The organism is Mesobacillus maritimus (assembly GCF_023715205.1).
GTDB lineage: Bacteria > Bacillota > Bacilli > Bacillales > Cytobacillaceae > Mesobacillus_B > Mesobacillus_B maritimus_C.
Window position 1 is genome coordinate 230,687 of record NZ_JAMBNR010000002.1, and the last position, 57,671, is coordinate 288,357.

At 39.4% G+C, this 57,671-nt stretch carries 54 protein-coding genes and 1 pseudogene (2 of these 55 running past the window's edge); 41 read left to right on the forward strand and 14 right to left on the reverse strand.

Annotation, left to right across the window (positions count from 1 at the left end):
* Together M3182_RS03520 and shc are read right to left on the reverse strand one after the other, a co-directional pair.
* Positions 1-455, reverse strand: partial view of an HXXEE domain-containing protein gene (locus M3182_RS03520; RefSeq protein WP_251556460.1) — the 5' portion only. The gene continues 88 nt to the left of window position 1, outside the view; the window shows 455 of its 543 coding nt (coding positions 1-455); it begins with the start codon at positions 453-455; the stop codon falls past the left edge of the window.
* Positions 456-569: 114 nt separating this feature from the next.
* A complete protein-coding gene (gene shc, locus M3182_RS03525; RefSeq protein ID WP_251556472.1) occupies positions 570-2,480 on the reverse strand; it encodes a squalene--hopene cyclase in 1,911 nt (636 codons plus the stop codon).
* A 117-nt stretch (positions 2,481-2,597) separates the two neighbouring features.
* Here shc and M3182_RS03530 point away from each other — a divergent pair, with 117 nt between their 5' ends.
* The 5 genes from M3182_RS03530 to M3182_RS03550 all read left to right on the forward strand — a co-directional run bounded on the left by M3182_RS03530 (position 2,598) and on the right by M3182_RS03550 (position 9,642).
* Positions 2,598-3,740, forward strand: coding sequence for a DUF2515 family protein (locus tag M3182_RS03530; protein WP_251556473.1), 1,143 nt, complete (start codon positions 2,598-2,600; stop codon positions 3,738-3,740).
* A 551-nt stretch (positions 3,741-4,291) separates the two neighbouring features.
* A complete protein-coding gene (locus M3182_RS03535) occupies positions 4,292-5,725 on the forward strand; it encodes a sigma-54 interaction domain-containing protein (protein WP_251556480.1) in 1,434 nt (477 codons plus the stop codon).
* Between the two features lie 212 nt (positions 5,726-5,937).
* The gene (locus tag M3182_RS03540) at positions 5,938-6,702 is read left to right on the forward strand and encodes an SDR family NAD(P)-dependent oxidoreductase (RefSeq protein ID WP_251435073.1); all 765 of its coding nucleotides are present in this window, start codon (positions 5,938-5,940) and stop codon (positions 6,700-6,702) included.
* 18 nt (positions 6,703-6,720) lie between these two features.
* Entirely contained in the window at positions 6,721-8,304 is a 1,584-nt protein-coding gene (locus tag M3182_RS03545) for a class I adenylate-forming enzyme family protein (protein ID WP_251556482.1), read from the forward strand.
* Positions 8,305-8,319: 15 nt separating this feature from the next.
* Complete coding sequence (locus tag M3182_RS03550; protein WP_251435079.1) at positions 8,320-9,642, forward strand: MFS transporter; 1,323 nt, start codon at positions 8,320-8,322, stop codon at positions 9,640-9,642.
* Between the two features lie 371 nt (positions 9,643-10,013).
* Here M3182_RS03550 and M3182_RS03555 read toward each other — a convergent pair whose 3' ends face one another.
* Positions 10,014-10,919, reverse strand: a complete 906-nt coding sequence (locus M3182_RS03555; protein ID WP_251435092.1) for a DUF2935 domain-containing protein — start codon at positions 10,917-10,919, stop codon at positions 10,014-10,016.
* A gap of 528 nt (positions 10,920-11,447) precedes the next feature.
* Here M3182_RS03555 and M3182_RS03560 point away from each other — a divergent pair.
* From M3182_RS03560 to M3182_RS03575, 4 genes are all read left to right on the forward strand, one after another.
* Positions 11,448-12,038, forward strand: coding sequence for a thermonuclease family protein (locus tag M3182_RS03560; protein WP_251556488.1), 591 nt, complete (start codon positions 11,448-11,450; stop codon positions 12,036-12,038).
* A 256-nt stretch (positions 12,039-12,294) separates the two neighbouring features.
* Positions 12,295-13,317 (forward strand): NAD(P)/FAD-dependent oxidoreductase, encoded by a 1,023-nt coding sequence (locus M3182_RS03565; protein WP_251556489.1) that lies wholly within the window; start codon positions 12,295-12,297, stop codon positions 13,315-13,317.
* 830 nt (positions 13,318-14,147) lie between these two features.
* A complete protein-coding gene (locus tag M3182_RS03570) occupies positions 14,148-14,954 on the forward strand; it encodes an aromatic acid exporter family protein (protein ID WP_251556491.1) in 807 nt (268 codons plus the stop codon).
* 15 nt (positions 14,955-14,969) lie between these two features.
* Complete coding sequence (locus tag M3182_RS03575; protein WP_251556493.1) at positions 14,970-16,082, forward strand: FUSC family protein; 1,113 nt, start codon at positions 14,970-14,972, stop codon at positions 16,080-16,082.
* 662 nt (positions 16,083-16,744) lie between these two features.
* Here M3182_RS03575 and M3182_RS03580 read toward each other — a convergent pair.
* Positions 16,745-16,912 (reverse strand): hypothetical protein, encoded by a 168-nt coding sequence (locus M3182_RS03580; protein WP_251435105.1) that lies wholly within the window; start codon positions 16,910-16,912, stop codon positions 16,745-16,747.
* 315 nt (positions 16,913-17,227) lie between these two features.
* The gene (locus tag M3182_RS03585) at positions 17,228-17,734 is read right to left on the reverse strand and encodes a DUF3189 family protein (RefSeq protein WP_251435107.1); all 507 of its coding nucleotides are present in this window, start codon (positions 17,732-17,734) and stop codon (positions 17,228-17,230) included.
* Between the two features lie 122 nt (positions 17,735-17,856).
* Here M3182_RS03585 and M3182_RS03590 point away from each other — a divergent pair, with 122 nt between their 5' ends.
* The 7 genes from M3182_RS03590 to M3182_RS03620 all read left to right on the forward strand — a co-directional run bounded on the left by M3182_RS03590 (position 17,857) and on the right by M3182_RS03620 (position 21,357).
* Entirely contained in the window at positions 17,857-18,129 is a 273-nt protein-coding gene (locus tag M3182_RS03590; protein WP_251435109.1) for a hypothetical protein, read from the forward strand.
* Between the two features lie 206 nt (positions 18,130-18,335).
* Entirely contained in the window at positions 18,336-18,722 is a 387-nt protein-coding gene (locus M3182_RS03595; protein ID WP_251435112.1) for a hypothetical protein, read from the forward strand.
* A gap of 18 nt (positions 18,723-18,740) precedes the next feature.
* On the forward strand, positions 18,741-19,139 hold the full coding sequence (locus M3182_RS03600; RefSeq protein ID WP_251435115.1) for a DUF6944 family repetitive protein: 399 nt from the start codon (positions 18,741-18,743) through the stop codon (positions 19,137-19,139).
* Positions 19,140-19,276: 137 nt separating this feature from the next.
* Complete coding sequence (locus M3182_RS03605; protein ID WP_251435118.1) at positions 19,277-19,981, forward strand: DUF421 domain-containing protein; 705 nt, start codon at positions 19,277-19,279, stop codon at positions 19,979-19,981.
* Positions 19,982-20,365: 384 nt separating this feature from the next.
* Positions 20,366-20,659: a spore germination protein gene (locus M3182_RS03610; protein WP_251435121.1), complete on the forward strand. Its 294-nt coding sequence runs from the start codon at positions 20,366-20,368 to the stop codon at positions 20,657-20,659.
* A 17-nt stretch (positions 20,660-20,676) separates the two neighbouring features.
* Positions 20,677-20,919: a spore germination protein gene (locus M3182_RS03615; RefSeq protein WP_251556495.1), complete on the forward strand. Its 243-nt coding sequence runs from the start codon at positions 20,677-20,679 to the stop codon at positions 20,917-20,919.
* A 12-nt stretch (positions 20,920-20,931) separates the two neighbouring features.
* Complete coding sequence (locus M3182_RS03620; protein WP_251435127.1) at positions 20,932-21,357, forward strand: Hsp20/alpha crystallin family protein; 426 nt, start codon at positions 20,932-20,934, stop codon at positions 21,355-21,357.
* 247 nt (positions 21,358-21,604) lie between these two features.
* On the opposite strand, the gene M3182_RS03625 is transcribed toward M3182_RS03620, so the two are convergent.
* Complete coding sequence (locus M3182_RS03625; protein WP_251435130.1) at positions 21,605-22,213, reverse strand: DUF421 domain-containing protein; 609 nt, start codon at positions 22,211-22,213, stop codon at positions 21,605-21,607.
* A gap of 520 nt (positions 22,214-22,733) precedes the next feature.
* Between M3182_RS03625 and M3182_RS03630 the strand changes: the two genes are divergently transcribed.
* From M3182_RS03630 to M3182_RS03650, 5 genes are all read left to right on the forward strand, one after another.
* Entirely contained in the window at positions 22,734-25,052 is a 2,319-nt protein-coding gene (locus M3182_RS03630) for a xanthine dehydrogenase family protein molybdopterin-binding subunit (protein ID WP_251557090.1), read from the forward strand.
* The gene (locus M3182_RS03635; protein ID WP_251556513.1) at positions 25,052-25,894 is read left to right on the forward strand and encodes an FAD binding domain-containing protein; all 843 of its coding nucleotides are present in this window, start codon (positions 25,052-25,054) and stop codon (positions 25,892-25,894) included. The genes M3182_RS03630 and M3182_RS03635 overlap by 1 nt, the downstream gene beginning before the upstream one ends.
* A gap of 4 nt (positions 25,895-25,898) precedes the next feature.
* Complete coding sequence (locus tag M3182_RS03640; protein WP_251556515.1) at positions 25,899-26,366, forward strand: (2Fe-2S)-binding protein; 468 nt, start codon at positions 25,899-25,901, stop codon at positions 26,364-26,366.
* 143 nt (positions 26,367-26,509) lie between these two features.
* The gene (locus tag M3182_RS03645; protein ID WP_251556517.1) at positions 26,510-27,562 is read left to right on the forward strand and encodes an XdhC family protein; all 1,053 of its coding nucleotides are present in this window, start codon (positions 26,510-26,512) and stop codon (positions 27,560-27,562) included.
* Positions 27,559-28,194 carry a nucleotidyltransferase family protein gene (locus M3182_RS03650; RefSeq protein WP_251556519.1) on the forward strand — a complete coding sequence of 212 codons (636 nt, stop codon included), beginning with the start codon at positions 27,559-27,561 and terminating at the stop codon, positions 28,192-28,194. The genes M3182_RS03645 and M3182_RS03650 overlap by 4 nt, the downstream gene beginning before the upstream one ends.
* A 519-nt stretch (positions 28,195-28,713) precedes the next feature.
* Here the strand turns inward: M3182_RS03650 and M3182_RS03655 are convergent.
* The 3 genes from M3182_RS03655 to M3182_RS03665 all read right to left on the reverse strand — a co-directional run bounded on the left by M3182_RS03655 (position 28,714) and on the right by M3182_RS03665 (position 29,979).
* Positions 28,714-29,049: an inner spore coat protein YmaG gene (locus M3182_RS03655; RefSeq protein ID WP_251435142.1), complete on the reverse strand. Its 336-nt coding sequence runs from the start codon at positions 29,047-29,049 to the stop codon at positions 28,714-28,716.
* A 28-nt stretch (positions 29,050-29,077) separates the two neighbouring features.
* Positions 29,078-29,290 (reverse strand): hypothetical protein, encoded by a 213-nt coding sequence (locus tag M3182_RS03660; protein ID WP_251556521.1) that lies wholly within the window; start codon positions 29,288-29,290, stop codon positions 29,078-29,080.
* A gap of 332 nt (positions 29,291-29,622) precedes the next feature.
* Positions 29,623-29,979 (reverse strand): YlbF family regulator, encoded by a 357-nt coding sequence (locus tag M3182_RS03665; protein ID WP_251556529.1) that lies wholly within the window; start codon positions 29,977-29,979, stop codon positions 29,623-29,625.
* A gap of 238 nt (positions 29,980-30,217) precedes the next feature.
* Here M3182_RS03665 and M3182_RS03670 point away from each other — a divergent pair, with 238 nt between their 5' ends.
* Positions 30,218-30,784 carry a cupin domain-containing protein gene (locus M3182_RS03670; RefSeq protein ID WP_251435229.1) on the forward strand — a complete coding sequence of 189 codons (567 nt, stop codon included), beginning with the start codon at positions 30,218-30,220 and terminating at the stop codon, positions 30,782-30,784.
* A 502-nt stretch (positions 30,785-31,286) separates the two neighbouring features.
* On the opposite strand, the gene M3182_RS03675 is transcribed toward M3182_RS03670, so the two are convergent.
* The gene (locus M3182_RS03675) at positions 31,287-31,526 is read right to left on the reverse strand and encodes a hypothetical protein (RefSeq protein ID WP_251435151.1); all 240 of its coding nucleotides are present in this window, start codon (positions 31,524-31,526) and stop codon (positions 31,287-31,289) included.
* A gap of 390 nt (positions 31,527-31,916) precedes the next feature.
* Here M3182_RS03675 and M3182_RS03680 point away from each other — a divergent pair, with 390 nt between their 5' ends.
* The 4 genes from M3182_RS03680 to M3182_RS03695 all read left to right on the forward strand — a co-directional run bounded on the left by M3182_RS03680 (position 31,917) and on the right by M3182_RS03695 (position 37,608).
* Positions 31,917-33,134, forward strand: a complete 1,218-nt coding sequence (locus M3182_RS03680; protein ID WP_251557093.1) for an MFS transporter — start codon at positions 31,917-31,919, stop codon at positions 33,132-33,134.
* Between the two features lie 394 nt (positions 33,135-33,528).
* Positions 33,529-34,293, forward strand: a complete 765-nt coding sequence (locus M3182_RS03685) for a YdbT family protein (RefSeq protein ID WP_251556532.1) — start codon at positions 33,529-33,531, stop codon at positions 34,291-34,293.
* A 182-nt stretch (positions 34,294-34,475) separates the two neighbouring features.
* A complete protein-coding gene (locus tag M3182_RS03690) occupies positions 34,476-34,694 on the forward strand; it encodes a hypothetical protein (RefSeq protein WP_251435157.1) in 219 nt (72 codons plus the stop codon).
* 310 nt (positions 34,695-35,004) lie between these two features.
* The gene (locus M3182_RS03695) at positions 35,005-37,608 is read left to right on the forward strand and encodes a flavin-containing monooxygenase (RefSeq protein WP_251556539.1); all 2,604 of its coding nucleotides are present in this window, start codon (positions 35,005-35,007) and stop codon (positions 37,606-37,608) included.
* Positions 37,609-37,805: 197 nt separating this feature from the next.
* On the opposite strand, the gene M3182_RS03700 is transcribed toward M3182_RS03695, so the two are convergent.
* Entirely contained in the window at positions 37,806-38,477 is a 672-nt protein-coding gene (locus tag M3182_RS03700) for a hypothetical protein (RefSeq protein ID WP_251556541.1), read from the reverse strand.
* A gap of 30 nt (positions 38,478-38,507) precedes the next feature.
* Positions 38,508-39,287, reverse strand: coding sequence for an LptM family lipoprotein (locus M3182_RS03705; protein WP_251556543.1), 780 nt, complete (start codon positions 39,285-39,287; stop codon positions 38,508-38,510).
* A gap of 407 nt (positions 39,288-39,694) precedes the next feature.
* Between M3182_RS03705 and M3182_RS03710 the strand changes: the two genes are divergently transcribed.
* The 7 genes from M3182_RS03710 to M3182_RS03740 all read left to right on the forward strand — a co-directional run bounded on the left by M3182_RS03710 (position 39,695) and on the right by M3182_RS03740 (position 46,825).
* Positions 39,695-40,630 (forward strand): sigma-70 family RNA polymerase sigma factor, encoded by a 936-nt coding sequence (locus M3182_RS03710; RefSeq protein ID WP_251556549.1) that lies wholly within the window; start codon positions 39,695-39,697, stop codon positions 40,628-40,630.
* Positions 40,631-41,648: 1,018 nt separating this feature from the next.
* Complete coding sequence (locus M3182_RS03715; protein WP_251435174.1) at positions 41,649-41,855, forward strand: hypothetical protein; 207 nt, start codon at positions 41,649-41,651, stop codon at positions 41,853-41,855.
* 108 nt (positions 41,856-41,963) lie between these two features.
* Complete coding sequence (locus tag M3182_RS03720) at positions 41,964-42,191, forward strand: hypothetical protein (protein ID WP_251435177.1); 228 nt, start codon at positions 41,964-41,966, stop codon at positions 42,189-42,191.
* Positions 42,192-42,454: 263 nt separating this feature from the next.
* Complete coding sequence (locus M3182_RS03725; RefSeq protein ID WP_251556557.1) at positions 42,455-43,453, forward strand: DUF3231 family protein; 999 nt, start codon at positions 42,455-42,457, stop codon at positions 43,451-43,453.
* A gap of 133 nt (positions 43,454-43,586) precedes the next feature.
* Complete coding sequence (locus M3182_RS03730; RefSeq protein ID WP_251435183.1) at positions 43,587-44,033, forward strand: hypothetical protein; 447 nt, start codon at positions 43,587-43,589, stop codon at positions 44,031-44,033.
* Between the two features lie 508 nt (positions 44,034-44,541).
* Entirely contained in the window at positions 44,542-46,125 is a 1,584-nt protein-coding gene (locus M3182_RS03735) for a sensor histidine kinase (RefSeq protein ID WP_251556559.1), read from the forward strand.
* Positions 46,126-46,144: 19 nt separating this feature from the next.
* Positions 46,145-46,825, forward strand: a complete 681-nt coding sequence (locus M3182_RS03740; protein WP_251435188.1) for a response regulator — start codon at positions 46,145-46,147, stop codon at positions 46,823-46,825.
* Positions 46,826-47,358: 533 nt separating this feature from the next.
* Here M3182_RS03740 and tcuA read toward each other — a convergent pair.
* Positions 47,359-48,849 (reverse strand): FAD-dependent tricarballylate dehydrogenase TcuA, encoded by a 1,491-nt coding sequence (gene tcuA / locus M3182_RS03745; protein ID WP_251556561.1) that lies wholly within the window; start codon positions 48,847-48,849, stop codon positions 47,359-47,361.
* Between the two features lie 136 nt (positions 48,850-48,985).
* Between tcuA and M3182_RS03750 the strand changes: the two genes are divergently transcribed.
* The gene (locus tag M3182_RS03750) at positions 48,986-49,840 is read left to right on the forward strand and encodes a LysR family transcriptional regulator (RefSeq protein WP_251435193.1); all 855 of its coding nucleotides are present in this window, start codon (positions 48,986-48,988) and stop codon (positions 49,838-49,840) included.
* Positions 49,841-50,139: 299 nt separating this feature from the next.
* On the opposite strand, the gene M3182_RS03755 is transcribed toward M3182_RS03750, so the two are convergent.
* Entirely contained in the window at positions 50,140-50,529 is a 390-nt protein-coding gene (locus M3182_RS03755) for a hypothetical protein (RefSeq protein WP_251435195.1), read from the reverse strand.
* Between the two features lie 255 nt (positions 50,530-50,784).
* Here M3182_RS03755 and M3182_RS03760 point away from each other — a divergent pair, with 255 nt between their 5' ends.
* From M3182_RS03760 to M3182_RS26330, 7 genes and pseudogenes are all read left to right on the forward strand, one after another.
* The gene (locus M3182_RS03760; protein WP_251435197.1) at positions 50,785-51,771 is read left to right on the forward strand and encodes a tripartite tricarboxylate transporter substrate binding protein; all 987 of its coding nucleotides are present in this window, start codon (positions 50,785-50,787) and stop codon (positions 51,769-51,771) included.
* 11 nt (positions 51,772-51,782) lie between these two features.
* Complete coding sequence (locus M3182_RS03765) at positions 51,783-52,232, forward strand: tripartite tricarboxylate transporter TctB family protein (protein ID WP_251435199.1); 450 nt, start codon at positions 51,783-51,785, stop codon at positions 52,230-52,232.
* 21 nt (positions 52,233-52,253) lie between these two features.
* The gene (locus M3182_RS03770; protein ID WP_251435200.1) at positions 52,254-53,759 is read left to right on the forward strand and encodes a tripartite tricarboxylate transporter permease; all 1,506 of its coding nucleotides are present in this window, start codon (positions 52,254-52,256) and stop codon (positions 53,757-53,759) included.
* A gap of 180 nt (positions 53,760-53,939) precedes the next feature.
* Positions 53,940-55,301, forward strand: coding sequence for an SLC13 family permease (locus M3182_RS03775; protein ID WP_251556563.1), 1,362 nt, complete (start codon positions 53,940-53,942; stop codon positions 55,299-55,301).
* 176 nt (positions 55,302-55,477) lie between these two features.
* Positions 55,478-56,743: an L-lactate MFS transporter gene (locus tag M3182_RS03780; protein ID WP_251556565.1), complete on the forward strand. Its 1,266-nt coding sequence runs from the start codon at positions 55,478-55,480 to the stop codon at positions 56,741-56,743.
* A 54-nt stretch (positions 56,744-56,797) separates the two neighbouring features.
* Entirely contained in the window at positions 56,798-57,628 is an 831-nt protein-coding gene (gene fdhD, locus M3182_RS03785) for a formate dehydrogenase accessory sulfurtransferase FdhD (protein ID WP_251556572.1), read from the forward strand.
* 7 nt (positions 57,629-57,635) lie between these two features.
* Positions 57,636-57,671, forward strand: a pseudogene (locus M3182_RS26330) (hypothetical protein); its annotated part runs 126 nt beyond the window's last position; the annotation flags it as partial.

A 57,671-nucleotide genomic window follows, 5' to 3' on the forward strand; every position in this document is an offset into this window, starting at 1 on the left:
TGCCAGTCCAAATGCCCATAGTCGACTAAAAAAGAATAGGTAACAAGGCAGTAAGGAATGAGGAGGAACAATGACGTTAAGATGCCAGGCGTGTAGGCTCTGAACATAATCGTTTGAACAATATGCATGAATGCCTGCAAAACAAATAAATTAAGTATGGCTGTAAATAAAAGAAAACCTCCCCCGTTAGGTGAAATATGGGCGGTCATCACTGTGGTGAAGGAGATAAACAGTAAAATCCATGAAGCCGAAACAGCAAGCTGGGCAGCAGTTGAACCAAGGTTTTCTCTCATTTTTAATGTTCGTTCGACGAAGTTCGTTTTCGGATAGTTGTCTCTTGCGGCCATGGAAGATTCAATGGTTATGATTTCTTCTAAATCATGGAAAATAAAAATGATGGGAAACAACCAAATTAATGTTTTGAGATCCAAAAATTGGTGGAGCGCCTCTAGCATCGTTTGTCTCCCTCCTTGGTAAGATTTCGTTTTTTCCTAGTTGCGGTTTGTTCATTTTATGGGACAGGATCTAAGAATATGCCAAAGGCCACTCCAGAGACTTTTTGAATACATCTATCCTTCATTAAAATCCTTGTGTGACTTACCTGTTAGGAGCTGCCCACCGGCTAATTTTTGATAATGGGCTAGGGAAAGCAATGGAAATACATATTCATAACAATGATAATGGATATAAAAGGCTCCTGCCATCCCCCTTCCTTTTGGGTAGGTCGTCGTCCAATCTTTTTCCTTCTTATCTACTAAAAAAGCGACCCCAGTTTCAATTTCAGGCGTAACTACAGTTGCGGCCGAAATGAGTGTGTCTAGGGCCCAAGCGGTATGAGTGCGGGTACTTTCGCCCAACGGCACATACGTATTTTTGATATCACTTTTACAGGATTCTCCCCAACCCCCATCGGGATTCTGAATGTTCCGCAACCAAGATAGAGCGTTTTGAATCGCTGGATGATTCTTGGAAACCCCAACTGCAATCATTCCCGTTACAGCGGCCCATGTGCCATAAATATACATGCCCCAACGCCCGACCCAGGAACCATCTGAATTTTGATGTCGCAACAGCCACTGAATTCCACTTTTCACCATCGGATGGTGGTGGTCCAAATGGGTAAAGTTTCCGAAGAACTCTAAAGTTCTTCCTGTTAAATCAGCCGTCGACGGATCAATCAATAAATCATTTCCACCCTCTATCGGTAATAATGTCAGCACTTTCTTATCCACATTCTTTTCGAACGCTGGCCAGCCTCCGTCATTGTTTTGCATGGAAATGAGCCAGTTTATACCACGATCCCATGCCTGCCGGGAATCTACTTGCTCTGTGGCCAAAGTACGTAACGCCCTCAGTGCAGCGGTTGTGTCGTCAATATCTGGGTGGATTGTGTTCATGTCCGCAAACCCCCAAGCTCCCGGTAAAAGGTTCGGTTCATGAATGACCCAATCCCCGTATTTGAGATGCTGACGAGAGAGAATATAATGATTTGCCTTTTGAATATTGTTGGAAGAATAGGGGACTCCAGATTCTTGCAAAGCATAATTAATTAAAGCCGTATTCCAGACCGTAGCCGTCGTATATTGGCAATGAAGTTCTCCGTCAATCCAGCTGGTCATCGCTTTTAAACCTTGCACAGCACGAGTAATCACCGGATGTGTATGATGATAGCCCCTCGCCAGTAAGGCATAAATCATTAAAGTAGTCGAGCTGAAATAATTACAAAAGGTGCCGTCCGGTTCGATTCGGTCTAGCATATATTTTTCGGCACGATATAATGATAATTCGCGAAGGTTTCCATGGTATTTCAGCCACTGAATCCCCTGTTTTATCAATTTGGTCACTGATCGAGCCTCTTCTGCTTGATCCTCTGTAAAAAAGCGAACCTGTTTTTTTTGAAACAAATCAGAGAGATTGGGCGAACGGTGCGTTCGTTTACGAAAATTCGAATTAGCGAGAATTAAAAAAGGGACAATGTTCGTTCTTCCGTACACGGAGAGGTCAAAAAGATTGATTGGAAAGGAGTCTGGTAAAAGCATCACTTCAATATTAATGGGGAAGTGCGGCCACGCACATTGTCCTGTGATGGCCAACATGATTTTCAAAAACAGATGGACTTCCGTGGCTCCTCCGTTGTCCAAAATAAACTGCCTGGCTGCCTGCATTTCCGGGTCTTTTCGGTCCCGGTAACTAGAATACAGAAGGGCATAATAAGCTTCCACAGTGGTTGTCAGATTTCCTTTTTCCTCATCATGAAACAACTTCCATGATCCATCTTCCTGCTGTTTTCCGGCGATCCGTTTTACCAATTCTTTTATGAATTCTTCATCATTTATCTCCAATGTCCGTAATAAAATAATCATACTACAGTCCGTTGAAATCCCGGTCTCGAAAGGATAACGCCAGGCACCGTCCTCTGATTGGTCCTGGACGAGTTGATTCGCGATTCTGTTCATTTCCTTATATACCCGATGCTGCATGCTCCCCATCCTCTCCCAAAGATTCATCTTTGTATTCATATTCCGTGAGCAAATTGAATATTCATTCCTTTGATGAGGATGACCGATACACTAAAAAATGAACTTTGAAAAAGGATGATGCCGTTTGTGCTGGACTCTTTCTCAGATGTAAAAAAAGAACTGAAAAAGAAGGCGAAAAAGAAATCTTCCGGCATTTTGCCCAGTTTATCAGAAAAGGATAAACAATGTATTCAGTTTATAAGAGAACAGACGAGGCAACAGAACCAAAACAATGTAACACGGACGCAAGCCTATTTTCAGTTTTATCTCCAGCACCCTGAAATACATTGGGCCCTTCTCGGACATATGGTATCGCGAAACGTCGGTTGGAATATGACCGATTTAAAAGGGGATTTGCTAACAAAACTACTGCCTGAAAAAGATCAGAAAGCTTTCTTTTCCTTTTTGGAACAGGGCAGTTGGTTGATTTTTCAAGATGTATTTCCTCAATTATTGATTTATGACCTCAGTGTGAGGCGGAGTCAAGAAATGTTCCACCTCCTACCTTTTTTTCACATATCTACCTTCATGGAAACGATGTGGCGTTATTTTTGGCATAGTGGGGATTGTTATACATTGGCGATTGCGATGGTGATAAATGAACAAAGCTATTTGGAAAAAAGATTGATTCAAAATGACCATTTCCAAAAAACCGTAACCGGTACGGTCAGCTTTAAAATGTATGAATTTTTGCGACTCAATAATATTCTTTTTCCTTATTGGGCAGGTGAAAAAAGGGGGAAAACTTCACTTGCCGGCGCTACTTCACGGTATTTCACTTCGCTCCACGAAAGAATCTTATTCGGAAAAAAGTTGTATTCCCTTCTTTTTCAGCGTAAGAAGATTCTGCCGGGGGTCATGCAATGGGCACAGGTACACCCTCACACAGGCTCGCGGAAAGATTATTGGCCGCATATGTTTAACGATGTAAATGAATCTTACCCCCGATCCCTTTATAAGCGACGAGTCAAAAACTGCGAGTTGAGAAAAGGTGCCGAGCGGCTGTACAGCCCGCCATTAAAATACGCCTGGCCGAATGCCCCTCATCAAGAGGCAAAAAGCGAAGATTGGTTTGAGGATTGGCATGTACTGGATTATCTTCATCAAAAAGTCAGTTTGGATGGAGAGATTCTACCTAATTATTGCAAAACCCTTGAAACCATTGAACTTGCGGTTATGGCGAAGGAAGCCCTTCTGTTACGAGAAGAAGATGAATCATGAACGAAATGCGGCTCTGGTACTGTTCATTTCAGTGGAATGTGGAATGATTTATGTATAAATGGCCATTAAAATATAAGTTTTGCTACGACACTGGTTTGTACCTTGTAATTAGGATAATAGGTATGTAATCGGTTTGTGAAATCTTGCAGGTATTTATTCAGGTGATGGGTATTAATGGCTTTTTTCTAATCAAAGAACAACGGCTATAATCAGCATTTTGAATTTCCGAACGATACAAACTGGGTCTTTTGTTCTATATGGCTTTACATCATCCTCAACAAATGTTTTTCTTCAATACTATAAAAATAATAAGCCAAAACTCTGGGAATTTCTAAATGCTGTGCGAACATTCAGTGGGGTTAAAGAAAACCCTTACTGAATGAAGTTTCACTATGTTTTATGACTTAGTTCCCAAATTTTACAAAAATAAAAGGAGTTTGAAAAAATAAAGAGAAATTATATAACGATATGATTACATTTGGAATCGCACTGATTTTTTGATTCGAAAAAAAATCACACACAAATTTACCTTTAGAAAGGGGGGATTTTTTATGAAAACTTTGTATAAAACGAAGGATCTTTTTCTCGGAGAAAACATGAGAATGAACGGAGTGACCAGTGCGGATATTGAGACGATTTTAGTCGCGATTATTCAGACCTGTTACGATGGCATTTATGTAGCTGATAAAAATGGCGTCGGAATTATGGTCAATAAGGCTTATTCAAGAATGACCGGTGTTGAAAGTCATGAACTGCTAGGCAAGAATATGCTAACCGTTGTAAAAGAAGGAATTGTATCAGAATCTGTGACCATCAAAGTTTTAGCAGAAAAGTCCCCACAAACCATTATCCAAACTGTACGGGGGAAAGAAGTGTTAGTAACGGGAAGTCCAATCTTTGACTCCTATGGGGAAATTAATTATGTCGTGACCAATGTACGTGACATATCGGACTTGAATCAGACGAAAACAGCTTTACATAACAGCAAAAAACTAACGGAAAAGTACATCAATGAAATTGAGGAATTTAAAAAGCGAGAATTAATTCATATGCACCTCGAGGGGATTGTCGGCCAAAGTCAAGAGATTATGAGAGTTTTTCATCTTGCCAGAAAGGTAGCAAAAGTCGACTCCAGTGTATTAATTTTAGGTGAATCAGGAGTGGGCAAGGAAGTAATCGTTAACTACATGCACCAAGAGAGCGACCGCAGCAATAAACCATTAATCAAAGTCAACTGTGGAGCGATCCCAGGGCATTTGCTAGAATCCGAGTTATTTGGTTATGAAAAAGGCGCGTTTACTGGGGCAAGCAGCCAGGGAAAGCCAGGTTTGTTTGAAATGGCAAACGGCGGAACGATCTTTTTAGATGAAATTGGTGACATGCCCGTTGACCTCCAAGTAAAGCTCCTCCGCGTTTTACAAGAATTCGAGATCATGCGGGTCGGTGGGACAAAAAGTATCAAAATTGATGTTCGGGTCATTTCTGCGACACACATGGATTTAGAGGCCATGGTTGATAAAAATGACTTCAGAAGGGACTTGTATTACCGCTTAAATATCGTCCCAATCAGAGTCCCACCGTTAAGGGAAAGAAAAGCCGATATCCTTCCGTTAGCGTTTTATTTTTTAACCAAAAATAACAAAAAGTATAAGTTGAATAAACGGTTTCATCCAGAAATTCTTCACTTTTTTGAGGATTACCGCTGGCATGGAAATATTCGTGAACTTGAGAATTTGATTGAAAGATTAGTCGTAACCACTGATAATGAGGAAATTTTAATCAAAGATCTCCCGCCATACATGCTGCAGGGGAGTGACCAGAATCGGCCAAAACAATCAGGAAAGTTAAAGGAAATGGTCGGCAATCTTGAACGGAAATTGATCAAAGAGCAAATGAAAGAATCAAAAACAACAAGGGCTGCGGCAAAAGCATTAGGAATCAGTCAATCGGCTCTTGTCAAAAAAATGCAGAAATTAGGTTTATAAATTTATAGTTTGATGAAAAAAGGAATCAAAAAGCCATCGATATTTCGGTGGCTTTTTTCTTTTGCCTTCATTCATTATTTCTAACGTAAACATAGTGTTTATATGTATAAATTTGTAAATAGACGTCTAAATTTCCCAATTTACATAAAATTGGCACGATAATTGCAAGAAAGATAAATGAATACATAAATACAAATAAGGGGGAAACAAAAATGAATATTCCTAGTTTTCAGTTGGATGGAAAAGTGGCGCTTGTCACAGGAGGAAGCAAAGGAATCGGGTTTGGGATGGCACAGGCGTTAGGTCACTATGGCGCCAAACTTGTGATTACAAGCCGTGGAGTGGAAGAAGGCGAGAACGCTGTTGCTCAGCTAAAAGAAGAGAACATCGAGGCTGTCTATTTTCCTTGCGATGTCACAAAAAAGGATCAAGTTGAACAATTGGTGGCGAAAGTTGTGGACCATTATGGCTCACTAGACATTTTAGTTAACAATGCTGGCATGAATATCCGCAAGCCACTTGTTGAAGTCGAAGAAAGTGATTGGGATCAAGTCTTGACGGTTAATTTAAAAGGTTTGTTTCTCATCGGACAGGCTTGTAGCAAACAAATGATCAAACAAAACTATGGAAAAATTATCAATATCTCATCGATTTTAGGAACCGTTGGCATGCAGTTTCAAACTTCCTATGCGGCCAGCAAGGGCGGGATTAACCAATTAACGAAAGTGTGGGCAGAAGAATTAGCTCCACACAACATCACCGTAAACAGCATCGGGCCAGGTTATATCAAGACTCCGATGACAAAAGAGTGGTTGTCTGATCCTGAGAGAACAGAATGGATTATCAATTCGACGATGAGCAAACGAATTGGTGAAACATCAGACCTTGTTGGACCGGTTGTATTCCTAGCATCCGATACTTCTGCTTATGTAACTGGACAAATATTAAATGTAGACGGCGGTTGGACAGCACGTTAAAAAGAGGGAGGTTTAAACATGAATATGATGAACGAGATTCATTTCAATCGGCAGGTAAAAGTATTTGAACACCGGCCGGAAAATCTAATCAAGATGTTGGAAGAAAGCGTCGAAAAGTATGGTAATAAAGAAGCACTGGTGATGGACGATGTTCGCCTGACTTATATAGAAATGCTTGAGAAAGTGAATCATATTGCCGGGAATCTACAAAAATCAATGTGTGTGAAAAAAGGGGACCGTATCGCAATTTTAGTCGGCAACAACATCGAGTTTTGTCTACTGGTCTTTGCTTGCGCCAAATTAGGTGCGATTTTCGTTCCACTAAATACGAGATTAAAAGAACGCGAACTATCTTATATGGTAAAACAGTCAGGCAGCAGAATCTTGTTTGTGGATGATGAGTTTTTACCGAAAGTAGAAGAGCTTCGCGATCAAGAAACGCTCGACAATATCGAGTATTACTTCTTAATCGGCAATCAAAGTGCTAAACGAAAGGACTATCTCCCATTTGAGATATTAGAGCAAACCTCATCTGTTGCCGAAAATTCGATTACTGAGGAAGACCCATTATTTATTATGTATACGTCTGGAACAACCGGGCTTCCGAAAGGGGCAGTGGGAAGTCATTTAGGTGCGATTCACAGTTCGATGAATTATGAAATGGTGATGAAAACCGACCATGATGCGACGACACTAATCGCGGTTCCGCTATTTCATGTGACAGGGTTGATTGGGCAGCTTTTTCACATGATCAGAGTCGGCGGTACATCGGTGATTATGAGAAGGTTTAAAACCGAAGAGTTTATTCAGTTGACATCAGAAGAACAAGTTAGCTTTTTATTTAATGTTCCAACCATTTACACAATGATGATGGTCCATCCTGATTTTTCACTGTTTGACTATTCAAATGTGAAGGTGATCGCTTATGGCGGTGCGCCGATGTCGATGGAAACCATCTACAAATTAAGGAAGCACTTCCCGAATGCGCATTTCCATAATGCTTACGGTGCAACAGAAACCTCTTCACCGGCAACAATTATGCCGCAAAACTTTGATGATTCCAAAGTTGCTTCTGTTGGATTACCAGTTCCTGTTGGAGATCTGAAGGTGGTAAATGATTTGGATGAACCATGTTCCCCGAATGAAGTGGGAGAACTGTTAATCAAAGGTCCAATGATTGTCGAAGGATATTGGGACAATGAACAGGCGAATCAAAGCTCATTCCTCGAAGGCTACTGGCGTTCAGGAGATTTAGCGAAAATCGATGAAGATGGCTTTGTTTATATTGTCGACCGGAAAAAAGATTTAATCAACCGCGGTGGTGAAAAAATCTTCTCGATTGAAGTAGAGAATGTGCTTTATGAACATCCGAAAGTACTGGAAGCAGCCATCGTCGGCGTCCCGGATGATTTATTCGGGGAAGTGGTCAAAGCGGTGATTGTTCCGAAAGAAAACATCGATCAGCAGGAAGTCAAAGACTTTGTAGCTGCTAGATTGGCAAATTACAAAGTTCCTAAATACGTAGAATTTGTTGCAGAACTTCCTCGGAACGCTGCGGGGAAAATTTTAAAAAATGATTTAAAGAATCTACAGGAAAACTAAAGGGGGGAAATAAAAATGTCTAGTATCGGAAAAAAAGTTTGGGGTTATCGCTATGTTGTTTTGGTTATTCTTTGGTTAGTTTATATTATCAACTATTTTGATCGGATGGCTGTTTTAACGTTCCTTCCCTATATTCAGGAAGATTTAAATTTAACTCCTGTGGAAGTCGGGCAGCTCGCATCTGTATTTTTCTTTGCTTATGCGGCTGCGCAAATCAGCGCTGGATTTTTAGCGGATAAAATTGGTCCGAAGAAAGTCATGTATATTGCCATTACGGTGTTCACTTTTGTTACTGCGTTAACAGGTGCCGTAAAAAGCTTTGGGCAGTTTGTTTTGTTAAGGATTGGGTTAGGACTTGGGGAAGGACATCATTTTGCTCCGGCGATCCGCGCGATTAACAACTGGTTTCCTCGAAAAGAAAGAGGCCGAGGGATTGCCTTTTTCACGACATCATGGGCGGTCGCACCTGCAATCGTTCCAGTTATTGTGACAAGCATTTCAGCTTTCTTCTTTGCAGGAGAATGGAGACCGGTATTTTATGTACTAGCGATTCCTGGTGTACTTGGAATTTTCTTATTATGGCGTTTTGTATCAGATAGTCCAAAAGAGATGATTGCAAAAGGGAAATTGAGTCAAGATCAGGACGTTGAGGAAGATGGGGAGCCTGTAAAGGTACTTTCAAAGGAAGAGAAAAAGAAAGTCAATGCCATTTTCTTAAAAGATATTAATTTTTACGTGTTTACTCTATGCCTATTCTGTCAATTAGCGATTTATTGGGGAACGTCGACATGGTTAACTTCTTTCTTAGTAACTCAGCATGGTTTAAATATAAAGGAAATGGGTTTATTTGCTTCAGCACCTTATATCGTGGCTTTCTTTGCGATGATGCTTGGCGGTTGGCTAATGGATAACGTCGTTCATCGGATGAAGCCAGTGGCATTAATTGGTTATATTGGTAGCATCCCGGTACTTTGGATGTTAGGGACCATTGATAAAGGAAATACCGGTTTATTACTAACATTGCTTTTACTCGTTGGTTTCTTTGTAAACCTAAACTTTGGTTCGATTTATGCGTACATTCCGAAATTATATCCGAAAGAAGTCGTTGGAAGTGCGACAGGATTAGCAAACGGAATTGGGCAATTAGGTTCGTTTATCGCTCCACTTGTTGCCGGCTATTTAGTAACCGTGAATCCTGATGGATCACAAGATTTCCAAGGAGCGTTTATCTTCTTTGCAATTGTTTCAGCTGTGGCAGCAGTTTGTGCCATCATTTTAAAAGAAAAGAAAGGCAATGCTGCCAACTCACCAGCAGCTAGCAATAAATCAGCTAGCTAGCAGGACAGAGGGACAGGCACTATGTCCCAAAAACAGGTAGAAGTGGTGGAGTCTGACCCTTAGTGTGGAAAAGCTTTACTCTGCACTGAGGGAAAGACTCTATTATTTTTGATTATAGATGGTATCGGGAAGTAAGTTCCTACGTTTCCTACTATATTTCTCATAGAATACTAGGCTATAAGAGAAATTTAGACATGTTAACCGGGAAGCACGAAGTCGAAAAGATTGGCTATGTAGATTGAAGGAAGGTCACAACGAATGGGGGAAGTTTAGATGGTATCAATAAATAAGTGAATTTTAAAGGTAACAACATTTAGTATGGCATGACTTCGTGAAACTAGAATCATTGAGTCCTATATTGCACGATTCAACTATAATTGCTGTTCATTTTGTTTTTTTGTTTGTAATCGTTCTTCCAATACGTGAATCATATATAAGAAATGTTCCGCTTCACGTACGACATGGTCCCCTAATAAAGGATTGATGACGTTTGTAATTTGGCAGGACTTAATGAGTTCTAACCCTGTTTTCTTAAAAGCAAGGATTTCTTCAGCGGCGTTTTCACTGTCTTTATTCATTTTCCCGATAATCGGATAAGTTGGTTGTTTTTTATACAACATCGACTCCACATCTCTAGCCTGATTTAAGAGCGTTTCAAAATCATCCCCAAATTTACGTGCTGTATTAACTAAATTTCGTTCTGATTGGTCTAGCAATGCAGAGATAAAACGAGAGTGTTCCATCATGATGCGTAACCAAAATACATTTTCATTGATAATCGCATCTTGAATGGGGTCTAATATCCCTTTATTAAATTTCTTTAAAGTCCGCATAAAATATTCCGCTTCTCGTGCAATATGATCGACCAATAAAGGGAAATTGAAGCCGCTAATTTTGCAATTAATGATAAGAATGAGAAGGTTTCTTTTAAAATTGCGAAATCCAAGTGTCAATTCTATGCTTTCTTCGTTCAACTTTCTTACTAATTCTACATTATGGACGATTTGGTAAGCCTTCTTTTCTTGTTGCTCAAAATAATGGAAAAAACGGTCGGTTTGCTGGATTAGATGTTTATCATTTCGATTAAACCCTTCCCCTAAAAACAGAGCATGTTCTTTCATAATCCTTAACCAAAACCTATTTTCTGTTAGAGAACGATCGATAAATAACTGCTCTGTCAGTGATTCAGGTTTTGCGGCAAAGGATTCTGGAGCCATTAACATCTGATTGAATTGATCAACATTCACATGACCGGGAAGTTGATGTTGTCTATCCATCATAATCCTCCTTTTGTTTGGCTTATTACTAATCTATTTTTTTCCATGGGGATTATGCAGGGACAGGAGGGACAGTGAACTATGTCCCAGAATGTCTTCGGGGTTTGACCCACTGTACAGGAACGCAATATACATTCAGGTTCCAGTGCCTATAAAATTTGGGGAAAGAACAGCTGTCCTTCTACGGTTGAAATCTTGAACTTAATTTTAACCAACTTGTAAGAATGAAAATATTTATATGAAAGGGTCCGTCTCCCAAAAACTTTCCGGCACTGGGGACAGACCCTTTTTTTGATTCATCAAATAAAAGAATGAAACGGACGATTGAATACTGGACTACAAAGGAAATGACCTTTCGGCTTAAAAAATGTTGCAAAAGTGCACCTTCCAATTAATAAATTTCCCTATATAAAAGGTGAAGGCCCTAGGAAAATTCGTGTCGTTGGCCGAGATTGAATCAAGTTTGTTATTTATGAATCTTGTAAAAAACATTCATTCCACTTTTTAAAAGGAGATGATAATCATATTATGTTAATTAAAAGTATATCGGTCTCAACCCTTAAAAATCAAACCGATAAAAGTCCAATCTCCAAAGACAATTCTGTTCAACCTTCGAATCTGGATATATATAAACACTTTTGTATTCAAAGAGGAATCTCTTCGTTTCAAACCGCCATCGTTCACCGAGCGATTGATGGTGACACAATCGAACTGACCAACCGTAGAAGGGTGCGGCTGATCGGAATTAATACTCCAGAATCGACCTATAAAATCGAAAGGTACGGAATCGAAGCAAAATCCTATACAGAGAAAAAGCTTGCCGGAAGAAAGGTCTGGTTAGAGAAAGATGTGTCTGAATATGACCGATATGGAAGGCTGCTTCGGATTGTCTGGCTAGCTCAACCGGAGGATGACTGTGTTGAATCAGAAATTCGCACGAAAATGTTTAACGCTGAATTGCTTTTAAAAGGCTATGCCGAACCGTCCACCTTCCCGCCGGATGTAAAATATAGTCCTTATTTTAGGCAGTTTGCTCGCGAAGCACGCGGTAATCAAATAGGATTATGGAAATTTGGCGGGAAAGGCACCACGACTGGGGATTTTGATTTTATTAGATGATAGAACTTGTAAATCTTTCTGTAACAGGGAAATCCCTATCTTTGAGAGCGTGTTGGATAAATAACAGTCCAGTCTAGTAAAAGAAAATATTCAATGGATCGTAATTTTACCTATGAAGATTAGATAAATAAATTTTCTTAAGTTTCTCCTTCTTCACATAATAAATTGATTGATAATAATTCTCATTATCATTATAATAAATTTATTGAGAACGATTATCAGTTTGCGAGTGGATTGGATTTTAAGGGGGAAGAACATGGATTTATATGATGTAACGATCATTGGTGGCGGTCCAGCTGGCTTATATAGTGCTTTTTATAGTGGTTTACGAAATATGAAAACGAAAATCATTGAGGTTCAACCTGTCCTAGGTGGCAAGGTGAATCTTTATCCTGAGAAGGTTTTGTGGGATGTGGGTGGTCTTCCACCAATGCAAGCACAACAATTTGTTCAGAATTTAATTGATCAGGCGAATACGTTTTCACCAACAATTTGTTTAAATACGAAAGTGGAACAAATTAAGAAACAAGATGAGCGATTTGTTCTATCAACAGATTCTGGAGAAGTGCATTATTCGAAAACCATTATTGTTGCGGTAGGGGGAGGGATTTTAAATCCCATTAAACTTGAGATTGATGGCGCGGAAAAATATGAAATGACGAACTTGCATTATACGATTTTAGGATTGGAACGCTTCCGTAATAAAAGAGTTCTTGTTTCAGGTGGCGGAAATGGCGCGATTGACTGGGCGGTAGAACTTTTAGCCGTGGCAAAAAAAGTGGTCGTTATTTACCGCAAGGACCAATTAACCGCCCATGAGTCACAGGTTGAAAAGCTAAAAGAACATGGTGTCCCAATCATGCTGAATGCCGAAATTCAATCTTTAGTCTCGAATCGCAATAAAAACGCGATTGAACAAGTGGTTATTTCACAAAGTGGGGAAATTACGTCATTAGAGGTTGATGATGTGTTAATTAGTCATGGCTATAATCGGGATGTGTCATTAACATTCGCGGATGAAATTCAACCAATCCGCAAAGATGATTATTATTTAGTAAGTAAAGGACAATGTAAAACCTCCGTTCCCGGGATATTCGCTGCTGGAGATATTATTTCTTATGACGATAAAGTCCATCTATTACTTGGGACTTTCCAAGATGCTGTGCTTGCGGTGAATAACGCTAAACTGTATATCGATCCACAAGCTGATAAATGTGCTATGGTATCTTCACATAATGATAAATTCATAGAGAAAAATAAAGAGCTTTTAAAAAGGTGATTTTTGTCTAGTAAACTTTAAACAACGAATCATCAATTTTTATATTGTTAAAAATGAGAATCGTATTGTTAATTTAATAAAAAAGCAAACATCTTGATGGTGTTTTAAAAAACGCATTGTTGCTCGACATAGCCAGGGGGCAAGTACCTTTTGTCAAAAGGTACGAGGTAGATAGAAAACATTAAGGTTTTACCTGGCGAATTATTGAGGTTCAACAGGAAGGTCCATAAATGAGGACTTAAGTTTATTAAGGTGAAAACTGACATGTACATAACCATAGAGGGGCACCACTTCGTGAAGGTTTCCAGGTACAAATCCAATTTTCTTTCCCTCGATACTTCGTTATAATATAATGAATAGAACATATAGTAAAAAAGGACTGAACATGCGCGAACATGTCCAGTTCCACAATAGACGGTTCCCGTTAAGGGGTCGGCTGTTTGGGAAAAAATAATCCACCAGAGGTGCTAACTCAAGGGTGGGTTATTTTTTATGGTTAAAGGACAGGATGGCTAGGATTAAGCTAGCAAATGCGATCGCAAACATCAAAGACTCGTTCACTGTCACTAAGCGTCACCCCCTTTCTATTTGGGATGTGCCGACACCGTTGAGAAACACCAAATCTATTGTTTCTTTAGTTTAGCATATTTTCGAATGAGTGGGAACATACGTTTTGTTTTACGGATATATGGCCTCGTTTTTCAAACTTTTTTGCGTGCAGACATTGCCAAATCGGCTTTCTGACATCAATCCCTACAGGTCGTTTGCTCATCAATCTCAGATAATCTATAGTTAATGATAAAAGAAATGACCAGTAAAGAAGGATTATGATGATGAATAACAGTCAATCAAACAATAGTGTGCTTTCGATTATTAAGCAAGCACTGCAAGTGAATAAGAAGCCATTTCCTTGGTTAAAAGCATTTAGTGCGGGGGTAGCGGCGGCTTTACCTGTAATCATAGGATTAGCTTTTGGGCATTTACAATATGGGTTAATTGCTGGTTTGGGTGGTTTTGCCTATTTATATGTTTTTAATGTCCCATATGCGCAGCGTGCAAAGAAAATCTTTTCGGTTGTTCTTGCTTTGACTCTCGTTACTTATTTAGGAACAATTAGTGCACCATATCCACTAGCCGTTGCGATTCTGATGGGAATCATCGGTGCCACAGCGATTTTTGTTTTCGGTGCATTAAAAATAGCCGGTCCATCTGCCATCTTTTTTGTCTTGGTTTTTGCGATGACAACAGGGATGCCAGTCAATCCCGATGAAGCTTTTTTAAGAGCAGGATTAGTGTTTCTAAGTGGTTGTTTATCGTGGGTTATCGCTATGTTCGGATGGTTTATTAACCCCGAAGGTCCAGAAACAGGTATGGTGACAAGAGTGTTTTTGCAATTAGCTAACCTATTGGATTCGGTTGGAACCGTTCGATTCACCGAAAATAAGCATAAAATGATGGACGTTTTAAATGAGTCTGGAGAGACTTTATCCGCGAGTTATATTCCATGGCGAACAACTGACATGTTCAATCGGTTATATCTACTAAATCGGTATGCACATCAGATGTTTATTACGATTGTTGAGCATTTTTCAAATGCAGAAACACCATTACCTAAAGAATTAGGGCAAGCGACGTGAATACTGGCAAATTCTTTGAACAAGCGTGATCAGCAGGATACAACAAGAATTTTACAGCCGGAGAAAATGGAACAGCAGGTAAGCCACCTGTTCTCTATCCTCTACAATGCAGATGCCATTCTGAATGAACCAAAAAGCAAAATTAATAAATCCATTCAGTTTGATCAAGTCTCGCTAAAAACGATTTTTATGGGAGCTTTTGATAAAAATTCCATTGTGTTGATTTCGTCCATTCGTTTTGGCGTGATTACGGCCCTTGCTGCGATCCTTGCTTATGAATTTGAATTTGCTCGTTCTTATTGGGTGCCGTTATCTTGTGTAGCCGTGATGTCGGGGGCAACGATTGTAGCGACCTTTCATCGAGCGATACAACGGTTTTTCGGTACGGTTATTGGGATCGTCATTGCCGGGTTCATTTTATCCTTTGAACCTTCTGGTTTTGTGATTGCATTGTTTATTTTAGGGTTAACGTTTTTCACCGAGTTGTTTATCGTGAAAAATTACGGCTTAGCAGCACTCTTCTTTACGCCAAATGCCTTGTTAATGGCGGAAAGCACCAGCCATCATTTGTTTAGTTTTTCTTATTTTGCACAGGCGAGGTTCATTGACATTGTGATCGGCAGTGCCATTGGATTAATTGGCGCTTATCTCATTGGAAGAAAAACAGCTTCAAGCAGAATTCCACACTTACTTGCGAAAACGCTTCGAAGTCAAGCACAGTTTCTAATGGTGCTCTTTTCGGACCAGGGAAAAGGATTTGATGCAAGCAAGAGTCGAGAAAGAATGAAGATGAGAACCAATTTAAGTAATTTACAAACTTTATATAATACTGCATCTGGGGAGATTCCTGCGAATCGGAAGGTGTTAGACCATTACTGGCCAAATATCTATTCAACAAAGCACTTAGGGTATTTATTAGAAACCTATTCAAAAGAAGAGAATAGGCCAGTCCTTTCCGATGAAAAATTAGCACAAATTTTATATGCATTCGAAACAATGGCCAATGCAGCAACAAGAAATATTGCCCCCAAGCAGATAGTCATTCCAGAAATTGAAGGCTATCCAAGCATCAAAAAAGAAATTCAATTTTTACAAAGTGGGACGGAGGGACCATGTCCCAATAAATGAACGAATTAGGGCTTTTCCTAGTTGTAGGAATAACTTTTTCTACATAAGGGGAGGTCCTTTTTTGCGGAATAAAAAAGGGATGTCGGAGCTAAACCTTTTCCATTCTTCCTTCATTCTTTATTGAATTTAAGATGGTCCTCTTCTTAAGTGAATCCACTCTAACTAAAATGATCATGTGAGAAGGGAGTAAAGAGGAAATGCTTAATTGGTTATGAAAGATCACAAACACAGAAATTACCGATAATTTTATTATGTAAACTTAATTGAACATTAAGAATGAAAAACAAGTGCCTTGTAGCACTTGTCAAAAAAGGTAATGGAGGTACTACCTCTACATTGTATGTAAGGAAGGTTAAATCTGCATATCAAAAATCTCCTAAAGGGGAACAAACTTTACATAAAAATAAAAAACCGTTTTACCTATAGAAATATAAAAATATGGAGCAATACGAAACCACCTAAAAAGGTGGCCCGGAAATTGGACTAATTTTCCTTAATAAAATATTCATGTGGTTCAACGAATGTTCCTTGTCAAACGTGAAATTCGTGACTTTGTCTACATTGCCTAAAAGTTGATCGATTCTATACATTGCAGCAAGGGGATGTCTAGTAGCAAACATTTGTTTTTATGCTGTTGAATGATTGGTAAGGTGATAGGAATCCTATTTTTCTTTATCCTTTATATATTCATCTCCCATTTTTAGGTTGACCTTCCCTTTTTCTTCCCCGTGAGTATTCACCTTATTTTCAGGCTCATGATTTCGAGTAGAACACCCTACAAGGATAAAAAGAATAATAACTACATTAAAGATGATTCTTAATTTACTCATCAATAAATGCCCTCCAATACAAAACCAAATAAATGTAAACGATTGGTTTTTATATTGCCCAATCGAAGAACACATATCCTATAAGTTATTTGCTAGGTTTGGCGAAACATGTTTTCGATAGGGATGTAGCATAAATAACCATACCTAAAGATTGAATGATAAAAGGAAGAGCATAAAGCAAATAGAATCAATTGGGAAAACTGACAGAAAGCCATGTTCCTCCTAAGGTTTCAGTTGTCACCATGCTTTATGTAAGAAATAAGAAACAACTTCATAAAATGGAACAACTCCCCCCATAAGCCACAGTACACAATTTTACTTAAAGTTCTTATTCTCCAAAACCACCACTTTTTTATTCGTTGATTTTCCAATTCGTTTCGTATACTCCACCACTTGTACAATATCATTGCAACATTGTTTTGCTCCTAAAACTAATAATGGCACGCCAATAAAATCAATTCCAAGACCTCTTGAAAAGAACCCGCCAAATGTCATGGCTAGTGGGACAGTTGGCGAGGTATTTGAGAAAATGATTTTTTCATGCTGGTGAAAGGCATCTTCCAACAATAAACAAAGATTTTCTAAAGCGGGAATAACTAGTTTATTCCTCTTTCTGCCAATTGTATAAACCGAATTTCCATCCTCATCGATTCCATGAAAAAAAATCTTACCAAAATCATCTTTGGTTAATTGGTTAAAATAATCTACATTTAAGATTTCTTCTTTCGTTAACTTTCGATCCGTTGGCAATTTCTTTAAATGATAAGCTGCAGCTAGTGCAGTGCTATGAGTTCCAGCATAATCATCGTATACGTAAATCACAGAATCATCCTCTTAAGACTGTAAGTTATAAATAGTATCACCGGAATGAATACTATTCATTAGTGGGAAAAGGCTGTATGTATGCTTTTTCCTAAATCATTGAACTTAAAGGTGGCATTCTGATGCAATTTCCAACGATTCATACAAATTTCTGGGATGCGATTATTGCAGTACCAGTAGTCTTGGTCATAACCCAACTAATCAAGTTAATTTTTAAGGTCCCAAGTAAGTGGGTGCCAACGATTGCATTAGTCATTGGAGTATGTATTTCTGTCTTTTTTGCACACCGCCATCACCTCATTGCTGGTTTATTCATGGGATGGTTTTACGGATATGCTGCGATTGGCTCGTACGCTTCATTAAAAACAACACTAATAGAATTCAGGAAAAGGTAAAAATACAGTGGATTTTATCCGTTTTAAAGGGTAGATCAATTAGGAAAAATAGTTGTTTATTCTTATTCTTGGTTCATGTTAATGAAGGATTAATATCCCTGTACTAGTGTCCCGTGTTACGTTTATAGGTTTATTAACCAGAACAAGCTTTGCTACATATATTAGAGCAACTCTTACCAAGATCGGAAACACGGGAGTGAATGTACATGGAGCTAGTAGAGTATGGAAAGGAACTAAAGTCTATAGGCAAAGAAATTAGTGAGATAAGTGGGGAAACGACAGAAATTCCACTATCAGAAAATTTATCTGAAAATATTGCCATCTGTAAGAAGACCGTACAGAAACTAAAAGGGATTGAACCTCCTCCATTTGTAAGGGTAGAACATAAAAAATTGATAAAAATATTTGATCGACTAATCACGGCCTATTCTCTTCAGCTAGAGAGTTCCAAGAATGAGAGACACAATCAATCTAGCGATTTGTATGTAAAGGGGAAAAAGATGGTGGAGGAAGAAACACAGAAAATATGGCCAATTTTTATTGCGATCCTTACAAATAGTAGCCATTTCATGTTTCATCAGAATCAAAAATGACCGTTGGAGTGAACGTATATGGACGGAGTAAGGAGTGAAAAGGGAGAAGACAAGGAAAAGAAAGAATTAATACTGTCTCTTGAAAAGGGGATTGCAATTTGTCAATGGATTCAAGCAGGTGCTGTGTTCACAGAAGCCGTTTTATTAACTCGGTTATATTTCTTAAATGGAGAATCGAGTGCGGAGCAAAAAATCCTAGCAGGTATATGGACGCAAACAATTGGACAACTAATGGAGGCCCATGGTGTAACGAAACAGATTATGAACCTAAATGATATCTCTCTATTAAAAGCACAAAAATTAACTGTAGCCGGAGATATTTTGCAATCTCTAGGATCTGGACTGCAAGCAATTGGAGGCGAGGAGGCATTGATTTCTGAGGGGATTGGAAAAATGTTTGAAACAATCATTCTTTAATGATGCGAGTCCCTATTTCTTAAGAGTTATGAAATAGGGCTTTTTCATTCATCTTCTTGTAACCGTCCTAAAAATGGAATGAAAAAACAACTCAAATGGGAAGATAACGGTAAAGGTCGCTTTCAAAGGAGAATACTATGAATGATTTTTTGATTCCAATCCTAAGGACAAGTGTAAGTTTCATCCTTTTACTTTTTGTTACTTTTTCAATTGGAAAACATATTGGTTCTCATAAAAATTATTATAGTTTTGCCTTGTCAGTCGTTATCGGCTCTTACATAGCGAACATGGGCTTTGATACCGCTTTAAGTTTCAAAGAAATGTCCATCGCGTTTCTAACGTTAGTCATTTTGTTCTCTCTGTTTAATAGTATCTCCTCAAGGTCCCGAAGTTTACGGAAGTGGTTATCAGGAAGACCGACCGTGTTAATCGAAAAGGGTAAACTTTTAGAAGAAAATATGAAGAAAGTAAAGTTCTCAATCGACGATCTTAACCAACATTTGAGGGAGAGGAATGTATTTAATATATATGAAGTAGAGTTTGCCTTATTGGAAGTAGACGGTGAACTATCCATACTTAAAAAGAAGCAATATCAAAGTTTAACTAAACAAGACTTACATTTACCTCATCCGAAAGAGAATTTACCTGTTGAGTTGGTCATGGATGGAAAAGTAATTGATAAAAATGCTGACGATGAGTATAACCGCGAATGGATTGAGTCGGAATTTCGAAAAAGAAATCTAAACATAGAAGAAGTTTATTATGCAGTGATCAATAGCAATGGGACGCTTTTTATTGATAAATATAAGGATCATTTACAATCACCAGTCGATGTGGAATAAATAGCCTTAACAAGATAGGCGAATATAAACACCAATAAAGGATATCGTTTTTAAATTCGATAGCAATCCAAACAATCTTAAGGCTCTTTCTCTAATATTGTTGCTTTTTAAAGAAAATATATAGAATGCTTTAGCTATTATTCGAGAAGAAAAGAGCTTGAAAACTATGTAGTATCACAGATATAAGCGTATTTCTCGTTAAATTCGGCTTTAGGATTTTAACCACAACCTTTACGAAAACAGCCATCTTAAAAAATTATAGCCTTTAGACAGGTACCACTTTGGTGTCTGTCTTATTGACTTTTTGCAGCTTTGTCGTTGAGAACAACTGGGTATTGGTTGGCATATAGTAGGATATGAAAAGAAAAAGAAAGGTTCATGATAATGTCATCAATTATCATCAATTTACATTATTTGAAGATTAACAGTATTTCTGGTAATGGTTCTGTCACCATTGGGGAGGCAGCTTACAATAGTCCGACCGCTTATAACAAATCACAAGGCATGAATTCATCTTATGGTGATACTTCTCCAACAGAAGCAATGATGGAAAATATTTTAATTGATCCGGATGTAAATGATCAGACTGCAATCGGGAACTCTGATAATGCATTTGTAAACCCGAATCGTCCGATTCCGCTAGTTCCACCAGTCCCTCCAGTCCCACCACCAAGTTAAAAAGGAGGCTTGAGATTATGCCCTATCAAATTAATATTTTGAACTTAAAAGTGAATGGAGCGAACCAGAACGGCAATATTGATGTGGGTCCTACTGTTCACAACAGTCATACAGCCAATAGTAAATTTATCGGTGCCAATTTTTCTATGGGTGATTTTTCACCGACCTCATCTGTATTAACCACTGGAAATGTCGATACAGATGTTAGTGATCAAGACCAAATTGCAAACCCATCTATGCCGATTGCAAATCAACTATAAGGAGCTTAAGGCATGGACATCGAGAAAATGAGAAAATGGCTTGAAATCACGAATGAATATAAAAAAACTGACTTTTGGACGAAAGTGTTGGAGGAAAAGAAACCAGAGGAATTTGTACGGTTTCAGGATCACTATCCTAAGTATGATTTGCTTCAGGATGAGTATTATCATTATGTCATTGTTGAAATTCCGGGAGTTCATCCAGATGAATTAGACCTCAAACTGATCTCAATGAAGGAATTGAGAATAAGCGGGAGAACGCCCACATTTCTTCCAAACCAAATCGAGGTTAGAATTGAAAGATTCTCTGGGTACTTTGAGCGTGTGATTGATCTCCCAGATGAAACACGAGCGGATTTATTACAAATAAGCATGGATAAAGGGTTACTCTTTATTTCTTTTCCTCGGAACGGTGAGACGATAAAAATTCCAAGGTAACAAGCCTCAAGTATAGTTGAGGCTTTATTTATTGGGCTCTTTTCTCGAACTTTGTTGCTTTTAGATATAAAGAGAAAAGAATTAACTGTGTTTTCACTGGACAGCAACTTTAAAACAGGAGAAAAGAGCCAGTAAACTTATGCTGCAACCTCGTATTTGGTTTCACGAAGATTATGGAGATTTTATTATTCTCGAAACTGTACATATCTTGATGTATTCTACCAATATCTACCTTCAATATTTAGATTTATTGTAAATATTTTGGATGGTCTTGTGGTTGGTTCTTATTTATTTCATCAAAAATATTCTCCTTTTGTGGTGAGGAAGTTTGTTTGCTTTGTTGTTCCATATTCTGAAGTGATGGTAAATAGGAATTTAATAACCTTTTGAACTCACCAACTGTTAAAGGTTTAGCATCGTCCTTTAACTCATACCCAAGCAATCCATTCGCTTCAATGGTTGCAGTCTTTATGTCTTCCATATTTGATATTCCTTGATTTCGTAACCTCATTTCTAATTGGTCAACAGTTAGGCGTAGTTTTTTAAGCTGACCGACTTTCAAAGTCCCATTCTCAATCACGATTTTAGATTTACCTGTAATGAACCTTTCAAAAATATTAAATTTTGTCTCTAAATATTCAATGATGATAATAGAGGCCACAAAAATGCTAGCACCAACGATGGCCTTTGTTACACTTTTTTCTACGATTGGTTGTACGATAATTGTACCGATCGAAATCATCACAATTGTTTGCGCAAGTGTCATTTGTGAGATGGATTTTCTTCCTGCGATTCTTAACAATAAAATACCACTTACGATTAATAAAAATGACTTCCAAATAAATGATAATTCCATCTTTTAACCTCCTTGCTAATAAATTTCCCATTTCTGGCCGTTTTTACTTAGGAATTAACTACAAGATCAACCATCCGTCCATCACAAAATAAGTTGCAGTGGTTCAACAACCATATTTGTGTTCACCTTTTGCGTTGTGGGTGAACTTTTTCAAATTTAATACATGTTTTTGGCTCATTTCCCTAACTTTGTTGCTGTTCGAGATAAATTGAAGAGAAATCACATTATTTTCACTGGAAAGATTTTTTTAGATTAAGAGAAAAGGGGGAGCAAAATTAGTACGAATACACAAAAAGCTGATTCTGCTTTAAAATCGGCTAAAAAATTATAACAACAATTGTTACGAAAACATTCAATGTTTTTACAAGTATGACGTGGTTTCCCTTTTAGATTTGCACAGTTCAATCGAGAGTCATTCAAATTTCATTTCAAATATTTCGAAAGTCTGAATATAGATTAGAGATGAGTTTGGCTGATGATAAAACAATGCAACCTAATAAACAGGATGGAAGGGATGATTATGGAGGTTATTGGGAAAAGCGTAATCCGAAAAGAAGCACAGGACAAAGTGACAGGCCGAGCCCAATATACACACGATTATCATACTTCAAAAAAGTTGTCAGGAAGGGTCGTGCTCAGTCCTTATAGTCATGCACGAATCATCTCGATTGATACAACAGATGCAAGGAAAGTACCAGGAGTCCGAGCGATTATAACAGGGGAACATTTGCCTTTAACCGGTGAATCGATGCGGGATCGCCCTCCATTAGCGACCGGGAAAGTACGCTATCATGGTGAAGCTGTTGCAATCGTGGTTGCCGATACACCCGACCAAGGAGATCTTGCTGCCAATTTGATTCAGATTCAGTATGAGTTACTTCCAGTCGTTCATACCCCGACACAAGCTTTTCAACAGAATTCACCGTTAATCCATGAGCGCTTGGGTGAGTATGACAGGGAAAAGGATGTTTACCCAGTTCCTGGAACAAATATTGCTCATCATGTAAAAATACGTAAAGGCAATTTGGAAAAAGGTTGGGCGGAAAGCTCCGTTACGGTCGAGGGGGACTATTCGTTTTCTCCATCCGACCATGCAGCAATGGAGACGAGAAGTTCGACGGCTGAGATTACACCCGACGGGACCATAAAGATTATCACGTCATCACAAGCCCCATTTATGGTAAAACAATTAATTGCAAGTTATTTTAACGAGGATATTGGAAAGATTGTCGTTGATACGCCGCTTGTAGGTGGTGCATACGGGGGCAAGGCTTCCGTGCAGCTAGAAATCCTAGCTTATTTAAGCTCTAGGGCGGTCAAAGGACTGCCAGTAGAAATTTTCAATCAACGAGAACAAGACATCATGATGTCACCTTCCCATATTGGCTTAGATGCAAAAATCAAAATCGGCGCAGACCAATCTGGCGTGATCAAAGCAATGGAGCTCCAGTTTTTCTGGGATGGTGGGGCCTATTCAGATAAAGCGATTGACCTCACGCGAGCGGGAGCGGTTGATTGTACAGGGCCGTATAAGGTTGACAATGTATGGTGTGATTCTTATTGCATGTATACCAATCATACGTATGCCTCACCGTTTCGTGGTTTTAGTCATTCCGAACTCTCATTTGCTGTTGAGCGAACATTCGATTTATTGGCAAAGAAACTCAACTTAGATTCGCTGGAATTACGCGAGCGAAATGCCATTCACCCCGGCCATACTACTCCGACAAGAGTCCTTCTTAATCAAAGTAATGTCGGGAATTTGCAAGAATGTATATCAAAATTACGAACATTAATCCGCTGGGAAGAGGGACCAGTTAAGGAAATCAATGAGAGGCTAGTAAGGGTAAAAGGGGTTAGCTGCAGTTGGAAAACTTCGACCATTGACTCGAACGCCCCTTCTGGCGTGATTCTGACATTTAACCGTGATGGAAGTCTAAATTTAATGACTGGTGTTGTTGAAATTGGCACAGGGGCAAAAACGGTGCTGGCTCAACTTCTTGCGGAAAAATTGAAAATGGATGTGGACAAAATCTATGTCCGGATGAACGTGGATACGCAAACAACACCTGAGCATTGGAAGACGGTCGCAAGCAGAGGAATTTATATGGCAGGAAGGGCGTTATTAGAAGCTGCGGATGATGTAATTGCACAATTAAAACAGATGGCCTCCATTGTTCTTAGAGCACCAATTGAAGATCTGGAAGTAGCACATATGCGAGTATTTATAAGAGACGATCCACGAAAAGGGGTTGATTTTAAGGATATTTGCTATGGCTATCAATATCCAAATGGCAATTCAATTGGTGGACAAATCATCGGAAAAGGAAATTTTATCCTTCGTCATCTTTCCCATCTGGATCCCGAGACAGGGGAGGGAAAACCTGGACCAGAATGGACGGTGGCCGCTTATGGGGTAGAAGTTGAATTTGATCGCCGTGACTTCACTTATCGTTTAATCAAAGCGGCTTCGGTGATTGATATTGGGATTGTGTTAAATGAAAAAGCAGCCTTGGGTCAGGTGATGGGGGCGATGAGTATGGGTCTATCGTTTGCGGGGAGAGAAACCTTTTACTACGATGAGCTTGGCAGGGTGTTAAACCCGCAACTGCGAACGTATCGACCAATCCGGTATGGAGAAAATCCTGAATACCTGGTTGATTTTGTGTATACCCCTGACTTACAGGCACCCTACGGAGCGCGCGGGGTTGGGGAACATGGTCTACTTGGCATGCCTGCTGCGCTGGGAAACGCCCTTTCTATAGCGGCAAATGTGTCGCTTCATCATCTTCCGTTAACCCCGGAGTTAATTTGGAAGACAAAGGTAGGGAAAGTGTAATGTTGCCATTTGGTTTTGATTATTACCGCCCGAAATCGCTGGAGGAAGCTGTTACACGTTTTCAACAGGCAGATCAAAGTTTGAAAGAGCCGATGTATTTTTCCGGTGCAACAGAATTCCTCACGCTCGGTAGGATCAATCAAGTATATACAGAAGCAGCTATTGATTTAAAAGGCCTTTCTGAAGGAAAAATCATCCAGTTTGATCAAGGATATCTTGTTTTAGGTGCCAATTTAACCTTGACGGAAATCGAGGAAGCGAATGTATTTCCATTGTTGACCAGTACATCCAAGGAAATAGCGGACCATACAGCACGTGGGAAAATAACCCTTGGTGGGAATATCTGCGGACAAATTTTCTACCGGGAGGCTGTTCTCCCACTTTTATTAGCGGATAGCCAAATGGTGATGGTTGGGCCAGAAGGGATAAAAGTAAAACCAATTCATGAGATTTTTCACGAACGACTGCTGTTGCAAAGAGGGGAGTATCTGATCCAAGTGGCTACAGAATCTCGATATCTTGACGCCCCTTTTATCAGTATTAAACGGCGGCAGCAATGGGAAACAGGTTACCCATTAATCACCATAGCCGCTTTAATAATGGAAAACAAGTTAAGGGTGGCCATCAGCGGACTTTGCACGTTCCCGTTTCGATCAAAAGAAATGGAAGGGGCGTTAAATAACCTTGAAGTATCGCCCCAAGAGCGGATTCATAATGCTTTAGCTAGCATACCTGGTCCAATTCTTCATGATGTAGAGGGATCATCTGATTACAGGTTGTTCGTCCTAGAAAATCTCCTGGTTGATGTTTGTGAAGCGTTAAAATTCGGGGAAAGGGAGTGATGGGGTGAAACTCCATACCATTCATTTAAACGTGAATGATGAAGAGCAAAAGGTGACCGTTCGATCAGGAGACACGCTTTTGTACACGATAAGAGAGCAACTTGGTCTAACGGGTGCAAAACCTGGGTGTCTGAATGGAGACTGTGGAGCTTGTACCATTCAGGTTGACGGCTGGCCGATGAAATCTTGTTTAATGATGGCGGTAGAAGCGGAAGGAAAGCAAATTACAACGATTGAAGGCTTAAATAATACTCCGATACAGGAAGCGTTTGTTCATCATTTTGCTTTCCAATGTGGCTATTGTACACCAGGGTTTATTATGAACGGTCACTCTCTTATTCAAAAGAAACCAGATGCGGATGATTCGACCATTAAAGAATGGCTTGAATCGAATATTTGTCGCTGTACCAGCTATATCGAAATCGAAAAGGCCATCAAGTTTGCTTTGGGTAAGAATAAGCCGTCCTCCTAATCTAGTGACAAGACAAAAGAATGATAAACCCCTTAACATGGCATGTCATCTACCTTTCATATAGGCATTTTCTGAAAGGTAGAAAGATGGTGATGATAACCTCTTAGGTTCAATGATTATTTGAATAAGAGAGGAGAAAGAGTATGAGGGAAATCTACAACATACTGAAGAACTGCTGGGAAGAAGGAAAACGAAGTGTACTTGCAACAATCATAAAAGTTGATGGTTCCGCCTACCAAAGAGAAGGAACTCGGAGTGTAATACTGGAATCGGGAGAGGTGATTGGAATGATTAGCGGAGGCTGTGTAGAAGGGGACCTTTTAGAACATGCCAAAGATGTCATCCTCTCTCATACACCAAAGAAAGTCGTTTATGATTTTAGGGGGGATGAAGATGATTTGTGGGGGATGGGCGTCGGTTGTAATGGTGCCATCACGGTCTGGTTAGAACCATTTGACCCGATCAATCAAAAAGAAAGTGCCAAACAGATCCTCGACGAATTTCAGGCAAGATTAACATGCAATGACGCTTATTATTTTTTCATGTGCATCGACACTGCTCACCCAGACAAAATTCAGGTTGGAAAATATCTATCTATTTTTCTACAAAAGAAGGAAATGGACTTTTTAAATGATTCGATCAAAAGTGGACTAGTGGATACGATGATGGATGGGGTTAAGGTAAGCGGATTTGTCGAACGAGTAAAGCCACTGCCTTCCTTATTGATTATTGGCTCTGGTCCTGATGCAACAATGCTTGCCAGATGTGCCCTTGACTTAAATTGGAGAGTGAGCGTGATCGACCATCGCGAGCAAAATCTGACCTCTTTAGTTCCAGAAGCGAACCGTCTATTGATTAATAGAGGGAATTATACTTCGATAAACATTCCAGTAAATCCTTACATCGTGATTATGACACACAATTTAGAATTGGATTATATGGCTCTTCAAACGTTTATCCAATGTAACTTCAGTTACATTGGGGTATTAGGTTCACAACAACGAACGAGGAAACTAGTGGAACTGTTGAAGGAAAACCACGCTATTCATCAGGATCAGATTGCCAATATTCACTCGCCAATTGGTTTAGATATTGGCGCACAAGGGCCGGAAGAAATCACATTGAGTATTATGTCAGAACTAATCGCCTGTAAAAATGGGCGGGCAGGTGGTTCCTTGAGCAGGTTAAGTAGATGAGGACAAAGAAAGCAGAAAAGAGGAGGCAAGAAGTTTGGATTCTCGTACTTGCTGCAGGCTATTCCAGAAGAATGGGACAGCAAAAGTTATTATTGCCGTTTAATGGGGAAACCCTAATACGATTTCTCGTGACAAGACTTCTTGCAACAAGTGCGGATGGAATTGTTATTGTGACCAATTCAGAATGTCCTAAAGTGAAGCTAGAAGTAAGGGATTTGCCAGTTGTTGTGCTTGAGAATCATCAACCTTATAAAGGGATGAGTTCCTCGCTGAAGATGGGGATTCACTATTTAAAGCAACGAAAGGTTGGAGCCGCCGTAATTGTCTTAGGTGATCAACCTTTTATTCGTCTACAAATGATTGATCGATTGATAAAACAATATAAAGATAAAAAAGATCAAATTCTTCAACCCATCTATAAGACAAAACCCTCCCATCCGGTCCTTTTTTCCTTTCATTGGTTTTCTGAAATTCTGAAACTTGAAGGAGACGAAGGGGCGAAAACTATCCTAAAATATAATCAGGAAAAAGTGAACCGAATAAAGGTAGATTTTGAAGAACCACGTGATCTTGATCGCATGACGGATTATGAAGAATTATTAGTTTTTGGAAAAAAGCACGGGTTTTTGTAAATTCTTTTATGATAAGGGAGCCTTTGACATTGATTGTTACGATTGCTAAGAGCATAAACGGAAATAAAGTGAATAAATTTTGGAAAGAGGTGATCTTTTGAATCAGTTTTCAAATCTACCTTATAAGCAGTTGTTCGTTCCTCCATTTAGGAAGGAAACCATTATTTCTTCAGAGGATGTCCCTGTCTATTCTACAATCAATCCAATCGTTCCCCCGTTTCTTCCTCTTCCTTATCGAAGTGTGTCCTGTACAGAGCTGCAGATGTGTTAGACGAAATGATGGTGATGCTTCCCAATCTGTTTCAGATACTCCACCTCTGTTTGAATAGCGACAGGAGTCGAAGTTTAATTTTCTTTTCAGCACTGGTCGTTCAAACTTTTGGAAAAAGGGAGGCTCTTTATATCATCACCCCAAAGTTTCAGGAGCTTTCTGAACTCTGGTAAAATGAAAAATAGCTCAAATCACTGTGATTGAGCTATTTTTCAAGACAAGCAAAGACTGACAAGGTTTACAATTTATTACCAATAATAAGGGTAGCCATAACCATAATACGGATATCCAAAACCATAACCATAGCCAGGGTACCCAAAACCATAGCCATAACCAGGGTACAGCAAGGCACTACCTAATAAACCGCCTAAAACACCTCCTAAAAATGGGTTGAAGCCAAAACCCCACGGTCTAAAAAATGGCCGGCCAAAGAAGGGTCCCCCGAAAAAAGGTCTCCCAAACCCAAACGGACGACCAAAGCCAAAAGGTCTTCCAAATCCAAAGGGGCGGCCAAACCCAAACGGTCGGCCAAAAATTCTTTCCTCATTCTCGTGTGTTTGAACAGGAGCAAGCTCATTATACATATTTGTTTTCCTCCCTAGATGTTCGTTTTTATGAACCTCTTTGATTTTCATTTCCAGTCGAACAATTCGAATCAATTTTACTCACGATGAATCCTCTATTAGCTAGTTGTGTAGTCGCATGATTGATGCCAACAAAGTCTTCTTCACAAATTTTAAATCGGATCGTATTAATAAGGATAAATGGCTTGAATTTCATCACGATGATAGGACCAAGGCTGATGGTGGAACGGATATCCTTCATAATAAGGGCCACCAAAAAATTGTCTTTCCATTTTTTATCTCCTCCCCAAGACATTTCAAAAATAGTGTATGTGTCCATATCCCAAACTGGATGGATGGGTGCCTATTTAACTTCATATTTTTACTATTTTTTATGTATGTTCCTAGTGAATTTCCTTAGGATTCTCATAGTCTAGGGTTCTTTACTCACTTGCCATAAAGCTTATTTAGCGTTTCTAAGTTTTTAGGCAGAGAATCTCAAACCTATAAAATCAGCCTATTTCTTGTTCTGGAAATTGAAAAAACCCTGCAATCTTTGCAGGGTTTTTCGATGCAAGCAATTTCTTAATAAAGCTATTTTTCACCTGGATGACCGTACAATTCTTCTAGCGGTTTTGTAATGATTTTATTTAATTCAACCATCAGCATATTCACTTGGTGATCGGCTTCCATTAAGTGTTTAAATGTTTGATTTTGTTGGGCAGTTGTCTCCATATTTTGCAATGCTGCGATTTCTTGCTGTTGAATTTCCTGCCCCATCATTTGTTTTTGATGTAATTGGGAATGAAGCTGATTGATTTGAAGGTAAAGCTGTTTGGCTTGTGGGTCTTGATTTAGAGCTTGATAACGTCTTTGTAAATTTTTATATTCATTGCTTTCACGAAAAACTTGTTCAAAATACAATGCTGCTTCAAATAAATTACCGGACATACCAATATTTCCTCCCCCGTAAGAAATTTGATTCTCTTTCTAATGGATTCGAAATTAGTGTATGTCACCTATTGAAAAAGGGTTAGGCATTTATCTAAGAAACCTCAAAACGCTTACAGAATAGTTTACCTGCCTCCTAACTAGCATTAGGTGCAACAGTTAATTCTCTATTAATAGAAGGACATTTCATGAACATCTTGCATAGGATAGGTAAAAATTTATGATGGAGTGGATCAAAATGTACAATGGCCCTTACTATTATTCAAACCCGTATCCATATCAAAACCTTTATTATGGTCATACACCAATGAGATGGCACAATGAATATATCACGCATGATACAGCAAATACATTAGGGTATAATCAATCACCAAATGGAAGTAGGATGGAGCGAAAAGATTATGGAATGACCCCATTTGTCCTCAATATTAATGAAGCTGCAAAACGAAACAAAAATTACCGTACCACAATATGGACAGGAAATCATTTACAAGTAACATTGATGAGTATTAAAGTTGGGGAAAGTATTGGATTGGAAATGCACCCACACCTTGACCAATTCTTACGGATTGAACAAGGGCAGGGGATTGTTCAAATGGGCAAGCATAAAAATCAGTTAAACTTTGTACGGAAAGTGGGGGACGACTCGGCAATAATGGTACCTGCTGGGACCTGGCATAATGTAACAAATACAGGAAATGTCCCATTAAAGCTTTATTCCATCTATGCACCCCCACAACATCCATTTGGTACAGTTCATGTAACGAAAGCAGATGCTTTAGCGGCGGAGCGCATAGCTTATTAAATAAGGCTCTTTTCAAGATAAAAATACAATTGAATAGGCTATGTTAAACTATAAAATTGCCTACATTTATGAGAAAAGAGCTTATAGATTTATTTTCAACCTACCAAATGGCTTTATTTAAGTCAAAATCGGCTTTAGGATTTTAACAACAATCTTTACGAAAGGCTCTTTTCTCTAACTTTGTTGCTTTTAATATAATGAGAAAAGGTAATAGCTGTGTTTTCACTCAAAATCAGGAGAAAAGAGCCTGCAAACTTAGTATGAACGCACAAAATGGTTTATCAGGCATTAAAATCGGCTTTAGGATTTTAACAACAATCTTTACGAAAATAGCCTTACGAAAACAGTCTTATATAGAGAGATTGAGAAAAACATGAGTTGAGGATCAGTCCATCAAACAAGATTCGTCCTTTTTAAGAAAAAAGACGAACAGAACAAATAAGGGAACCAAAGTTGGTTCCCTTAAATGGGTCGTCACCTAGATCAAATACAACAAGTTTACTTAGTTGTTGCTGAAATCCCCAGAAAAATTCTTCACTACTGCTTGTATCTCAGCTAATTTCTCTGGCTTTATTAAGCTAATCATTTTAGGAATAAACGTTTGAATATCCTCTTGTGAAAAAGTACCTTCATCTTGTTTCTTAAAATTTTCTAAAAGTATCTCTCTTGCTTCCTCTTCTTTTCCCTCTTGAACTCTTTGTAAAATAAAACTTAAAAACTTTTCTTGACCTTGTTTGTCCATTCATTGCACTCCTAAAGAAAAAATTTAACACCAGTAAGTCTTGTGTCAACTATAGTTTAAATGAGTCTTTGCAATAAGTACAACTCAACTCAATATTCTCACTTGTTAAATTTGAATAACTGGTCCTCCAATTCCATCAGTTATAAATCAACAATATGAGTTGACCGATCCTACAAGGTTATCTACTAATATCATAACTATCTAAATAAGAAACAACGGACTTTCTTTGAACAAACCCATCAAATGTGTAAGCTTTATGTATAACAAAAATGTTTTCTAATAGAACCAATTCGAATAAAGAATCCAATGTAAGAATAAAATGATTGCGGTAGACATTCGAAAAGTATTCTGTATAATTTGAGGTTTTGTTTGGTTCGAAAGGGGGATATGATGATTCATGGTTCATGGAGAGCGTTAGCATGGATTGGGATTGCTGAATTATGCGCATTAAGCTTATGGTTTAGTGCTTCGGTAATCGCACCTGAACTCATTCAAGCATGGAAGCTTAACTCCAGCGCAGAAGCATGGTTGTCTGCCTCTGTTCCTATTGGTTTTGTTCTAGGTGCATTTATTAGTTCTTATTTTGGAATTGCAGATCGGTTTAATCCTCGAAAAGTTCTTGCTGTTTCAGCGTTTCTAGGAGCACTATTGAATATCTCTCTTATCCTAGTCGATCATGCGTTTTTCGGGATCCTCCTTAGAATCTTAACAGGTGTATCACTCGCTGGTGTATACCCGGTCGCTGTGAAAATTTTATCACAATGGTTCCCCAAAAAGCGTGGGCTGGCTATGGGCATCTTAATCGCCTCATTAACTCTAGGGTCCTCATTGCCACATTTTATTGTGATGTTCTTTTCTTCTTTAAATTGGCAATTTGTGATTATTTGTAGTTCCATATTGGCATTACTGGCAGCAATCATTGTCAATTGGGTTGTGGAAGATGCACCAGTAAAAACAAAAAAATTACCTTTCTCTTTTCAATTAATCAAAAAGGTCGTAGCAAATAAACCAGTCATGCTTGCGAACTACGGTTATTTTGGGCATATGTGGGAATTGTATGCGATGTGGACGTGGTTTCCAATCTTTTTGACTGCTAGTTTTACAAGCTATTCGCCGGGGATTTCTCCCTGGTTCATTGCATTATCCTCTTTTGTGACAATCGGAATTGCAGGGGGAATGGGGTGTGTAATCGGTGGCGTAGTGTCCGATAAAATTGGAAGAGCCAACTTAACGATAATTTCGATGTTGATCAGTGGAATTTGCTGTATTTTGATTGGTTTTACCTTTGGAGAATCAATTTGGTTCACTCTCATTCTTTCAATCATCTGGGGGATGTCTGTTATCGCAGATTCTGCACAGTTTTCTGCTGCCGTTTCAGAAGTAGCAGAAGTTGAATACGTAGGAACGGCCCTAACGTTTCAAATGTGCATTGGTTTCCTCATCACAATCTTTTCAATCAATCTAGTCCCTATCATTCAAAGGGTTATAGGTTGGGAATGGGTCTTTGCTTGTTTAGCGATTGGACCGATTCTTGGGATTGTGTCGATGATCCGATATAAACAGCATGAATTGAATCAAGTTAAAGCGGCAGCAGGCTATTATAAATAAATTTAAATTAAACAGGTTGGTCGTGAAGGGAATTTAAAGATACTTAGAGTAGTTAAAGATTCAAAAGAGGTTAGAGTGAAACATGGGGTTGTCGATTTGGCAACTCCTATTGGTCATGCTAGAAGGAGGATCGCATTTAAAAACAAAAGGTTAGAAACGAAGAAGGGAACGAGCAGGATTGTACAACGTTAGAAATGAAAAAATATTTTAAAACTTGAAGAGGATAGAAGAAAATTACCTAATTTACGTGGTAATATTTGGTTGTAGGAAAAAGAGTAAAAAGTATTTCTCTTATCAGATATAGTGGGTTAATAGAAATCATCTGTTTATTACATATAGAACGTAGGTACGCTTTTCAATGAAGGCAAGTTGAAAAGTGAAAGGGGAAGCAAGGATGAAAGTCTTACTTATTTTAATCGAGTTGTTCATCATTAGCTTTTTAATTTTACGATTGAGTAAGCTTTTTAAAAGCTACAAAAAAAAGAATAATGATGAAAATTTTCCTACAAAACTTCAAATAGTATTGATGGAAACCCTCCCTAAACATATTGCTCTGATCGTATCACGAGAGATCACGATGCTTTATTATTTGTTTACGAGAAAAACAATGAAAGAGGAAGGCATGGCGTTCTCTTACCATAAAGAGATTGGCTATAATGGCGTACTTTTTGCTTTAATTGGGGTTATCTTAATCGAAAGTGTCGGTTTATTTTTCTTATTACATGCTTGGATTCCGGTTTTATCTTGGGTTCATCTTGCTTTAAATGGATATGGTTTACTCTATCTAGTTAGTGATTACCGTGCCATTGTTAAACTTCCAATTATCCTCACAGAACATGATCTTTTTATTAGAGTCGGGTCTAGAAGACAGATCAAGATCCCATATGAGCGGATCGCTTCGATAAATGGAGGGGATCGTTTTTTGGATCAAAAAAAGGAGAAAGGTATCTTTAAAGCTATCTTGATCGAATTTGATACTCCTCAATTTGAACTCAACCTAAAAGAACCAGTTACAACAACGAATTTGATTGGAAAACCACAAGAAATCATGAAGGTCTATATTACAGTTGATGATAAAGAAAGATTTCGTCAAACCTTGCATCAAAGACTGGCTTCCTCCCAGCATGCAAATGCAAATGAGGAAATCCAAGAAATGTAACAGATTCAGAAATGCTTTGCAGAGATTCCTTTTCGGGCGGAAGCCTAACGATGGAGGTTTTTACAATGAATAACAGGTGACTATTTTGGGGGGGTCTTCAAAAGTACAAAAGTCTGAAAAAAGAGCCTTGAACCCACATGGAAAATTGTCATTTGATGGTAAAATAGGATAGGGGTGAATACATGAAAGAAAATTTGAGGTTAGCTTGGATGGCGTCATGGTTTGCGCTTGTGGGGCAGCTAGTGTTTTTTATAGGAGTATCGATGTTCACAGGAAACTGGCGTTTTGCAATGTGGAGCTTTATGGTGAGTATGTTGGCAGGAGTGCCAAGTATGATTCGAACGGTTCAAGCGCAGAAAAAAGCTAATAATGAATTGGAATCAACTTACAAAAATTCTTGAAGTTCTAATGAATGAAAACGCTTGAATCCAGGCGTTTTTTGTATTCATGGTCATGGCTTCTTAATGCGATTAGTGGTGTAGTGCTTTTTCTTTTTCTAATCGTTATTTGATGTAAGCATCCCCTTTCATTTTTTTATAAGAATTAGCCCAAATAAACAACAAATAGTATAAAAGTTTTAATTTCAGAATAATTAGAAAAATTCAAGGATAAACGAAAGGGTATTCTGGATCAAACTAGAATATAATTGGTAGCGCTTACATAATTTAGTTTTAGTACAACAAATTTGATTTTAAAAGGAGGCATTTGTGGATGGCAGATAAGCAACAAAACGTTCCAGTGTTGGATGCTGTGGTCGTAGGAGCTGGTTTTTCTGGATTGTACATGCTTCATCGACTGCGGGAAGCAGGATACGCAGTTCAGGTTTATGAAGCAGGGGATGATGTAGGTGGCACTTGGTATTGGAACCGCTACCCTGGTGCCCGATGTGACATCGAAAGTATTTACTATAATTATAGTTTTTCAGAAGAGATTTTGAACGAGTGGACATGGAGTGCCAGATACGCTGAACAGCCAGAAATCTTGCGCTACATCAATTTTGTGGCCGATAAATTGGACTTGCGCCGGGATATCCAGTTCAATACGCGTGTCACAGCTGCTCGCTACAATGAGCAAAACCGCAACTGGGAAATTCGCATGGACGACGGTACGCTCGTGATTACCGAATATTTTATCACGGCACTTGGCTGTCTTTCTGCCTCCAATATCCCGAACCTGAAAGGCTTGGATGCTTTTAAAGGCGAGATGTATCACACAGGAAGATGGCCGCATGAAAAGGTCGATTTTACCGGAAAACGTGTCGGCGTGATAGGCACAGGCTCCAGCGGCATTCAAGCGATTCCGGTGATTGCCAAAGAAGCTGGTCAACTCACCGTTTTTCAACGGACACCACAGTATAGCTCCCCTGCGCAAAATCATCCACTTGATACAGAAACCATCACCCAGACAAGAGAAAATTACGAAGAACTAAAACAACTCATGCGTTACTCGATGCATGGTGTACCGACCGTCCCTCGGATGCGCTCAGCCCTAGAGGATTCTCCTGAAGAACGAGAAAGACTCTATGAGAAAGCTTGGCAAGAGGGTGGCTTGTTTACACTCAGCTACAATTACAATGACATTGCGATTCTCCCTGAAGCCAATGAAACGGCTGCATCTTTTATCCGCTCCAAGATCAAGCAGATTGTAGATGATCCTGAAACGGCACAAAAGCTGATGCCAACCTATTACTACGCGACAAAACGACCGATCATCGATACCAACTATTATGAAACCTACAACCGAGAGAATGTCTCGCTTGTTGATTTAAAAGCAGAGTCAATTGTTGAACTTACTCCAAATGGAATCCAAACCACAAATGCTGAGTACGAACTGGATGTCATTGTGTTTGCCACCGGCTTTGACGCTATGACGGGTCCTTTATTTAAAATCGATATTCGCGGGAAAAACGATGTTTCGCTAAAAGAAAAATGGGAAGATGGGGCCAACTTAAAGACTTACCTTGGACTTGCCACTTCCGGATTCCCGAATCTATTTATGTTGACGGGACCACAGAGTCCATCGGTTCTTAGCAATATGATGGTCTCAATTGAGCAGCACGTGGATTGGGTTGCAGATTGTATGGATTACCAGCGTGAACATCAGTTGCAAGCTTTTGAGGCAACGGTAGAAGCGGAAGAATTCTGGAGCCAGCAATGCCGCGCGATTGCTGACATGTCGCTGTTATCGAAAACAGATTCTTGGTATATGGGTGCCAACATTGAAGGCAAGCCGCGTGGATTCCTCGCTTTTGCCGGAGGTGTCGGGCTGTATCGATTGATTTGTGACGATGTCGCAGCAAGAGGGTATGAAGGCTTTACTTCAGAGTTAGCTTCTGGTGGGAATGATGAAAAATTAATTAAGGAGGGATTTTTCATGTCCAATATCGATCCACAAGCATGGTTTATTTTAAAACAAATGGAAGCTGCAGGTGGACCTCCGATGGAGCAGTTGACTCCTGAGCAGGCAAGAATGGCAGATTTCGGCCAGTTGGCTGGAGTTCCTGAAGAGGTAGCGAAGGTAGAAAACCGGACTATTCCTGTAGAAGGAGGGGAAATCCCTGTTCGGATTTATACGCCAGCTGGCGAAGGTCCATTCCCAGCGTTGGTGTACTACCATGGCGGAGGCTGGGTGATCGGGAACATGGATACAGTCGATGTTCCTTGCCGTTTGTTAGCAAACCGAGCGGGTTGTGTCGTCATATCGGTCGATTACCGCTTGGCTCCGGAGCACAAATTTCCGACGGCTGCTGAGGATGCCTATGCTGCAGCTAAGTGGGTCGCGGACAATGCTGTGTCTGTTGGGGTAGACCCTGAACGAATTGCCGTTGGTGGTGACAGTGCCGGTGGAAACCTAGCAACCGTTGTCGCTTTGATGGCACGCGATAAAGGAGGACCTTCACTCGCTTATCAAATGCTGATTTATCCTGTGACCAACCATTCTTATGAAACCGATTCTTATCGAGAGAATGCGGAAGGCTACTTTTTAACTAAAAATACGATGGAATGGTTCTGGAATCATTATTTACGTGATGAAAAGGATGGTCAAAATCCGTATGCTTCTCCTTTACTAGCAGAGGACGTAAGCGGACTTCCGCCGGCGCTGGTGATTACTGCAGGCTTTGATCCACTACGAGATGAAGGCGAGGCCTATGCAGAACGTCTAATAGCGGCGGGTGTTCCAGTGGAAGCGAAACGTTACGAGGGGATGATTCACGGATTCTTCTGGATGCCAGGGGTGCTCGTTGAGGGGAATAATGCGATCAACCAGGCGGCGAATGCTTTGAAGAAGGCTTTTAGTAGTGTGAAAACGAGATAGATGGATTTGGCTTGGGAGGATAAGGATTAGGATTACAGAACAGAGAGCCAACTAGATTGTAGAGGAACGGGGTTCTAGGTGAATATTGGATGACCTCTTATAAATAAAACAGGAAATAGCTATCGAACTACGTCGACAGCTATTTCCCACTAGCCTTTCATAGAGAAGGGAGAACCTGGGACAAGGTGCCTCTGTCCCTAGCCCCCGGTGTGCGAACCGGCATGGCCTTGGTCTTCACCTTCTCCTTCCTCTTCTTCCATTTCTTCGAGCGCGTCTGGGTAGATGACCTCGTCAATGGTTTCTTTTGTGGCAGCATCTTCAACTGTGATTTTCACTTCATAGTCTTCCGGATCCACACCACTGAACAGCTGGTAGTACATTCCTGAAAGACCGAGGCCGAAGGTGGCAAATGCATCGAAGCTGTTTTCGAAAGCCTCTTTATCGACAATCATGGTAAAATCCGAAAATGAATCGTTGTAGGTAATATCTTTAATCGATGGATAGTCCTCACCGTTTTTCATCTCATCAATCGTACTAACCATTTCTGTCTTCATCTCTTGTAGCATTTCCTTGTGCTTCTTTTTCGACATTTTGTAGGTGAGGGAACCATCTTTGTTTTTTGTGGCCTCAATACCATCTTTTTCTGCATCCGCTATGGTTTTGTTTAGGTCTTCCTCGTCTTCAAAAAAAGTAGCAGGTAAGGTAATTTCTACATTTAATAGGCCCTTATCCACTTCAATTTCTTCACTGTTCTCATCAGCATTTTCCTTCCCTGCTGCATCTTGATCGGCTTTATCTTCATTAGCTCCAGAACAAGCTGCAAGCAATGCGATGATGAATAAGAAGGAAAACAAATTTTTTCTAATCATAACATCTCTCCTAACAAGCTTTTTTCATGTTTACCAAGTCCAACCATATGCCTTAACCTCGACTGTTTTCACTTTGCCTGCAATCTCTCTTGGAACCTCTGGATAGCTTAAATCGAAACCTGCTTCACTACCAGGATTCACACCTACATCTACTCCGCCATTTAAAACTCCTAATAAAGTTCCATCTTCAGCCAGTAACGCTGCTGAAATTCGAATGTCATCTTGTAATGAATCGGTTGTATTTTTTACAAGGCCGGTAACACGATAGGGAGAGGACATTTCATCTGTAGCAGCGATTCCTTTAACACCTGAAACCTCGAGTAAATTCGCATTCTCTTCCGTGGAATCAAAGGAAAAATTATATGTGGTCTCCTTATATTCACCAGGGTCTGTAACACCTTCCAGCATTGTGGTTTCAGAGATATAAGCTTGTTCACCCGGAGCGACAATACTTGGGACAGAATAAATCATTGGAGCAGTACCTAAAATGCTTCCGTCTTTGCCTTTGAAGTTCATCTGTGTTTCCCCAATTTCAATTGGAACCTCACCTGTGTTTTCAAATATAGCAGCAGAATGAATCCAAACTGTATCAATGGAGTCTTTCCAAGCTTGGCCAAAGGATTTTACAACCTCAAGCTTTGGCTCTGATTGTTCCTCATCTTCTTTTGTTGTTGATTCATTTTCCGTTGAGGCTTCTTGCTTGGAGGTTTCATCAGGAGAATTTGTATCTCCTGCATGATTATCACCACCACAAGCAGCTAGCGAAAAAATAAGGCCTAATGCAAATAGAATCAAACAAAGCTTCTTCACGTAAACCACCTCAATTCCTTTCATGTTCTACAATCAGGGAAATCACTTATTAACATAAACAACTAGGAACAATTCATTCATTGGGTGGATGGATCTGACTGTCGAGCAATGTATCTGCCCGTAATGCTTATTTGGTAGAGGTACTTATAGTAATGGGGGCGTTGATTCAAGAAGGATTGATGCACTTTTTTGTTGAAATGGTTAACCTATAGAGGTGTTTAGTTGCAGGAATGCCAGTGTAACTGCTTAACAAAGAAGAGTTACATTTGTTAGTGGGTCATCGGCTGTGCATAAAGAAGGTCTAAGCTTATCAGGATTGAAAATTTAACAGAAATGTTGAAAGAATAAGTATAATTTGGCTTCAGCTATCCGTCTTATTCATGTAAACAGGTTAGGAGGGGCATGGAATGGAAAAAACACCAAATAATGATTTCATTGTAGAAACAAGAAAATTGAAAAATCGTTTTGAGGAAATGATTCAACCTTTTTCTTCAGATTTGTGGAACTATTGCCGGTATGTTACAGGCTCAGCTTGGGATGGAGAGGACCTTTTTCAGGATACGATGATTAAATCTTTTGGTTTGCTGCCTCAACAATGGGACAAAGTCATTGATAAGAAGAGCTATCTCTTTAGGATTGCGACAAACACATGGTTGGATCAGTGCAGAAGACGAAAAAAAGAGATTGGAAGTTTAGAAGAAATTGCTGAGAAAAGTATTGATATCACAGATTGCTTAATTTTAGAGGAAGTCTTGATCTCACTTCAGGAACACTTTACACCTAAGCAGACAACATCATTTCTTTTATTTGATGTCTTTCATTTTAATGCGGATGAAGTAGCAGGAATTGTAAAAAGCACTCCAGGAGGTGTCTATGCAACCGTTCAGCGTGTAAGGAAGAAAATCCAACTTATTGATTTTTCAAAACCGAAACAAGGAACAACGGTAGAAAAAACAAATAATGAAACAATCAAAGCTTATTTAAAAGCTTTTAATGATGGCGATTTAGAGGGTATGCTTAGTCTTTACAGTGATCATGCACAAAACGAAGCCTATCTTGGTTTTCAGGAATTTAATAAGAATGAAATTCGGAAGGGTTCGCTCAGATTTGGCTTGCCGGGACACACTGCTGAAGAAGTTATCCTATGGAATAAACCCGTTATTATTGTCTTTTCCAATGCAGGGGAGGCCCCAGAAATTCATGATATTCAAATCCATGAAGTTGAAAACGGGAAAATTGTAAGTAGTAAAAGCTATTTCTTCCGAAAGGAGTTCATTTTCGCAGCTGCAACAGACCTCGGTTTTAAAGTACAGATGGTGAAGCCACCTGTTAATTGGAGTTAAGTGGAAGATAGAAATCATAACTCATTTTATTTGAAGATCTGTTTTAAGGGACTAAGGGGTACGAGGATAGCTTTGCTGTGTATTTCGTAAATCAACTTTAGGATCTTAACAATAATGTTTACGAAAACAGGCTTATGAAAAAAATCCAGTTCACTCACTGGATTTAGGTTTAGATAAATCGGGTTCCGATGGTTTTTCGATAAACATTTGAAAACCATAGTTCAAAAGAGCGAGTGAGTAAGAAATGAGAAACAGGATGGTAGAGTTAAACTTTTTCAATTGATAATGACCAATTTTTTGAAAAAATGCACTTAAGGGATAGGCAAAAACTAAATCCATTATGAAATTACAAATTGCATATAGAGAGAATTTTCCATATGTAAAATGAAACACCCATAAATTCATGGTGAAAAATGGCCCAAATATAAAGGCTATGGCATCAAAGATCATATATTTGGTTCCTCCTTTTACCTTCCACCATTTAAACAGTAGGTTTAGGAGGGTTTGAATTAATAAAATACATGAGCAAAATAGTGTAACCGGTAAATATTTTTTAAAGGATTGCTTCGGTAGAAAGAAACCTATAAGAGCCCACATGATAATAGCATTTATGATTCGAAAGAAATTTGCTAGCATTAGAACCATTCCTTTTAAATTTATATGGCTCTTTTCTCACACTTTGTTGCTTTTCAACAAAAAATACTCTGAAACTGCTAGGTTATTCATAAAAGTAGCTACATTTTATGAGAAAAGAGCTTGCAAACTAATTTTAAACATTAAAAATGGCTACTATTTGGTTTAAATCGGCTTTAGGATTTTAACAACAATCTTTACGAAAACAGCCATTAATATAGAATAGCGTTTGTCATAAGAATGTATTTTATTAATTTTTCTAAAAGGAAATTGATAGGAACTGCAGAGCTTTCTATTTGTGTAAAAAATGCCATCCTTCAAGAAGGAAGTGTGTCACTTCTTATTGAATTTAGATTGGAGATTGTTTAAAAGGGGATGAAGCTGTTTGAGTGTGGAGGAAGGATTAAAAATAACGGAATGGCTGGCTTATTATTTTACACCAGTATTTTGCATTGTTTTTGTTTTGAATTGCGTGAGTTTAGCTAAAAAAATAAAAAGAGAAGAAAATACGGCTAAAAACACAGTTTGGATAACCATTTCGTTTATTTTGATCGTTTACTCAATCATGAGTGTAGCAGCATTAAGTTATTGAACTAGCGTATCCTTTGGTTCAATAATAAAAGGGACGGGTTGAAGAGAGGTAAGATTATAAAAGATACAATAATCATAATTTTTTAACTTTTAAGAGGAAGTGTTTTGAATGGAACAACTAGCTTTAACGGGGTCAATAGGAATTTGGATCGGGATCTTCTCAGCTTTATTGTTAGCTGCATGTTTGTATTTTACTCTTACATACTTTGAACACCTAAAACAAGGAGATGAACGTCTGATAAAACAGTCAAAGCTCTTTGCGGTAATTTCTCTTTTTCTTGCTTTAGGAGTTCCTGGGTTTTATCAATTATACCTATTCAATCAAATGATGTTATGAGTAGTTTATTTGTGAATAGTTAAGAAAAAAGGCCAGACCCTATTTGTCAAATCAAATAGGGTCTGGCCTTTAATTAGTTTCCCTTTTTAAATTTCATAATCTATTCTCCAACGTTACGAAAACAGCCTTCTTATTACGCTATGTGCCAAACTCAAACCTAAACCCTTTATTTACCCTCGTCCAATAGTGTTGGGAAATTGTCCCACATTAAATCCCTTTTTATGGGGATAATACCAACAGTTAAAAAAACTGGAGGTATTTTAATGGAGACTCATCATATTCGTTTAACTTCGTCCGAAGTAGGTGGCTTGTGGGCAAATTATATAGCTGACTCCATGTTTGTATGTGTTTATAAGTATTATTTAGCTAAAGTCGAAGATGAGGAAACGAAGAAAATCTTAGAGCATGCCCTGGATGTATCTCAACAGCATGTACAAGTGGTTACAAAAATTTTCAAGGAAGAAGGTCATGCGATCCCTCTTGGGTTTACTGAAAACGATGTGAATGTGGATGCTCCGAGGCTTTTTTCGGATGAGTTCTTTTTATTTTATACAAAACATATGACTAAAGGGGCTTTAGTAACCTACGGTGCCATTTTGCCCCATACCTTTCGTAAGGACATTCGAGAACACTTCATGTCTTGTATCTCTTCTACTATGGAATTATTTAATGAAACAACAGATTTACTTCTCTCCAAAGGGATAGAAGTTCGGTCTCCTTATATTCCTTATCTTCAAGAAGTAGATATGGTTGAAAAACAACACTTTTTAGCGGGGTGGATGGGGAAACAGAGACCTCTAAGTGCTGCAGAGATTACTCACCTCTACTCGAATGTACAAACAAACCATATGGGTACATCGGTTATAACTGGTTTCGCTCAGGTTGCGAACTCAAAGGAAATTCGCGATTATTTCAGAAGGGGGATAGTGATTGCAAAGAAACAAATTGAAGTGTTTAGTAAATACTTACATGAAAATAATCTCCCTGTACCTGTAACCTGGGATGCAGAAGTTCAAGATATTACGGAATCCCCCTTTTCTGATAAATTAATGCTCTATCAAATTTCGATGATGACGGCTGCGGGGATGGGGAACTACGGAACGGCCATATCTGCTAGTCCAAGACGTGACATTGCCGCTGATTATGTACGATTGCAAGGAGAAATTGGACTTTACGCAGAGGACGGGTTAAATCTCCAAATTAAGCATGCCTGGATGGAAAGACCTCCTCATGCAGCAGACAGAGATGAGTTAATGAAGTAAAGACATATTGATTAAGATGGAGAAGAATTAAGGAATGAAACAATGAAGCGAACGCTAAAACCTAATGAATGGGATGAGAAATTTCGCCTATATAAATGGAACAAAAAAATCATAAAAAGAGGGTTAAACAAATGTGAATCCAAAAGAAAATTTGTTATGGAACATTGCTCTTCCAGGCTTCGGTCAACTACTTAACGGAAAGCTTCTAAAAGGGATATTCTTTATTGTGTTGGAAATGATCATTAATGTTCAATCCCATTTTAATAAGATTATTTACTTTAGTTTTAATGGAGAGATAAGTAAAGCCATTGATCATACTGAATACCAATGGCTCATGTTTTATCCTTGTGTTTACTTCTTTTCAATGTGGGATGCCTATAAGGATGCAGGTGGAGGGAAAGATCCTTATTCCTATTTACCATTTGTGATGTGTGCGTATTTTGTTACTGTTGGGCTGATGTATTCAGCAAAAGTAAGGATATTTGGAATCTGTTTGGGAACCGTTTGGTTTCCGATGTTATGTGTCATTCCTGGGGTTTTTATTGGGGTTTTACTAAAAAGGATCTTAAGTCATCTATAGTGAGTGTTGATCTTTGGCGTATACTCAAATGATAGTTGAAGTAGTATTTTAACAGTGATGATTTCTTCCTAAGTTGATTTATCTAAAAAAATTCTAAAGTATAAAACCTTTCTAAAACAGGAACTTATAATTTGCTGCCAGATGGCAGTTTTTTTATTTGGTCTTTTCTCAAACTTTGTGCTTTTGAACAGAAAATACGGCTGAATAATAGGGTATTAAAAAAATATCCTAGATTTTATGAAAAAAGAGCTTGCAAACTAATTTTAAACATACGAAATTGCTACTATTTCGTTAAATTCGGCTGTAGGATTTTAACCACAATTTACAAAAATAGCCTATCTTTTAGTGAAAGCAATATTTCATTCAATTTTGGGAGGATATACCTATCCCTGTTCATTTAACCAGCGGGACATGGTGCCTGTCCCTGTGTCCTTTGACACTCTTCAATATTATGAAAATTTATACTATTATAGTAGAGAACGTTTACATATTATTTGGAGACTAAACCATGAAAAAGCCGCTTCGAATCTCATTAAAGACGAAAATTTTATCGCTTGTGATTCTATTAATTATTGGGGTGGTAGGAGCGTTTTCAGCTCAGCTTATCCATTTGAAATTACAAGATGATATTGCCCAAGCGAAACAACTGACATTGCAGAATGCCAAGACTCTGTCTTATATGCCACTCCTTCAGGAATCATACCGAGAGGATGGGGATTCAAGTGGGATTATCTCATTGGCAGATGATATGAGGTATAAATTAAAACCGATGACCGTTTTTTTTCTCAATCGGGAGGGATTGATTTATGCGTCAACGGATGATAGCAAGGAGTACGAAAATGTACAGGTAAACGATAGTGGAAAAGCCCTTACTTATGGAAGCTCTTATGTACAGCAGACAGAGGAGAGCGGGAAGCAAGTGTTAAAGGCGATTGCTCCGGTGGTCGTAGATTATGGCGACTTTAAAAAGATTGAAGGAACCGTAGTGGTGTTATATAGCATGGATCTCATTTATACCGAGATTTGGGGAGATATAGAAAAGATCTTTATGAGCTCTTCCATCATTCTACTAGTTGCGGTGATTGCTAGTTATTTTCTAGCCAATAGCATACGCAAGGATACACTAAATCTCGAACCTTATGAAATTGCCTCCTTATATCGAGAGCGAAATGCGATTTTGCAATCTGCGAAAGAGGGGATCATTGCCGTCGATGCGAATGGGATAATCACGATGATGAATGCATCGGCTAGTCAAATGCTCGGGATTGAGGGAAAAGTAGAAGGTCAAAAAATGTCTGAGGTCATAGAATCTCGTGAACTCGTAAAAATGCTGGAAAGCCATGAAAAACAGGATAATATGGAAATTCACGATAACGAGAAAATGATGATTATCAATACACAGCCGATTATCGAGAATGGAAAAAAAATTGGGGTTGTGGGCACCGTTCGCGACAGAACGGAGGTCAAGCAAATGATTGACGCTTTGTCCGAGGTGAAGCAGTATAGCGATGATTTAAGAGCGCAAGCGCATGAATTCAGCAATAAACTATATGCCATTCTCGGTTTGCTTCAGCTAGGAAAAAAAACGGAAGCGATTGAGTTTATTAAAAACGAAACACAAACACAAGTAATGGAAGCGGAATTATTGCATATAAAAGACGAGAAACTTCAAGCGATACTACTAGGGAAACTGGCACAAGCTTCCGAGAAAAAAATTCCATTTATTCTTGACCCAGAGAGTTCGTTGGAGAAGCTGCCGGAAACCATTTCCCTTTCTTCTTTAATTATTATTTTAGGAAACCTGATTAACAATGCGTTTGATGCGGTCAAAAATCAAGAAGAGAAGATGGTCCGTTTTTTTGTGACGGATATTGGCAATGAGGTTATCTTTGAAATCATCGACAATGGAACCGGAATTGCGGATGAAGTCCAGAAGTCCATTTTTACAAAGGGATTTTCAACAAAAGGGAAAAACAGGGGATACGGTCTAAGTCATGTAAAGGAAGAAGTAGCGGCACTCGATGGAACAATTGAAATTTCAACTAAAAAGGGGAATGGAACAGTCTTTACGATCTATTTGCCGAAAGGATGATCGCGAAGGGGGAGAGAACATGGAGAAAATACAAGTGTTGATCGCGGAAGACGATTTTCGCATTGCACAAATCCACGAAGGATTCTTAGCTCAAGTAAAAGGGACCAACTGTGTTGGAAAAGCGATGAATGCGCAGGAAACAATGACTCTACTAGATAAGCATTCTGTTGATTTATTATTATTGGATATTTATATGCCTGATAGGCTTGGGACCGATCTTCTGATGGAAATCCGCGAGAAACACCCTGAGGTGGACATCATCTTAGTCACAGCAGCAAAAGAGAAAGAACACGTCATGAAAGCACTTAAATTTGGTGTGCAACAATTTTTAATTAAACCGGTCACAATGGAAACGTTCGTCGAAACACTCGAGAACTATAAAAAAACTAAACAATTCTTAGACGGATTAACAGAGGTGGATCAAGAAGCGGTCAATCGTGTTTTTAAAATTAGGAAAGAAACAGAGACACGCGAACAGTTGCCGGCAGGGATTGACTATTTAACACTTAAGAAAGTAAGTGAAATTCTGAGTGAAGAAAAAAGCGGACTGACAGCGGATAAAGTAGGAGAAAAAATGGGAGCTTCAAGGACGACGGCTCGAAGATACCTCGAATATTTAGTCAAGACTGGCGAAGCAACCGTGGAGCAAGCCTACGGAGTCGTTGGGCGGCCGGAGAGAAATTACCAAATCAATGGATAACGAGGCCATTCAAATGAAAGGGATTAGCACGACGAAAGTTATTTTGTTTCCTGTACATCCCATTGTTTATCCAAACTGGTATAAGAGTTAAGTTTATTTGCAAAGCATTTTGCACTTGAAAAATTCGAAAAGGTTTTATAAAAAGGGCTATTTGAGTGTTTTAAAATCTCTATTTTTCCTTCTACCTTTCTAATAATAATGAACACTTGATCAACTCCTAATCGTTAAGAAAATCAGCAGCGATTATAGTAAAAATTATACCGAAGAATGGTAACTTTTGGATTACAGTTAGGTTACGAGTTATTTATTTTATCATAACGATTCAAATTTTTTATCAATGCCTAAGGTTGATAAAATCTAAGTTAATCATTAAAGAGGGAGTATGACTCGATTCTATTTCGACTTTGGTTTGGTTGCCTCTAATTTTAAAGAGATTAGCATACATAAAAGCCTGTATCAAAGATTACTAAGGGTAATCAAGATACAGGCTTTTTAGTTTTAGTTAGGAAAAATAAAATTTTGTTTTGGTGTGTTTAATTGATGGCGACGGCAGCTGCATATTTAGCCGCGTGTTCACCTGAAACTTTTCCGTAAACAGAACCGGACATCAGACCAGATCCACCTGGGTAGTTTTTATAGAAGATGCCTCCAACCATTTCACCTGCGGCAAACAATCCTTGAATTGGCTCTTGGTTTTGATTGAGCACTTCACCATTTGTGTTCACATGCAAACCGCCGAATGCAAATGTGATCCCACATGTAACCGGGAAGGCATAGAATGGACCTTGTTCAACGCGCAGTGCCCAGTTTGTTTTCTCAGGGGAAAGTCCGTTCGTTGCTTTGCCATCTTTTACAGATGGATTGTATTCGCCGTCTTGTACTGCTTCATTGTATTCTTTGATGGTTTGTAAAAATTGCTGCTGGTCAACAGGTAGTTTGGCAACTAATTCCTCAAGTGTATCTCCTTCAATCACTGTTGCTTCTGGTAAGTTGTATTCTTTCCGTAAGATTGGGCGAACTTGGCTATCAAAGATTTGGTACGCCACATGTCCTGGCTGTTTTAAAATTTCACGGCCGTATTTCGCATACGTATAGTTACGGAAATCAGCGCCTTCATCGACAAAGCGGAAGCCGTCTTTGTTTAACATAATCCCAAGCGGGTAAGAGTGCTTTTTGAAAATATCGCCAGGCTTCGTGAAATCACCAACTTTCGGAACGTTCGCATCTGTACCAATGGAATGGCAACCTGCCCACTCGCCGAAAGTTTGCGCGCCGATTTCAGTCGCCATTTTCAACCCATCGCCTGTGTTATATTCGGTTCCGCGCACAATCGCTGCTTCCCATTCAGAACCAAGGTGCTCAGAGCGCATTTTTTTGTTTGCTTCAAAGCATCCACAAGCAAGCAAAACACTTTTCGCTTCAACTATGATTTCTTCCCCTTGCTTCAATACGATAACGCCAGTAATTTTCGCTTCATTTGTTACTAGTTTCGTCGCTTCTGCTTCATACCAGATTTCAATCCCTAGTTCGTTGGCACGATTGAATAGGGCTTTCATTAAACCGATTCCTTTTTCTTTTGTTTTAACAGGAAGTCCGCCCCAAAAGTGGATTTTGTCATCTTTTTTAAACGATTGGTTATCATAGTTTAGTTCAAATTCGACACCTTGCTCGCGCATCCAGACAATTGTTTCATAAGATTTCGAGACTAATTGTTTCGCAAGCTCAGGCTGGCTTTGTCCGTCTGTCACTCTCATTAAATCGTTATAATAATCGTCTGCGCTGTACTCAGGCATTACGATTTGCGCCGCTTCTTCATCGGTTAATTCAGGCATGATTTTCCGAATTGCGTCTAAATCATTATAAGCTGTACGGATTGCTCCATCGGTGAAAAAGGAGTTTCCACCGCGTTTATGTTCTGGACCTTTTTCAAGCACTAAGACACTTGCACCATTTTCTCTCGCGGAAATCGCGGCACATAAAGCTGCATTTCCCGCTCCAACAACTACAACATCAAATTTTGTCATTTAGAATTCCTCCTGGCTTTTAAATACGTTTGATACTTTTAGAATAGTGAAAAGTTATAAATAAATAAAATATTGATATTCTATTGTGAACGATAGAAAATTTTTATAATATAAAAAGAACGAGGTGAGGTGTACGATGGACGAAAAAGATTGGAAAATGCTCCAAACCATTTATAAAGAACGAAATATCACGAAAGCAGCGGAACAATTATACATTTCTCAGCCATCGCTAACGTACCGCATTCAGCAGCTGGAAAAGGAATTTGGCGTCAAAATTTTAGCCCGAAGAAAGCGCGGCGTTGATTTTACGACAGAAGGAGAATATTTGGTTCACTATGCAGACCAAATGCTTCGGGAGCTGACGAAAACAAAGGATTATTTGAATAGCCTGAACGGCCAAATTAAAGGAAAACTTAGGCTCGGCGTTTCCCAGACCTATGCAAGGTATGAGCTTCCGAACAGGTTGGCCGCCTTTTTAACTCAATATCCTGAAGTTGATTTGCATTTGAAAACAGGTTTTAGCTACGAAGTGTTGCAGATGCTACATAAAGAAGAAGCAACCGTTGGGATTGTTCGCGACCCTTATGACTGGAAGGGACCGAAAGTGTTAATTGAAGAAGAAAGCATTTACCTTGTTTCGAAACATGAGGTTCAAATCGATCAGCTGCCAGATTTGCCGCGAATTGATTACACGACAGATTTGTCTTTGAAAAGTTCGATTGATCACTGGTGGAAAGAAAATTTTGATGTCGCTCCAAAGGTTACAATGGAAGTCGACATTATTGATACATGCCGTGAACTGGTGTTAAACGGCTTAGGTTACGCGCTTCTTCCGGGTATCTGCTTAAAAGGCTATCCCGACCTGTTCACCACGGAGCTTATCTTAGGTGATAAAAAATTAACCCGGCAAACATGGCTTGTTTTCAATGAAAATGCAATGGAGCTGTCACCTGCTAAGGCATTTATTGAATTTATCAAAAAAGAGGTTTAGATTTTTGTTGAAGGGGAAGGGTATTTTAGTAGTTTGATAGAGAAAAAATAGGGTGGTCATTGAAATACACCTACATTCACAGCTGCTAGCTCCAAGATATTTTCAACTAGCGAAAGCTATCAATTAATATAAAGAAGCTAGCAAATACTAGATAGGTGATGATCGAAGGATGACATAAAAAAAAATACACCCTGTAAAGAGTGTATAGAATGAGATAGAATAATTTCGCTTTTTGCCGGTATGAACGGGGAAATGTCGGATTCAGCTACAGGAGCACAAGGCCATGCCTTGCAGCAACATTACCTTGAAGCACAGTACATCCAACTATATTCATACTCCGCGGAAGAGAGTTGCCCTGATAGTTCATCAATTTCCCTAGAGATGGCGTCTTTCTCTGCTTGAGTGGTGGCTAAATGCCACCTTGAATGTAACGCGCTTATCTGGCTTCTGAGTGTTTCGATTAAATCCCGAAAATAGGCACATGTGCCAACAGTGTCGGATGGCATCGCTGTAGGCTGCATTGGTGGAGAGTATGTGGTGGTTCCTTGATATAAATATGGATGTGTTCTACATGCAACAACGCAAGTTTCGTGGCTATATCCATATCTCCTGCATTGTTGATAACAGCTCGGCCGAGGGTATGAATAAACATACGGATTATAAACGATTCCACTATAAGGATGATACAAGTTGCATTCCTCCTAACCATGTTCTTCTTTGTTATGGTATGTATTTCCCATAATATGGTTAGTTGTCTATCCAATGTCAAACTCGTTCAGATCGAGAAGGAATAAAATTGTGAAAACCATCACAGCGTGAACATTATGAACAATATTATTTTTACATTTTTAATGTGACTTATTTTGAAAACGTTTACATAGCAAAATTCTGAAATTAAAATAAAATCAGTAAACAACATACAGATAGTAGAAAAGGAGGACATTATGAAGAAATTAAGTTTATTTGTTTTATCCGCTGCATTATTCCTTTCAGCTTGTTCGTCTAGTAGTTCATCTTCAGACGGAGGGGCGGAGTATCCTTCGAAAAACATTGAAATTGTTGCCCCAGCATCTCCTGGTGGTGGTTGGGATTTAACTGCTCGTTCGGTTCAAAAGATTTTACGAGATAATAAGTTAGTAGATAGCAATATTAACGTTATCAATAAGCCAGGTGGCGGCGGAGAAGTTGGTTGGAATTATCTTCATCCAAAAGATTCTCACTATCTAGCGGTGAACTCAAGTTTGCTTTTAACCAATAACTTGTTAGGCCAAAGCAAACTCACACACGAAGACTTTACGCCGTTAGCAACACTAGCAACGGAATGGCAATCGATTGCTGTACCAGTTGATTCACCGTATGAAACCATCAATGATTTACTAGAAGCGATTAAGGAAGATCCAAAGTCGATTAAAATCGGGGTTGGACCTGGTTTAGGAAACGATGACCACTTATCATTTGTACAAGCTGCAGCGATGAAAGAGGTTAACCCGAAAGACTTGAACTTCCTTGTGTATGATGGCGGTGGCGGAGATGTGGTTACAGCTCTTTTAGGAAAGCATGTGGACGTGATTACGACTTCATTATCAGAAACAAAAGAACAGCATCTTGCTGGAAAGCTTAAAATTCTAGCTGTCTCTTCAGAAGAAAGATTAGAAGAACTGGAGGATGTTCCAACGCTAACAGAAGAGGGAATTGACATGGTGTTCCCGCACTGGAGAGGTATCATGGGACCTCCGGATATGACCGAAGAAGAAATCAACTATTGGGATGAGAAGTTAAGCGAAATGGCTGCAACCGATGAGTGGAAAGAGTTGCTTGAAAATAACGACTGGGATGATTTCTATCAAACGAGTGCAGACACGAAAAAGTTTATGGAAGAACAAGAGCAGCTTTATTCAGAGTTGATTGATGACTCTGGATTAGTTGAATAAGGGGAGATACGATGAAAGCTGTAAAAATTGGGATGCCAGTTGCGATGATCCTCATCAGCCTCACCTTTTTAATCAGTTCGTTCTCGATTCCGCGAGCGAACCTTGGTAATCCAAATGGGCCATTATACTTCCCAATTGGATTGAGTGTTTTCATGTTGGTTCTTAGTGTCATCTATCTTTTTAACGAATTGAAAACATTAAATGAAGAAAATAAAAACATCAAAGCGCTTTTTGAAGGAAGAGTCTTAAAACTAATTGGTGTCACGATTGTGTTAGGAGTCATTTATGCCCTAATCTTTGAAACACTAGGTTTCTTAATTTCAACGGTCATTTTCTTAGGAGGCTTATTATTCTACGTAAATGGCGTGAAAAAGTGGATGGTCAATCTGATTGTGACCTTTGCTTTTTCCTTCATCGCTTGGTACGGCTTTAGTGAATTATTAGGAGTAAGTTTACCGTAAGAACGGAGGTGAGGAAGGTAAATGGAAGCTTTTGTGGAAGGATTTCATACGGTCTTACAACCGGCAAACATCTTTTGGATTGTCATCGGTGGATTTTTAGGAACGATTGTCGGAATGCTTCCAGGATTAGGACCAGCGACAGCGGTTGCAGTCCTGATTCCGGTCACTTTTGGGATGAATCCAACTAGTGCATTGATTTTAATGGGAGCGATTTATTATGGTGCCATGTATGGCGGTTCGCGAAGTTCGATTCTATTAAATACCCCAGGGGATGGGTCGGCCATCGCCGCAACGTTCGATGGATATCCGATGGCTCAGCAAGGTAGAGCAGGGGAAGCCTTGGCGATTTCAACTGTCGCTTCCTTCATCGGAGGGATTTTGGCGGCAATTGGGTTTATCTTTTTAGCAGAACCACTGGCTAGTTTTGCGTTGAAATTTGGTCCAGCAGAATATTTCTTATTGATGCTGTTAACATTATCAGCGATTGTTTCTTTATCAATTGGCAAGATGGTCAAAGGATTTATTGCGATGTGCCTTGGTTTATTAATCAGTACGATTGGAATTGACGCTCAAACCGGGGTTCACCGTTTTACAATGGATATTCCTCATTTAAGTGAAGGAATTGAATTTTTGATTGTCATTATCGGGGTGTATGCGGTAGGAGAAGTTTTCTACAACTTCCTTACAATCGATAAAGACAGCATGAAAGAAAAGAAAAAAGTGAGCAGAATTTGGTTTACTAAAGAAGATTGGAAACGATCCAAGTGGCCGATTATACGAAATGCTCCGTTAGGCTTTATTGTCGGCGTGCTTCCGGGAGCGGGCGGCTCGATTGCTTCGATGATGAGTTATTCGACTGAAAAGCAATTATCGAAAAAGCCGGAGGAATTCGGGAACGGTGCAGTTGAAGGTTTAGCGGCTCCTGAATCTTCCAACAATGCCGCTTCCGTCGGTGCGATGATTCCATTGTTAACGATGGGAATCCCAGGTTCAGGAACAACGGCGGTTATGCTCGGAGCGTTAATTATGCTCGGAATCCGACCAGGTCCAATGTTGTTTGAAAATGACCCTGGAATGGTTTGGACGTTTATCAACAGTATGTTTATCGGAAACATCGCGTTGATTATTATCAACATTCTGCTTGTTGGCTTGCTGATTAAAATATTGGATACACCAGCAAAAGTTCTTTATCCAATCATCATCATTCTTGCTTTCATTGGAACGTACACATTAAGTTACAGTACGGTTGATTATTTCATGTTATTGTTATTCGGAGTCATCGGGCTGTTTATGAAAATCATGGACTTCCCAATTGCTCCGCTCGTCCTTGCGATTATTGTTGGCGGCGATATGGAACAGAATTTCCGAATGGCACTTACGGCATCAAACGGCAGTTTTGGAATCTTCTTTGATTCCGCAATTAGTATCACGTTGATCATCGTGACAGTGTTGTCGTTATTTTATCCATTACTAATCAAACTGTTAAGGAAAAAGCAAAAAGATGAGGAAAAAGGCATTTCTGCTTAGTACTCATTCAAGAAAAATCCACCAAACAAAATGGTGGATTTTTCCTTTCGGGCAAGAGAACAGTGCACTGATTCGATTACGTACAAACTGCGGGACAGAGGGACAGGTACATTGTCCCGAACGATTTCCAAACCGCGGGACAATGTACCTGTCCCCTTGTCCCACCAAGGAGTTATGAGTATGAAAAAGAAAATTCTTTTAGCGTTAGCCATTCTGTTGTATCTCTTCTTTTTTATTTTCCCTTTTTCATTTGATGATAAAATTCAAGCGCTTGTCGCATTGGTTATGATTCAAATCTTATGGGTGGGGAAAGTGTTCTCGCTCGCTTATAGTTCGCTGTTGGTTATGCTGTTGTTTTCGTTTCATTTTTTCAGTTATGAGGAGACATTGACGTATTTTTCTTCAGATGTTGTTTGGCTGTTGTTTGCGACGTTTATTTTTTCGCGTGCGTTTATTGATACAGGGTTAGCAGACCGGTTGTCTTTAAGCATTTTAAAAGCATCCCGCGGGGCAAGCAAGGCGTTGATTTTTATTTCATTTCTATTAGTCTTTATTCTTTCGGTCCTAGTGCCCTCGAATGTAGGGAAAGCGAGCTTGCTGTCTTCGGTGCTTGATAGCTTAATTAGAAGTTTGAATAAAATCAATACAACTAGTAACCTAGCGAAATCGCTGTTTATTGGCATTGTCTATTTGGTGCCCATCACAGGTGCTTTTATCGCGACGGGAGCGAGTTCAACGATTTATGCGTATAGCTTGTTTTCCGATGCCGGTCATCGAATTGAATACATAGAGTGGATTCTTTTGTTTGGGGTACCAATCGTCGTGTTTTCTTTTTTCCTCTGGATGGTGTTCATCTTGATGTTTCCACCTGAGAAGATCAACAAAGCACTTCTCTTAGAGCTGATTGAAGAAAAAATCACGGAACTTGGAAAAATGAGTGTGAATGAACAGAAAATGCTCGCGATTATGCTGCTCGTGCTGATCTTGTGGGTGACGCAAAGTTTGCATGGCTATTCGATTCCGTTAATTGGATTGTTAGGGGCCTGTCTCACGGTTTTTCCGAAAATCGGTGTGTGGGCTTGGGAAGATGCTCGCAAGTCGGTCAATTGGGATATCTTTCTGTTTTTTGCTTCGACCTTAATGGTATCAGGGATGTTGTTAAAAACGGGGACGATTGATTGGCTGGCAGGATATTTAAATGCTTTTCTCGTCACACAAACCCCCGTGATGATTGTGTTGATTTTGGTGCTGTTAACTTCATTCATGAGAGTCATGTTTGTAAATGTATTAGGGTTTTTAGCAATCATGCTACCACTTGCCCTCTCATTAGGCAGTGCCTTGGACGGGGTATCCTCTCTAACGCTCGCAAAAGCCGTATTTTTTGCCGGTATTCCAGGGTTCTTTTTCATTACCCAATCACCTGTTCACATCATCAGCTATTCATACGGACATTTTACCGAAAAAGATTTATTCCGCGTGGGGATGGTTTCGTGTGTGTTGTGGATTGGGGTTATTTTGGGGGCGTTTTTGTTTTATTGGTAGAGAGGGGAGGGACAGGGGGACAGGTACAATGTCCCGGTGAAACCGGGACGATGTACCTGTCCCCCTGTCCCACGAGAATTTTTCGATCGAAATAGACATACAGTTATAGCAGCGGATTTTTGTCTAAGGCGTGGAGATTTTGGGTCTGCCAAATTTTTTATAAAGGGGAAATGCGTATGGCTGAAACGAGAAAAAATCGTTGGTTGATTGCTGCGGCTGCAGTTGGGATCCACATTTCGATTGGCTCTGTATACGCTTGGAGTAACTTTACGGTCCCATTAAAAAATATGTTTGGTTGGTCCGATTCGGAAGTAGCGCTTACCTTTAGTATCGCCATTTTATTTTTAGGTCTGTCGGCTGCGTTTCTCGGTCATTATGTTGAAAAACATGGCCCAAGAAAGTCTGGATTGCTTGCGGCGACGTTTTTTGGAATCGGCATTGCAGGTTCCGGGATTGCCGTCTTATTCGAATCAAAAATGCTGCTTTATCTCTTTTACGGGGTATTAGGCGGGATTGGTCTTGGAGTTGGGTATATTGCCCCGGTTTCGACGCTCGTGAAATGGTTTCCTGACCGGCGCGGGCTTGCAACAGGTCTTGCAATCATGGGATTTGGCTTTGCTGCCGCCGTTTCGAGTCCAATTATGAATAGTTTGATTGAAAGTGTAGGGGTCGCCAATGCGTTCTTTATTTTAGGAAGCGCTTACTTCATATTAATGGCAGCATCGTCTCTCTATTTAGAAAAGCCGCCGGAAGGATGGATGCCAGAGGGATATAAGGAAAAAGTGGAGTCCGGGGAAGCGAAACCACGAATGGATCTGTCACAGCTAACGGCGAACGAAGCCGTAAAAACAACGCGGTTTTGGTATTTATGGCTGATGCTGTTTATCAATGTGACCTGTGGAATCGCGATTTTGGCGGTGGCGAAACCAATTGCGATGGAGTCGATTGGCATTGGTACAGCGGCCGCTGCTGCGCTGGTTGGGGCGATTGGCATCTTTAATGGGTTAGGCCGGATTGGCTGGGCATCTGTGTCCGATTATATTGGCCGTCCAAATACGTATACCACGTTCTTTGTCCTACAAATCGGATTGTTTTTCATGCTTCCACACACAACCAATGCACTTCTCTTCCAGGTGATGCTCGCGATCATTTATACATGCTACGGCGGAGGATTTGCGTCCATCCCAGCTTATATCGGGGATTTATTCGGGACGAAACAGCTTGGTGCCATCCACGGCTATATTTTAACCGCATGGGCAGCCGCAGGTTTAGTGGGACCGTTGTTTGCCGCTTATATCAAAGATACAACCGGAACATACGCAGGCAGTTTATCGTTCTTCGCGGGATTATTTGTTCTTGCCTTCTTGATTTCCTTGCTCATCCGTGTGGACATTGCCAAGCTTCGAAAACAAAAGTCGTCAGAAATCACTGCTAAAGTCTAACCACTAGTTTTTTCCTATTTTGCTTTTGCGTACGGGGGAGGAAACCAAATTACCGTGAAAAAAACGAGAAAGAAACGAACCATTACCCGTTATCAAAATGGAATCATCGAAAAAGTTGAAGATTTCATTGTGACTGAACAACCTTTTACGATCAAATTGAATCAAACTGAATTTGCTACTTTAGTTTGTACACCCGAATACATTGAGGATCTCGTAGTTGGCTTTTTAGCCTCCGAAGGCGTAATCAGAACCATTGCCGACATCGAAGATTTATGGATTCAAGAAAGAGAAGGATTTGTTCATGTGAAAACAAACTATACCAATATTTTGTATAAAAAATTCCACTCCAAACGGTATATCACGTCTTGCTGTGGGAAAAGCAGACAGGGATTTGTCTTCTTTAATGATGCGCGACTGTCCCGCAATTTTAACCAAATCAACGTTCAATTATCGGTGAATGATTGTTTTCGATTAATGGAAGAATTGCATAGTAGTTCAGAAGTTTTTAAAGAAACAGGCGGGGTCCACAATGCGGCGCTGTGTACGAAAGATGGGGTGGTGCTGTCACGGCTGGATGTTGGGCGCCACAATGCACTCGATAAACTATACGGCTACTGTCTTCGTCACCACATTTCTTTAAAAGATAAAGTGATTGTGTTTAGCGGACGAATTTCATCAGAGATTATTACGAAAGTTGCGAAAATCGGCTGTGAGGTTGTTTTATCAAAATCGGCACCAACTGAATTGGCTCTTGACCTTGCCGAAGAACTGGGTATGACGACGGTTGGTTTTATTCGGAAAAATTCTTTGAATGTGTATACAAGGCCAGATCGAATTGTCGAGACTTTTTTAAATTCAGATAAAAATAAAGAAGAGGGGGAATGAAAACGGCATGCTAGCTCAACCAAATCAAGTGGAAACGATTTGC

What these genes read in the sequence shown, in the direction of transcription:
- M3182_RS03650 (WP_251556519.1), top strand. Translation starts at nt 27,559, where the DNA reads ATGAGGACAAAGAAAGCAGAAAAGAGGAGGCAAGAAGTTTGGATTCTC.
- M3182_RS03600 (WP_251435115.1), top strand. Translation starts at nt 18,741, where the DNA reads ATGGACGGAGTAAGGAGTGAAAAGGGAGAAGACAAGGAAAAGAAAGAA.
- M3182_RS03530 (WP_251556473.1), top strand. Translation starts at nt 2,598, where the DNA reads ATGCCGTTTGTGCTGGACTCTTTCTCAGATGTAAAAAAAGAACTGAAA.
- tcuA (WP_251556561.1), bottom strand. Translation starts at nt 48,849, where the DNA reads ATGACAAAATTTGATGTTGTAGTTGTTGGAGCGGGAAATGCAGCTTTA.
- M3182_RS03620 (WP_251435127.1), top strand. Translation starts at nt 20,932, where the DNA reads ATGGACATCGAGAAAATGAGAAAATGGCTTGAAATCACGAATGAATAT.
- M3182_RS03595 (WP_251435112.1), top strand. Translation starts at nt 18,336, where the DNA reads ATGGAGCTAGTAGAGTATGGAAAGGAACTAAAGTCTATAGGCAAAGAA.
- M3182_RS03565 (WP_251556489.1), top strand. Translation starts at nt 12,295, where the DNA reads ATGGATTTATATGATGTAACGATCATTGGTGGCGGTCCAGCTGGCTTA.
- M3182_RS03695 (WP_251556539.1), top strand. Translation starts at nt 35,005, where the DNA reads ATGGCAGATAAGCAACAAAACGTTCCAGTGTTGGATGCTGTGGTCGTA.
- M3182_RS03760 (WP_251435197.1), top strand. Translation starts at nt 50,785, where the DNA reads ATGAAGAAATTAAGTTTATTTGTTTTATCCGCTGCATTATTCCTTTCA.
- M3182_RS03680 (WP_251557093.1), top strand. Translation starts at nt 31,917, where the DNA reads ATGATTCATGGTTCATGGAGAGCGTTAGCATGGATTGGGATTGCTGAA.
- M3182_RS03765 (WP_251435199.1), top strand. Translation starts at nt 51,783, where the DNA reads ATGAAAGCTGTAAAAATTGGGATGCCAGTTGCGATGATCCTCATCAGC.
- M3182_RS03775 (WP_251556563.1), top strand. Translation starts at nt 53,940, where the DNA reads ATGAAAAAGAAAATTCTTTTAGCGTTAGCCATTCTGTTGTATCTCTTC.
- M3182_RS03700 (WP_251556541.1), bottom strand. Translation starts at nt 38,477, where the DNA reads ATGATTAGAAAAAATTTGTTTTCCTTCTTATTCATCATCGCATTGCTT.
- M3182_RS03555 (WP_251435092.1), bottom strand. Translation starts at nt 10,919, where the DNA reads ATGGATAGACAACATCAACTTCCCGGTCATGTGAATGTTGATCAATTC.
- M3182_RS03770 (WP_251435200.1), top strand. Translation starts at nt 52,254, where the DNA reads ATGGAAGCTTTTGTGGAAGGATTTCATACGGTCTTACAACCGGCAAAC.
- M3182_RS03735 (WP_251556559.1), top strand. Translation starts at nt 44,542, where the DNA reads ATGAAAAAGCCGCTTCGAATCTCATTAAAGACGAAAATTTTATCGCTT.
- M3182_RS03740 (WP_251435188.1), top strand. Translation starts at nt 46,145, where the DNA reads ATGGAGAAAATACAAGTGTTGATCGCGGAAGACGATTTTCGCATTGCA.
- M3182_RS03750 (WP_251435193.1), top strand. Translation starts at nt 48,986, where the DNA reads ATGGACGAAAAAGATTGGAAAATGCTCCAAACCATTTATAAAGAACGA.
- M3182_RS03675 (WP_251435151.1), bottom strand. Translation starts at nt 31,526, where the DNA reads ATGGACAAACAAGGTCAAGAAAAGTTTTTAAGTTTTATTTTACAAAGA.
- M3182_RS03545 (WP_251556482.1), top strand. Translation starts at nt 6,721, where the DNA reads ATGAATATGATGAACGAGATTCATTTCAATCGGCAGGTAAAAGTATTT.
- M3182_RS03550 (WP_251435079.1), top strand. Translation starts at nt 8,320, where the DNA reads ATGTCTAGTATCGGAAAAAAAGTTTGGGGTTATCGCTATGTTGTTTTG.
- M3182_RS03685 (WP_251556532.1), top strand. Translation starts at nt 33,529, where the DNA reads ATGAAAGTCTTACTTATTTTAATCGAGTTGTTCATCATTAGCTTTTTA.
- M3182_RS03570 (WP_251556491.1), top strand. Translation starts at nt 14,148, where the DNA reads ATGATGAATAACAGTCAATCAAACAATAGTGTGCTTTCGATTATTAAG.
- M3182_RS03560 (WP_251556488.1), top strand. Translation starts at nt 11,448, where the DNA reads ATGTTAATTAAAAGTATATCGGTCTCAACCCTTAAAAATCAAACCGAT.
- M3182_RS03670 (WP_251435229.1), top strand. Translation starts at nt 30,218, where the DNA reads ATGTACAATGGCCCTTACTATTATTCAAACCCGTATCCATATCAAAAC.
- M3182_RS03625 (WP_251435130.1), bottom strand. Translation starts at nt 22,213, where the DNA reads ATGGAATTATCATTTATTTGGAAGTCATTTTTATTAATCGTAAGTGGT.
- M3182_RS03535 (WP_251556480.1), top strand. Translation starts at nt 4,292, where the DNA reads ATGAAAACTTTGTATAAAACGAAGGATCTTTTTCTCGGAGAAAACATG.
- M3182_RS03690 (WP_251435157.1), top strand. Translation starts at nt 34,476, where the DNA reads ATGAAAGAAAATTTGAGGTTAGCTTGGATGGCGTCATGGTTTGCGCTT.
- M3182_RS03635 (WP_251556513.1), top strand. Translation starts at nt 25,052, where the DNA reads ATGTTGCCATTTGGTTTTGATTATTACCGCCCGAAATCGCTGGAGGAA.
- M3182_RS03780 (WP_251556565.1), top strand. Translation starts at nt 55,478, where the DNA reads ATGGCTGAAACGAGAAAAAATCGTTGGTTGATTGCTGCGGCTGCAGTT.
- M3182_RS03720 (WP_251435177.1), top strand. Translation starts at nt 41,964, where the DNA reads ATGGAACAACTAGCTTTAACGGGGTCAATAGGAATTTGGATCGGGATC.
- M3182_RS03605 (WP_251435118.1), top strand. Translation starts at nt 19,277, where the DNA reads ATGAATGATTTTTTGATTCCAATCCTAAGGACAAGTGTAAGTTTCATC.
- M3182_RS03660 (WP_251556521.1), bottom strand. Translation starts at nt 29,290, where the DNA reads ATGAAGGATATCCGTTCCACCATCAGCCTTGGTCCTATCATCGTGATG.
- M3182_RS03580 (WP_251435105.1), bottom strand. Translation starts at nt 16,912, where the DNA reads ATGAGTAAATTAAGAATCATCTTTAATGTAGTTATTATTCTTTTTATC.
- M3182_RS03725 (WP_251556557.1), top strand. Translation starts at nt 42,455, where the DNA reads ATGGAGACTCATCATATTCGTTTAACTTCGTCCGAAGTAGGTGGCTTG.
- M3182_RS03540 (WP_251435073.1), top strand. Translation starts at nt 5,938, where the DNA reads ATGAATATTCCTAGTTTTCAGTTGGATGGAAAAGTGGCGCTTGTCACA.
- M3182_RS03665 (WP_251556529.1), bottom strand. Translation starts at nt 29,979, where the DNA reads ATGTCCGGTAATTTATTTGAAGCAGCATTGTATTTTGAACAAGTTTTT.
- M3182_RS03590 (WP_251435109.1), top strand. Translation starts at nt 17,857, where the DNA reads ATGCAATTTCCAACGATTCATACAAATTTCTGGGATGCGATTATTGCA.
- M3182_RS03630 (WP_251557090.1), top strand. Translation starts at nt 22,734, where the DNA reads ATGGAGGTTATTGGGAAAAGCGTAATCCGAAAAGAAGCACAGGACAAA.
- M3182_RS03615 (WP_251556495.1), top strand. Translation starts at nt 20,677, where the DNA reads ATGCCCTATCAAATTAATATTTTGAACTTAAAAGTGAATGGAGCGAAC.
- shc (WP_251556472.1), bottom strand. Translation starts at nt 2,480, where the DNA reads ATGCAGCATCGGGTATATAAGGAAATGAACAGAATCGCGAATCAACTC.
- M3182_RS03655 (WP_251435142.1), bottom strand. Translation starts at nt 29,049, where the DNA reads ATGTATAATGAGCTTGCTCCTGTTCAAACACACGAGAATGAGGAAAGA.
- M3182_RS03710 (WP_251556549.1), top strand. Translation starts at nt 39,695, where the DNA reads ATGGAAAAAACACCAAATAATGATTTCATTGTAGAAACAAGAAAATTG.
- M3182_RS03645 (WP_251556517.1), top strand. Translation starts at nt 26,510, where the DNA reads ATGAGGGAAATCTACAACATACTGAAGAACTGCTGGGAAGAAGGAAAA.
- M3182_RS03610 (WP_251435121.1), top strand. Translation starts at nt 20,366, where the DNA reads ATGTCATCAATTATCATCAATTTACATTATTTGAAGATTAACAGTATT.